This is a genomic window from Psychroserpens algicola (genome assembly GCF_014526325.1).
Taxonomy (GTDB): domain Bacteria; phylum Bacteroidota; class Bacteroidia; order Flavobacteriales; family Flavobacteriaceae; genus Psychroserpens; species Psychroserpens algicola.
On sequence record NZ_JACNMJ010000007.1, the window covers coordinates 1 to 57,671 of the forward strand.

General features: G+C 33.3%; 57 protein-coding genes and 2 tRNA genes (1 of these 59 running past the window's edge). 29 read left to right on the forward strand and 30 right to left on the reverse strand.

Going from position 1 to position 57,671, the window contains the following annotated elements; all coding sequences use genetic code 11:
• The coding region (locus tag H7350_RS13655) for a T9SS type A sorting domain-containing protein (RefSeq protein ID WP_204346485.1) at positions 1-3,046 on the forward strand (3,046 nt) is incomplete at its 5' end.
• A gap of 235 nt (positions 3,047-3,281) precedes the next feature.
• On the opposite strand, the gene H7350_RS13660 is transcribed toward H7350_RS13655, so the two are convergent.
• Positions 3,282-3,647: a hypothetical protein gene (locus H7350_RS13660; protein ID WP_204346486.1), complete on the reverse strand. Its 366-nt coding sequence runs from the start codon at positions 3,645-3,647 to the stop codon at positions 3,282-3,284.
• A gap of 84 nt (positions 3,648-3,731) precedes the next feature.
• Positions 3,732-6,284, reverse strand: a complete 2,553-nt coding sequence (locus H7350_RS13665) for an ATP-dependent Clp protease ATP-binding subunit (protein WP_204346689.1) — start codon at positions 6,282-6,284, stop codon at positions 3,732-3,734.
• Between the two features lie 257 nt (positions 6,285-6,541).
• Between H7350_RS13665 and gyrA the strand changes: the two genes are divergently transcribed.
• On the forward strand, positions 6,542-9,097 hold the full coding sequence (gyrA, locus tag H7350_RS13670; RefSeq protein ID WP_204346487.1) for a DNA gyrase subunit A: 2,556 nt from the start codon (positions 6,542-6,544) through the stop codon (positions 9,095-9,097).
• Between the two features lie 28 nt (positions 9,098-9,125).
• Positions 9,126-10,400, forward strand: coding sequence for a tetratricopeptide repeat protein (locus H7350_RS13675; RefSeq protein WP_204346488.1), 1,275 nt, complete (start codon positions 9,126-9,128; stop codon positions 10,398-10,400).
• Between the two features lie 52 nt (positions 10,401-10,452).
• On the opposite strand, the gene H7350_RS13680 is transcribed toward H7350_RS13675, so the two are convergent.
• Together H7350_RS13680 and H7350_RS13685 are read right to left on the reverse strand one after the other, a co-directional pair.
• Complete coding sequence (locus H7350_RS13680) at positions 10,453-11,202, reverse strand: C40 family peptidase (RefSeq protein ID WP_204346489.1); 750 nt, start codon at positions 11,200-11,202, stop codon at positions 10,453-10,455.
• A gap of 9 nt (positions 11,203-11,211) precedes the next feature.
• Positions 11,212-12,390, reverse strand: a complete 1,179-nt coding sequence (locus H7350_RS13685; protein ID WP_204346490.1) for an acetyl-CoA C-acyltransferase — start codon at positions 12,388-12,390, stop codon at positions 11,212-11,214.
• A 166-nt stretch (positions 12,391-12,556) separates the two neighbouring features.
• Here H7350_RS13685 and H7350_RS17200 point away from each other — a divergent pair, with 166 nt between their 5' ends.
• The 3 genes from H7350_RS17200 (at position 12,557) to H7350_RS13700 (ending at position 14,899) form a co-directional block, all read left to right on the forward strand.
• Positions 12,557-14,602: an HD family phosphohydrolase gene (locus H7350_RS17200; RefSeq protein ID WP_204346491.1), complete on the forward strand. Its 2,046-nt coding sequence runs from the start codon at positions 12,557-12,559 to the stop codon at positions 14,600-14,602.
• Positions 14,603-14,696: 94 nt separating this feature from the next.
• A tRNA-Ser gene (locus H7350_RS13695) sits at positions 14,697-14,785 on the forward strand.
• A 39-nt stretch (positions 14,786-14,824) separates the two neighbouring features.
• Positions 14,825-14,899: transfer RNA gene (locus tag H7350_RS13700), tRNA-Pro, on the forward strand.
• A 120-nt stretch (positions 14,900-15,019) separates the two neighbouring features.
• On the opposite strand, the gene H7350_RS13705 is transcribed toward H7350_RS13700, so the two are convergent.
• The 3 genes from H7350_RS13705 to H7350_RS13715 form a co-directional block, all read right to left on the reverse strand.
• Positions 15,020-15,496 (reverse strand): hypothetical protein, encoded by a 477-nt coding sequence (locus H7350_RS13705; protein ID WP_204346492.1) that lies wholly within the window; start codon positions 15,494-15,496, stop codon positions 15,020-15,022.
• An 86-nt stretch (positions 15,497-15,582) separates the two neighbouring features.
• Complete coding sequence (locus H7350_RS13710) at positions 15,583-15,735, reverse strand: hypothetical protein (RefSeq protein WP_204346493.1); 153 nt, start codon at positions 15,733-15,735, stop codon at positions 15,583-15,585.
• 12 nt (positions 15,736-15,747) lie between these two features.
• Positions 15,748-17,109 carry an NAD-dependent succinate-semialdehyde dehydrogenase gene (locus tag H7350_RS13715; RefSeq protein WP_204346494.1) on the reverse strand — a complete coding sequence of 454 codons (1,362 nt, stop codon included), beginning with the start codon at positions 17,107-17,109 and terminating at the stop codon, positions 15,748-15,750.
• Between the two features lie 171 nt (positions 17,110-17,280).
• Here H7350_RS13715 and H7350_RS13720 point away from each other — a divergent pair, with 171 nt between their 5' ends.
• The 4 genes from H7350_RS13720 (at position 17,281) to H7350_RS13735 (ending at position 18,973) form a co-directional block, all read left to right on the forward strand.
• On the forward strand, positions 17,281-17,613 hold the full coding sequence (locus H7350_RS13720; RefSeq protein ID WP_204346495.1) for a YtxH domain-containing protein: 333 nt from the start codon (positions 17,281-17,283) through the stop codon (positions 17,611-17,613).
• A gap of 3 nt (positions 17,614-17,616) precedes the next feature.
• The gene (locus H7350_RS13725) at positions 17,617-17,964 is read left to right on the forward strand and encodes a hypothetical protein (RefSeq protein WP_204346496.1); all 348 of its coding nucleotides are present in this window, start codon (positions 17,617-17,619) and stop codon (positions 17,962-17,964) included.
• A gap of 5 nt (positions 17,965-17,969) precedes the next feature.
• A complete protein-coding gene (locus tag H7350_RS13730) occupies positions 17,970-18,170 on the forward strand; it encodes a hypothetical protein (protein ID WP_204346497.1) in 201 nt (66 codons plus the stop codon).
• Positions 18,171-18,370: 200 nt separating this feature from the next.
• Positions 18,371-18,973, forward strand: coding sequence for a hypothetical protein (locus H7350_RS13735; RefSeq protein WP_235989355.1), 603 nt, complete (start codon positions 18,371-18,373; stop codon positions 18,971-18,973).
• Between the two features lie 63 nt (positions 18,974-19,036).
• Here H7350_RS13735 and H7350_RS13740 read toward each other — a convergent pair whose 3' ends face one another.
• Positions 19,037-20,080, reverse strand: a complete 1,044-nt coding sequence (locus H7350_RS13740; protein WP_204346498.1) for a helix-turn-helix transcriptional regulator — start codon at positions 20,078-20,080, stop codon at positions 19,037-19,039.
• Between the two features lie 351 nt (positions 20,081-20,431).
• On the opposite strand from H7350_RS13740, the gene H7350_RS13745 reads away from it, so the two are divergent.
• The 6 genes from H7350_RS13745 to H7350_RS13770 all read left to right on the forward strand — a co-directional run bounded on the left by H7350_RS13745 (position 20,432) and on the right by H7350_RS13770 (position 23,875).
• Entirely contained in the window at positions 20,432-20,866 is a 435-nt protein-coding gene (locus tag H7350_RS13745) for a hemerythrin domain-containing protein (RefSeq protein WP_204346499.1), read from the forward strand.
• A gap of 5 nt (positions 20,867-20,871) precedes the next feature.
• Positions 20,872-21,954 carry a DNA topoisomerase IB gene (locus H7350_RS13750; RefSeq protein WP_204346500.1) on the forward strand — a complete coding sequence of 361 codons (1,083 nt, stop codon included), beginning with the start codon at positions 20,872-20,874 and terminating at the stop codon, positions 21,952-21,954.
• Between the two features lie 172 nt (positions 21,955-22,126).
• The gene (locus H7350_RS13755; protein ID WP_204346501.1) at positions 22,127-22,576 is read left to right on the forward strand and encodes a ferritin-like domain-containing protein; all 450 of its coding nucleotides are present in this window, start codon (positions 22,127-22,129) and stop codon (positions 22,574-22,576) included.
• 120 nt (positions 22,577-22,696) lie between these two features.
• On the forward strand, positions 22,697-23,410 hold the full coding sequence (locus H7350_RS13760; protein WP_204346502.1) for an SOS response-associated peptidase family protein: 714 nt from the start codon (positions 22,697-22,699) through the stop codon (positions 23,408-23,410).
• 111 nt (positions 23,411-23,521) lie between these two features.
• Positions 23,522-23,683, forward strand: coding sequence for a DUF1328 family protein (locus tag H7350_RS13765; protein ID WP_204346503.1), 162 nt, complete (start codon positions 23,522-23,524; stop codon positions 23,681-23,683).
• 54 nt (positions 23,684-23,737) lie between these two features.
• Complete coding sequence (locus tag H7350_RS13770) at positions 23,738-23,875, forward strand: hypothetical protein (protein WP_204346504.1); 138 nt, start codon at positions 23,738-23,740, stop codon at positions 23,873-23,875.
• Between the two features lie 78 nt (positions 23,876-23,953).
• Here the strand turns inward: H7350_RS13770 and H7350_RS13775 are convergent, their stop codons facing one another.
• Entirely contained in the window at positions 23,954-24,337 is a 384-nt protein-coding gene (locus H7350_RS13775) for an arsenate reductase family protein (protein ID WP_204346505.1), read from the reverse strand.
• A 219-nt stretch (positions 24,338-24,556) separates the two neighbouring features.
• On the opposite strand from H7350_RS13775, the gene trxB reads away from it, so the two are divergent.
• Positions 24,557-25,534 (forward strand): thioredoxin-disulfide reductase, encoded by a 978-nt coding sequence (trxB, locus tag H7350_RS13780; RefSeq protein WP_204346506.1) that lies wholly within the window; start codon positions 24,557-24,559, stop codon positions 25,532-25,534.
• 79 nt (positions 25,535-25,613) lie between these two features.
• Here the strand turns inward: trxB and H7350_RS13785 are convergent, their stop codons facing one another.
• The 6 genes from H7350_RS13785 to H7350_RS13810 form a co-directional block, all read right to left on the reverse strand.
• Positions 25,614-26,447: a GIN domain-containing protein gene (locus H7350_RS13785; protein ID WP_204346507.1), complete on the reverse strand. Its 834-nt coding sequence runs from the start codon at positions 26,445-26,447 to the stop codon at positions 25,614-25,616.
• A 109-nt stretch (positions 26,448-26,556) separates the two neighbouring features.
• A complete protein-coding gene (locus tag H7350_RS13790; RefSeq protein ID WP_204346508.1) occupies positions 26,557-27,285 on the reverse strand; it encodes a head GIN domain-containing protein in 729 nt (242 codons plus the stop codon).
• Between the two features lie 36 nt (positions 27,286-27,321).
• Positions 27,322-28,113 carry a nuclear transport factor 2 family protein gene (locus H7350_RS13795; protein ID WP_204346509.1) on the reverse strand — a complete coding sequence of 264 codons (792 nt, stop codon included), beginning with the start codon at positions 28,111-28,113 and terminating at the stop codon, positions 27,322-27,324.
• Between the two features lie 105 nt (positions 28,114-28,218).
• Positions 28,219-30,075, reverse strand: a complete 1,857-nt coding sequence (locus H7350_RS13800; protein WP_204346510.1) for a PspC domain-containing protein — start codon at positions 30,073-30,075, stop codon at positions 28,219-28,221.
• Positions 30,075-30,413 (reverse strand): PadR family transcriptional regulator, encoded by a 339-nt coding sequence (locus H7350_RS13805; protein WP_204346511.1) that lies wholly within the window; start codon positions 30,411-30,413, stop codon positions 30,075-30,077. The genes H7350_RS13800 and H7350_RS13805 overlap by 1 nt, the downstream gene beginning before the upstream one ends.
• Before the next feature lie 71 nt (positions 30,414-30,484).
• Positions 30,485-30,931 (reverse strand): DUF4870 domain-containing protein, encoded by a 447-nt coding sequence (locus H7350_RS13810; RefSeq protein ID WP_204346512.1) that lies wholly within the window; start codon positions 30,929-30,931, stop codon positions 30,485-30,487.
• A gap of 144 nt (positions 30,932-31,075) precedes the next feature.
• Between H7350_RS13810 and H7350_RS13815 the strand changes: the two genes are divergently transcribed.
• The 4 genes from H7350_RS13815 (at position 31,076) to H7350_RS13830 (ending at position 35,460) form a co-directional block, all read left to right on the forward strand.
• The gene (locus tag H7350_RS13815; protein WP_204346513.1) at positions 31,076-31,531 is read left to right on the forward strand and encodes a DUF4442 domain-containing protein; all 456 of its coding nucleotides are present in this window, start codon (positions 31,076-31,078) and stop codon (positions 31,529-31,531) included.
• Between the two features lie 63 nt (positions 31,532-31,594).
• Positions 31,595-32,392 (forward strand): TIGR00266 family protein, encoded by a 798-nt coding sequence (locus H7350_RS13820; protein ID WP_204346514.1) that lies wholly within the window; start codon positions 31,595-31,597, stop codon positions 32,390-32,392.
• Positions 32,393-32,487: 95 nt separating this feature from the next.
• Positions 32,488-35,079 carry a DUF7619 domain-containing protein gene (locus H7350_RS13825; RefSeq protein WP_204346515.1) on the forward strand — a complete coding sequence of 864 codons (2,592 nt, stop codon included), beginning with the start codon at positions 32,488-32,490 and terminating at the stop codon, positions 35,077-35,079.
• Between the two features lie 183 nt (positions 35,080-35,262).
• Positions 35,263-35,460, forward strand: a complete 198-nt coding sequence (locus H7350_RS13830) for a hypothetical protein (RefSeq protein ID WP_204346516.1) — start codon at positions 35,263-35,265, stop codon at positions 35,458-35,460.
• 101 nt (positions 35,461-35,561) lie between these two features.
• Here the strand turns inward: H7350_RS13830 and H7350_RS13835 are convergent, their stop codons facing one another.
• Entirely contained in the window at positions 35,562-36,500 is a 939-nt protein-coding gene (locus tag H7350_RS13835) for a LysR substrate-binding domain-containing protein (RefSeq protein ID WP_204346517.1), read from the reverse strand.
• Positions 36,501-36,609: 109 nt separating this feature from the next.
• Between H7350_RS13835 and H7350_RS13840 the strand changes: the two genes are divergently transcribed.
• On the forward strand, positions 36,610-37,089 hold the full coding sequence (locus H7350_RS13840) for a Dps family protein (RefSeq protein WP_204346518.1): 480 nt from the start codon (positions 36,610-36,612) through the stop codon (positions 37,087-37,089).
• A gap of 94 nt (positions 37,090-37,183) precedes the next feature.
• Here the strand turns inward: H7350_RS13840 and H7350_RS13845 are convergent, their stop codons facing one another.
• Positions 37,184-38,524, reverse strand: a complete 1,341-nt coding sequence (locus H7350_RS13845) for a hypothetical protein (RefSeq protein ID WP_204346519.1) — start codon at positions 38,522-38,524, stop codon at positions 37,184-37,186.
• 127 nt (positions 38,525-38,651) lie between these two features.
• Here H7350_RS13845 and H7350_RS13850 point away from each other — a divergent pair, with 127 nt between their 5' ends.
• The 3 genes from H7350_RS13850 (at position 38,652) to H7350_RS13860 (ending at position 42,452) form a co-directional block, all read left to right on the forward strand.
• On the forward strand, positions 38,652-39,164 hold the full coding sequence (locus H7350_RS13850; protein WP_204346520.1) for an RNA polymerase sigma factor: 513 nt from the start codon (positions 38,652-38,654) through the stop codon (positions 39,162-39,164).
• Positions 39,165-39,225: 61 nt separating this feature from the next.
• Positions 39,226-40,152, forward strand: a complete 927-nt coding sequence (locus tag H7350_RS13855; RefSeq protein ID WP_204346521.1) for a FecR domain-containing protein — start codon at positions 39,226-39,228, stop codon at positions 40,150-40,152.
• Positions 40,149-42,452 (forward strand): TonB-dependent receptor domain-containing protein, encoded by a 2,304-nt coding sequence (locus H7350_RS13860; protein ID WP_204346522.1) that lies wholly within the window; start codon positions 40,149-40,151, stop codon positions 42,450-42,452. Before H7350_RS13855 ends, H7350_RS13860 begins: the two co-directional genes overlap by 4 nt.
• Positions 42,453-42,546: 94 nt before the next feature.
• Here the strand turns inward: H7350_RS13860 and H7350_RS13865 are convergent, their stop codons facing one another.
• The 8 genes from H7350_RS13865 to H7350_RS13900 all read right to left on the reverse strand — a co-directional run bounded on the left by H7350_RS13865 (position 42,547) and on the right by H7350_RS13900 (position 49,979).
• The gene (locus H7350_RS13865) at positions 42,547-42,963 is read right to left on the reverse strand and encodes a DUF2141 domain-containing protein (protein WP_204346523.1); all 417 of its coding nucleotides are present in this window, start codon (positions 42,961-42,963) and stop codon (positions 42,547-42,549) included.
• A 195-nt stretch (positions 42,964-43,158) separates the two neighbouring features.
• A complete protein-coding gene (locus H7350_RS13870) occupies positions 43,159-44,490 on the reverse strand; it encodes a DUF58 domain-containing protein (protein WP_235989356.1) in 1,332 nt (443 codons plus the stop codon).
• 1 nt (position 44,491) lies between these two features.
• On the reverse strand, positions 44,492-45,025 hold the full coding sequence (locus H7350_RS13875; RefSeq protein ID WP_204346524.1) for a hypothetical protein: 534 nt from the start codon (positions 45,023-45,025) through the stop codon (positions 44,492-44,494).
• A gap of 5 nt (positions 45,026-45,030) precedes the next feature.
• Positions 45,031-46,122 (reverse strand): AAA family ATPase, encoded by a 1,092-nt coding sequence (locus H7350_RS13880; RefSeq protein ID WP_204346525.1) that lies wholly within the window; start codon positions 46,120-46,122, stop codon positions 45,031-45,033.
• A 4-nt stretch (positions 46,123-46,126) separates the two neighbouring features.
• Positions 46,127-47,323, reverse strand: coding sequence for a DUF4350 domain-containing protein (locus H7350_RS13885; RefSeq protein WP_204346526.1), 1,197 nt, complete (start codon positions 47,321-47,323; stop codon positions 46,127-46,129).
• The gene (locus H7350_RS13890) at positions 47,320-48,078 is read right to left on the reverse strand and encodes a DUF4129 domain-containing protein (RefSeq protein WP_204346527.1); all 759 of its coding nucleotides are present in this window, start codon (positions 48,076-48,078) and stop codon (positions 47,320-47,322) included. Before H7350_RS13890 ends, H7350_RS13885 begins: the two co-directional genes overlap by 4 nt.
• The gene (locus H7350_RS13895) at positions 48,071-49,012 is read right to left on the reverse strand and encodes a hypothetical protein (protein WP_204346528.1); all 942 of its coding nucleotides are present in this window, start codon (positions 49,010-49,012) and stop codon (positions 48,071-48,073) included. Before H7350_RS13895 ends, H7350_RS13890 begins: the two co-directional genes overlap by 8 nt.
• Positions 48,999-49,979 (reverse strand): stage II sporulation protein M, encoded by a 981-nt coding sequence (locus H7350_RS13900; protein ID WP_204346529.1) that lies wholly within the window; start codon positions 49,977-49,979, stop codon positions 48,999-49,001. The genes H7350_RS13895 and H7350_RS13900 overlap by 14 nt, the downstream gene beginning before the upstream one ends.
• A gap of 23 nt (positions 49,980-50,002) precedes the next feature.
• Between H7350_RS13900 and H7350_RS13905 the strand changes: the two genes are divergently transcribed.
• Together H7350_RS13905 and H7350_RS13910 are read left to right on the forward strand one after the other, a co-directional pair.
• Positions 50,003-50,743: an RDD family protein gene (locus tag H7350_RS13905; protein WP_204346530.1), complete on the forward strand. Its 741-nt coding sequence runs from the start codon at positions 50,003-50,005 to the stop codon at positions 50,741-50,743.
• A 393-nt stretch (positions 50,744-51,136) separates the two neighbouring features.
• Positions 51,137-51,748: a trimeric intracellular cation channel family protein gene (locus tag H7350_RS13910; protein WP_204346531.1), complete on the forward strand. Its 612-nt coding sequence runs from the start codon at positions 51,137-51,139 to the stop codon at positions 51,746-51,748.
• Position 51,749: 1 nt separating this feature from the next.
• On the opposite strand, the gene H7350_RS13915 is transcribed toward H7350_RS13910, so the two are convergent.
• The 3 genes from H7350_RS13915 to H7350_RS13925 all read right to left on the reverse strand — a co-directional run bounded on the left by H7350_RS13915 (position 51,750) and on the right by H7350_RS13925 (position 55,356).
• Entirely contained in the window at positions 51,750-52,265 is a 516-nt protein-coding gene (locus H7350_RS13915) for a TlpA family protein disulfide reductase (protein ID WP_204346532.1), read from the reverse strand.
• A 133-nt stretch (positions 52,266-52,398) separates the two neighbouring features.
• On the reverse strand, positions 52,399-54,555 hold the full coding sequence (locus tag H7350_RS13920) for a M3 family metallopeptidase (RefSeq protein ID WP_204346533.1): 2,157 nt from the start codon (positions 54,553-54,555) through the stop codon (positions 52,399-52,401).
• Positions 54,556-54,648: 93 nt separating this feature from the next.
• A complete protein-coding gene (locus H7350_RS13925) occupies positions 54,649-55,356 on the reverse strand; it encodes a peptidylprolyl isomerase (RefSeq protein WP_204346534.1) in 708 nt (235 codons plus the stop codon).
• A 5-nt stretch (positions 55,357-55,361) separates the two neighbouring features.
• Here H7350_RS13925 and H7350_RS13930 point away from each other — a divergent pair, with 5 nt between their 5' ends.
• Positions 55,362-56,003 (forward strand): NUDIX hydrolase, encoded by a 642-nt coding sequence (locus H7350_RS13930; protein WP_204346535.1) that lies wholly within the window; start codon positions 55,362-55,364, stop codon positions 56,001-56,003.
• 48 nt (positions 56,004-56,051) lie between these two features.
• On the forward strand, positions 56,052-56,852 hold the full coding sequence (locus H7350_RS13935) for a lysophospholipid acyltransferase family protein (RefSeq protein ID WP_204346536.1): 801 nt from the start codon (positions 56,052-56,054) through the stop codon (positions 56,850-56,852).
• Position 56,853: 1 nt separating this feature from the next.
• Here H7350_RS13935 and H7350_RS13940 read toward each other — a convergent pair whose 3' ends face one another.
• Together H7350_RS13940 and H7350_RS13945 are read right to left on the reverse strand one after the other, a co-directional pair.
• Positions 56,854-57,336: a hypothetical protein gene (locus H7350_RS13940; RefSeq protein WP_204346537.1), complete on the reverse strand. Its 483-nt coding sequence runs from the start codon at positions 57,334-57,336 to the stop codon at positions 56,854-56,856.
• A gap of 2 nt (positions 57,337-57,338) precedes the next feature.
• Positions 57,339-57,671, reverse strand: partial view of a hypothetical protein gene (locus H7350_RS13945; protein ID WP_204346538.1) — the 3' portion only. 306 nt of this gene lie beyond the right edge of the window; the window shows 333 of its 639 coding nt (coding positions 307-639); the start codon falls outside the window, past its right edge; it ends in the stop codon at positions 57,339-57,341.

The following is a 57,671-nucleotide window of genomic DNA, read 5'->3' on the forward strand; positions in this document are numbered from 1 at the left end:
AGCTAATTCATTCGAGCCAGGATCATTAAGCTATACAAATGGTGGAACTGGAGTTTGTGAAATTTCAGGATCAGTACCAGGAGAATTAAGCGGATCATACGATGAGTGTGGTGGTACATTAGAAGTAGATTGGACGTATACTGATGATTGTCAAAGAACAATTACAGCTAAGAAAACAATCACTGTATTACCAGCACCAGCAGCTGAGTTTGAAGAAGTTGAAAACATGGAAGTTTCATGTGAAGAAGCGGCATCAATTGAAGCAGGATCATTAAGCTATACAAATGGTGGAACTGGAGTTTGTGAAATTTCAGGATCAGTACCAGGAGAATTAAGCGGATCATACGATGAGTGTGGTGGTACATTAGAAGTAAATTGGACGTACACTGATGATTGTCAAAGAACAATCACAGCAAGTAAAACAATTACTGTATTACCAGCACCAGCAGCTGAGTTTGATGAAGTTGAAAACATGGAGATTACATGTCAGGAAGCTAATTCATTCGAGCCAGGATCATTAAGTTATACTAATGGTGGAACTGGAGCATGTGAGATCTCAGGATCTGTACAAGGTGAATTGAGTGGAACATTTAACGAATGTGGTGGAACACTTGAAGTAGATTGGACGTATACTGATGATTGTCAAAGAACAATTACAGCTAAGAGAACAATCACTGTATTACCAGCAGCTGCTGCAGAATTTGAAACAGCTTTTGAAGTTAATATTTCTTGTGAAGAGTTAGATTCATTCGAGCCAGCTCCATTAAGTTATACTAATGGTGAAACTGGAGCATGTGAGATTTCAGGATCTGTTCCTGGTCACGCACAAGACTTCGAAGGAAGCTGTGGAACGTTCTTAGTAGATTATACATTTACTGATGAATGTGGACGTACAATTAATGCTAAGAGAACTGTTAATGTAACAGATAACGAAGCACCAACGTCTACAGGAGTATGTGATAACGAAGAAATGACACTTGAAGGTTGCCCAGCAACTGCTGAAATCTCTCTACAAGTTGGAGATGAAATTAGCATAGCTGATAGAGACTGGACAGTTGGTGGAATTTCTATCGAAGAAATGAACGGTACTTTAGCACCTTGCTTTACTGATAATTGTGCAGATACAAGTGATTTAACTTTCAGAGTTATTTCTAAAAATGCTATCAGAAAAGATTGTGATGCAATACTTACTGTTACATTTGAAGTAGAAGATACTTGTGAAAATGTATCTGAACCATTTACATGTACGTTTATTGTAGTAGATACTACTGAGCCTACATTTAATGAAGAATTACCAGGAGATTTAACTCTAGAGTGTGGTGATGAAATTCCAGAAGCACCAGTGTTAACTGCTAGTGATGATTGTTCAGATGTTACTGTAGATTACGATCCAGGAATGTCTAAGAGAGTTTGTAAAGCTGATGACGCTGGAAACCATACTTTATGGATTAGTAATAAAGGAGGTTTAGGAGCAACTAGTGTAAACTGGACTGCTATTAGCGCAACATCATTTGAGCAATACTCAAACGGTACAGCTAAATTAGAAGGAACAGTAGCTAATGTTAATAATGCGAATCAAATATTCGAATTCATTGCATGGTTTAAAGAAGGTAGTACGTATGAAGAGTGGACATCTACTCCAAATGCTGCGTCTTCAACTGGATTCCGTCAGCCTAAATTAGATGCTGGTACAACTAATGGAGCTACATTAGCAGATGCACAGACTTGGACTTATTACCTAATGGATGAATCTAAAGACAATAAATTAGTTGGGCAAGGTGCCTACGCAGGTGTAGAGTTAGAATTAACTCACAACCCAGCTAACTTAGTATTTGGATTACAATATGGTGAGAAAGCTAGTTTACAGAGCAATGGTCTAGGAGTGTCTACTTGGATTAGAATTAATGGTGAAGTTAACGGAAACGATTACTATAGTAATGGTGACTTTAACGTAGCATTATCTGACTGTATAGATGATCCTAACTTTGAGCCACAAGGTTGTGATGAAACTATTGTTCGTACTTGGACTGCAACTGATGCTTGTGGAAATGTGGCAACGCATACACAAACAATCACAATTAGTGATGATACTGCACCAGTAGTAGATTGTCCAGAAGATGTTGATTTCGGTTTTGTAGATGAAGCGCCAACTCAGTTCGCTGACAAGGCTCCATATACAGATAACTGTAGTGCTTCAGGACAAACACAAGTATTTACTGATAGTCTTACAAATGTTACACCTGGTGAAGAAGTACAAGTTGGATCTGAATTTAGATTCATCTTCGAAGAAGGTTATATCTTAACATTTGGAGATTCACCAGCAGGAACTGTAAACGACGCACCTTATTATCAAGGTTATGTTACAGATTACGCAGGTAACTATTTACCTCAGTATGGTAACTTTGAGTTGATTTACTACTTTAATGGTGTATTTGCAGACTACAGTGTAGTTCAAAATGGAGATGAAGTTGGATATGGACCAATAATCGATGGTTTACCTTCTTGTAACTCTGAAGATTGGTACATAGAAAGCACTAACGGTCATAACAAAGCTATGGTTGTTGAATGTGGGCAGTTTGAAACTACTGCAGAGTATGAATTTACTCGTACTTTCTATGCAACTGATGATTGTGGAAATGTTGGTGAGTGTTCTGTAACTTATACATGGAGCACAGAATACCAAGCTCCTGCTAGAGCTAGCAATGCTACTGATGAGAATTTCGCATTCTACCCTACAAACAGGGATCCAGAAGCAGCTCAAGCTAGAACTGAAGGTGTAACAATCGACTTTACTGCTTATCCAGTACCATTCGATAAGGAAGTTAATATTGCATACTCATTTGAGTTTGAAACTAATGTAACTATTGAGTTATTTGATACTAAAGGTCTATTGATCTTAACTGAAACTAACGATAGATATGTTACAGGTTCTAACGGTAAATCTACTTTTGATTTATCAAGAATATCAAATCAAATGTTCTATGTGAAGTTAACAACAAGTCAAGGTTCTGTTACTAAGAAGATTGTATCTTCTGGTAAGAAGTAATTGATAAATAATTAGGGAATTTCCCTAAGGGTAAATAAAAAAGGCAGCTATTTAATAGCTGCCTTTTTGTATTTAATAAACTGATATTGTAGGGATGCATATAATTATCACAGTTTAACACAGTAAAAACCCTCTAGTGCTTAATATAATAGCAATTGAGGAAAAGGAAGTAACTGTTTAAATGATAAGAAGTAACTAAGGTTTCTTATAGCAAAAAAAAGGAAAGAAGATTGAATTATTTAATAACTGAGCGTGCCCATTCAATAGCCTCATCTAAAGTGTCAAAAATTTCGAAAGGCTTATTGAGAAATAACTTTTCTATTTGAGCTGCACTCTTGGCCATATAATTTTTTGATACAACACAAAATCCGACAAGATTATTAATCTTTGAAGTTTCATTATATACTGCTGGATCTACAGAATATGAATTTATTCTGTGAGTGATATAAACAAATGGATTGTTCTTAAAATAAGTGTTAGCTACATTTTTTAAAATTTCGTTATGCTCAGATGTAATATTAACACCTGTATTTACGGTAACTACCATGTAGCTGTCATAAATGTGAATCACACAAAAGTTTAATGTTAACTTATCTGTCATATTTTAAAGTTAATCAATCTAAAAGCTTGAAACAAAAAAAAGCCTCTTTATTTAAAGAGGCTTTTTTTTTAAATAGGTCAATTATTATGATTCGGTCTGTGTTTCAGACTTCTCTATTTTGATCGTTAATTCATCAGATTTAGCGTCTAAATCCATAATAATTGTATCGCCTTCATGCAGTTGAGAATTAATTATTTCTTCTGCAAGAGCATCTTCTATATATTTTTGAATAGCTCTTTTTAGCGGTCTGGCTCCATAATCTTTATCAAAACCTTTTTCAGCAATATAATCTTTAGCTTTTTTCGAAAGTTTAAGCTTATATCCTAAATCTTTAATTCTTTTAATAAGATGTGCTAATTCGATATCAATAATTTTATTGATGTCTTCTCTTTCCAAAGCATTAAAAACCATCACGTCATCTATTCGGTTTAAAAATTCAGGAGCAAATGCTTTTTTCAATGCATTTTCAATAATACTCCTTGAATTATCATTAGCTTGAGCCGCTTTAGCAGAGGTTCCAAAACCAACACCTTGTCCAAAATCTTTAAGTTTCCTAGCACCAATATTAGAAGTCATAATAATGATTGTATTTCTAAAATCAATTTTACGACCTAGGCTATCTGTTAGATATCCATCGTCTAATACTTGTAAAAGCATATTAAATACATCTGGATGTGCCTTTTCGATTTCATCTAAAAGTATTACAGCATAGGGCTTACGACGAACTTTTTCAGTGAGTTGACCACCTTCTTCATAACCAACGTAACCTGGAGGTGCTCCAATTAATCTTGAAATCGCAAATTTTTCCATGTATTCACTCATGTCAATTCTTACAAGAGCTTCTTCACTGTCAAAAAGTTCGCGAGCCAGTACTTTGGCTAACTGCGTTTTACCTACTCCTGTTTGACCTAAAAAGATAAATGAGCCAATTGGCTTATTAGGATCTTTAAGTCCAGCACGATTACGCTGAATAGCTTTTACAACCTTCGCAACAGCTTCATCTTGACCAATAACCTTGCCTTTTATTAATTCTGGCAATTGCGCTAGTTTGTTACTTTCGGTTTGAGCAATTCTGTTTACAGGTATTCCTGTCATCATTGAGACCACATCAGCTACATTATCTTCACTAACGATTTCTCTATGTTGTTTGGTTTCTTCTTCCCATTTTTCTTGAGCTACAGCTAATTCTTTTTCAAGACGTTTTTCGTCATCTCTTAATTTAGCAGCTTCCTCATATTTTTGTTTTTTTACAACTTTATTTTTGGTCTCTTTTACTTCTTCTAGTTTCTTTTCTAATTCTAGAATCTGTTTAGGAACATCAATGTTTGTAATATGAACACGAGATCCTGCTTCGTCTAAAGCATCAATAGCTTTGTCTGGTAAAAAGCGCTCGGTCATGTATCTGTTTGTTAATTTTACACAAGCTTCAATAGCTTCCTGAGTATAATCAACATTGTGATGTTCCTCGTATTTCCCTTTGATATTGTTAAGGATTTCTATGGTTTCTTCTACGGATGTAGGCTCAACAATGACTTTTTGAAATCTACGTTCTAAAGCGCCATCTTTTTCAATGTATTGTCTGTATTCATCAAGTGTTGTAGCACCTATACATTGAATTTCGCCTCTTGCAAGTGCAGGCTTGAACATGTTTGAAGCATCTAAACTTCCGGTTGCTCCACCAGCTCCAACAATGGTATGAATTTCATCAATAAAGAGAATGATATCATCATTTTTTTCTAATTCATTCATAACTGCTTTCATACGCTCTTCAAATTGCCCACGATATTTTGTACCAGCAACAAGGCTGGCTAAATCTAAGGTGACAACGCGTTTGTTGAAAAGAATTCTTGAAACTTTACGTTTCACAATTCTGAGCGCTAATCCTTCAGCTATAGCAGATTTACCAACGCCAGGTTCTCCTATTAATAAAGGATTGTTTTTCTTTCTACGACTTAAAATTTGCGAGACACGTTGTATCTCCTTTTCGCGTCCAACAACTGGGTCTAGTTTTCCTTCTTCTGCTAGTACAGTTAAGTCTCTTCCAAAATTGTCTAAAACAGGAGTTTTGGACTTTTTTGTTGATTTAGCCGAACTTTGTCCAAAAGGGTTTTCTTTTGCACCTTCTTCTTCCTCATTTGGTTCATCATCAGAGAACGACTCTGACTTAGGAAGATCTATATAATCATCATCATTTGTTATCATAAATTTGAATTGTTCTTTTACATTATCATAATCCACCTTTAACTTATTTAAAAGCTTAGTAGTTGGGTCGTTTTCATTTCTTAAGATACACAATAGTAAATGTGCTGTGTTAATAGATGTACTTTGAAACAGCTTAGCTTCTAAAAAAGTTGTTTTTAAAGCACGCTCTGCCTGTCGAGTTAGGTGTAGGTTTTTCTTCTCATTAGAAGTTACCGTAATATTAGGGTTTGCAGGGCTTAAAATTTCAACCTTACGTCTTAAATGATCAAGGTCTATATCCAGCGCATTCAATATATCTATAGCTTTGCCATTGCCATCACGAAGTAAGCCTAACATTAAATGTTCGGTACCAATAAAATCGTGACCCAATCGCAACGCTTCTTCTTTGCTATATGCAATTACATCTTTAACTCTTGGGGAAAAATTATCATCCATAGTAATTTCTTTCTGCATTAAAAATAATAAAATCTATATATAAAAGGGCAAAAACTATACCTTAAATATAGTACCAGTACTAATAGAGTGAAAAAAGTTTACAAATTCAAAGTATTTAACAAGATACTTATTAAAAATCAGCTTAAAATTTGTTAATAAATAGTTTTAAATTTGGAGCATATAAGACGCTTAAACACTATGAAAATCGTTATCTTAGCACGATTTGAAAACCTACAAAAATCTAATTTATATAATATATGGAAGAAGGAGAGAAATTGATCCCTATAAACATTGAGGATGAAATGAAATCTGCCTACATTGATTATTCAATGTCGGTCATTGTGTCACGTGCATTACCTGATGTGAGAGATGGTTTAAAACCTGTTCATAGACGAGTACTTTATGGAATGCATGAACTTGGTGTTAGGTCAAATACTGCTCATAAAAAGTCGGCAAGAATTGTTGGTGAGGTATTAGGTAAATATCATCCACATGGTGATACGTCTGTCTATGACACCATGGTACGTATGGCTCAAGAATGGAGTTTACGTTACATGCTTGTAGATGGTCAAGGAAACTTTGGGTCAATTGATGGTGACAGTCCTGCGGCAATGCGTTATACGGAAGCCAGAATGAAGAAAATATCTGAAGAGATGCTTGCCGATATTGATAAAGAAACTGTAGATCATAAACTTAATTTTGATGATACTTTACAAGAACCAACTGTACTGCCAACCAGAATACCTGGACTTCTAGTTAATGGAGCTTCTGGTATTGCTGTAGGTATGGCTACTAATATGCCTCCTCATAACTTATCTGAAGTTATAGATGGAACAGTTGCTTTTATTGATAATAACGATATTGAAATTGACGAACTTATTCAGCATGTTAAAGCACCTGATTTTCCTACAGGTGGAACCATTTATGGTTATGATGGTGTTCGTGAAGCATTTAAAACTGGTCGCGGACGTATCGTAATTCGTGGAAAGGCTAGAATAGAAGAGGTTCAAGGAAGAGAATCTATTATTGTTACTGAAATTCCATATCAGGTTAACAAGGCTGATATGATTAAAAAAACTGCCGATTTAATTAACGATAAAAAAATCGACGGTATCTCTCTAATTAGAGATGAATCTGATAGAAATGGTATGCGAATCGTCTATGTATTAAAACGTGATGCCATACCTAACATCGTATTAAACATGTTGTATAAATATACAGCATTACAATCGTCGTTTAGTGTAAACAATATTGCATTAGTAAAAGGCCGTCCTCAATTACTGAATCTAAAAGAGATGATTCATTACTTCGTGGAACATAGACATGATGTTGTTGTAAGACGTACCAAATACGAATTAAGAAAAGCAGAAGAACGCGCACATATATTAGAAGGTTTAATTATTGCTTCTGATAATATTGACGAGGTTATTGCACTTATTAGAGCGTCTTCAAATGCCGATGAAGCAAGAGCTAAATTAATGGAGCGTTTTAAGCTTTCAGAAATACAAGCCAAAGCTATCGTAGAAATGCGATTACGTCAGCTTACAGGATTAGAACAAGATAAATTGCGTTCTGAGTATGAAGAGTTGATGAAAACTATCGAAGATTTAAAAGATATTCTTGATAAAAAAGAACGTCGTTACGAGATTATTAAAGATGAACTTTTAGTCATTAAAGAAAAGTATGGTGATGAGCGTCGTTCGCAAATTGAATATGCTGGAGGTGATTTAAGTATTGAAGACATGATTCCTGATGAGCAGGTAGTTATTACTATTTCTCATGCAGGTTATATTAAAAGAACATCACTTACTGAGTATAAAACACAAAATAGAGGAGGTGTTGGTCAAAAAGCATCAACTACACGTAATGAAGATTTCCTAGAACATCTGTTTGTAGGAACTAATCATCAGTATATGTTGTTTTTTACTCAGAAAGGAAAATGTTTCTGGATGCGCGTTTATGAAATCCCTGAAGGAAGTAAAACTTCAAAAGGTAGAGCTATTCAAAACCTAATTAATATTGAGCAAGATGATAAGGTAATGGCATTTATCTGTACTCAAGATTTAAAAGACGAAGACTACATTAACAGTCACTATGTCATTATGGCGACTAAAAAAGGTCAGGTGAAAAAGACAGCTTTAGAGCAGTATTCAAGACCGCGTACCAATGGTATTAACGCCATAACGATTAAAGAAGATGATGAGTTATTAGAAGCAAAGCTAACCACTGGTAATAGTCAGGTAATGTTAGCTTTAAAATCTGGTAAAGCGATTCGATTTGAAGAAGAGAAAACTAGACCAATGGGTCGAAATGCTTCTGGAGTTAGAGGGATTCGTTTAGCAAATGATGCAGATGAAGTCATCGGTATGATTGCCATAGAAAATCCTCAGGAAGAATCTGTTTTAGTGGTTTCTGAAAAAGGCTACGGAAAACGTAGTTATATTGATGATCCAGAAGATGGAGAAGCAATCTACAGAATTACTAATCGTGGAGGAAAAGGAGTTAAGACGATTTCAGTTACTGAAAAAACCGGACATCTGGTAGCCATCAAATCTGTAACCGACGAAGATGATTTAATGATTATCAATAGATCTGGTATTGCCATTCGTATGGAAGTTGCTGATTTACGTGTGATGGGAAGAGCTACTCAAGGTGTTAAACTTATTAATTTAAAAGGTAGTGATTCTATTGCAGCAGTAGCGAAAGTGATGAAAGAAGATGACGATGAAACAGATGAAAAAGATGTTGATTCTACTGATATTCAGGACATTAACGAAAACGGCACAACTATTGATTCTTCAGAAGAAGAATAACATACATTAACACTAAAAATAACTAATAATGAAAAAACAAATCGTAGTTGCTTTAGCACTTTTGGTAAGTACTATGTCATTTTCACAAAAGAGTGAACTTAAAGCTGCTGAAAAAGCAATTAAAACTGGAAATTTTGCCGATGCTAAATCTGCAATTCAATCTGCTGAATCTCTGATAGGAGGAGCTGATGATAAACTAAAAGCTAAATTCTATTTCCTTAAAGGGCAAGCACTTTATGCTAATGGTACAGCGTCTAATTCTGACATAGATGCTGCTATCGAAAGTTTTAATAAAGTAAGTGATGTTGAAGGTTCAAGTAAAGGAAAATACACTGCACAAGTAAGCACATTAAAAACTGAAATTTTAAATAACTTTTTAACTAAGGCAAACTCAGCTTTACAAAGTAAAGATTACGTAAAGTCATCCATTGGATTTGAAAAGGCTTACAGAATGTCTCCACAAGATACTCTGTATTTATATTACGCAGCTTCAACTGCAGTAACAGGTCAAGACTATGAAACTTCTTTGAAGTACTATGAAGAACTCAGAGATTTAGGGTATCAAGGTGTTGAAACGCAATATTTGGCTGTAAATAAAGAGTCTGGTGAAGAAGAATTATTTGACAATCAACTTATGCGTGATGCTTCTGTAAGAGCAGGTTCTCATATTGCTCCAAAGCAAAAAAATACAGAATCTAAATCTGCAGAAATCGTAAAAAATATTGCTTTAATTCACTTAAGTAATGGTGATAACGAGAAGGCTATTTCTGCAATGAAAGATGCCAGAGAACAAAATCCTGATGATTTAGGACTTTTAATTTCTGAAGCTAATGTACATCTTAAAATGGGAAATAAGGACCGTTTTAAAGAGCTAATGCAGGAAGCTACTACCAAAGATCCAGACAATGCTGAGTTGCAATATAACTTAGGTGTAATTGCTGGTGAAGCTGGTGAAGTTGACGCAGCAAAATCGTATTATGAAAAAGCGATAGCTTTAGATCCATCTTATGCAGATGCTTACAATAATATGGCTGTATTAATTTTAGGACAGGAAAAAGAGATTTTTGATCAAATGAATGCATTAGGAACTTCTGCTGCTGATGATAGAAAGTACGAAGAACTTCAAGGTCAGAAACAAAAACTGTATGAATCTGCAATACCGTTTTTAGAAACAACATTAAAGTTAAAACCTAAAAGTATTCAGGCTGCAAAAACATTAATGAATATTTATAGTGCATTATCAATGACAGATAAATTTCAGGATATGAAAGCTAAGGTTGCTGAGTTAGAAGCAGGAAACTAAGTAATACATACATTAAAATAAAAGCGTCCTAATAATTATTGGGACGCTTTTTTTATATGATCTTTTTAATAACTCTTAGTTTGTGAGTGTGTAATTGCCTATCGACATTATATATTCCAGAATGATCTAATCGGTCTATTCTAACTTTTCCGTGGGCATGTATGATATAATTATCTTCCATAATAATTCCTACATGTGTAATTAGGCCATCCTGATTATCGAAAAAAGCGAGATCGCCTGGTTCACTTTCTTCAATAAAACTTAACGCTAGTCCTTGAGTCGCTTGTTGCGAAGCATCACGTAAAATATGATACCCATTGAGTTTGTAAACCATTTGAGTAAATCCTGAGCAATCAATACCAAATGGCGTTTTTCCACCCCATAAATAAGGAGCATTTAAGTATAGAAAAGCTGTTGAAATAAGGTTTGATTTATCTTGTTTAGTTTCAATAAAATTACCATCGAAACTGTGGTTTAATAATTCTAGTCCATTCAAAGAAGAACCAACCGGAATTGTATATAGCTGACTATTTTTGTTTTGAATATACTCAATCAAATCGGTAGATAACTTATGCGGCTGTTGTTTTAGATTTTTATAATCATCTTCAGATATTTCTAAATACTGCTTATTATCTATCCAGCCCTCGTATTTATCAAAAGCCAATCGAATTCTGCTCCAAGTCTTACGCTGTTCAAGTACTTTAAATAGTTCGCCATAGAGCACTTGTGAGACGAGCTCACTTGGATCATTAGGTTCTATTCTAAGAGGAACAATACTCAGATTACAAATTCCGTATTGCATTATTTTAATTTAATTACGTTCTATTACGATTGCCGAAGCACCACCACCACCATTACAAATAGCAGCAGCACCAATTTTTGCATTGTTTTGTTGAAGAACACTTAGCAGCGTAATTATAATTCTAACACCTGAGCATCCAAGAGGATGACCTAATGAAACCGCTCCACCATTAACATTAACATTGCTATCGGTTAAACCTAGAATTTTCATGTTTGCTAATCCAACGACAGCAAAGGCTTCATTAAATTCAAAATAATCGACATCACTTAGCGTTATTCCGGCTTTATCGATAGCTTTAGGAAGCGCTTTAGCAGGAGCTGTCGTAAACCATTTAGGTTCTTGAGCTGCATCTGCATAACTTTTTATAGTTGCTAATGGTTTTAGTCCAAGCGCATCAGCTTTTTCTCTACTCATTAAAACCATGGCTCCGGCACCATCATTAATAGTAGAAGCATTAGCTGCAGTGACAGTTCCATCTTTGGTAAAAGCAGGTCGTAATGCAGGAATTTTATCCATTCTAACATTAGTATACTCTTCATCTTTAGATACGATTATTGGTTCACCTCTACGTTGAGGAACTTCAACTGGAACTACTTCGTCATCAAATTTTCCAGCATCCCATGCAGCAGCAGAACGCTTGTAAGACTGAATAGCAAAAGCATCCTGGTCTTCTCTTGAGAATTCATATTTCTCAGCACAAGCATCAGCACAAACACCCATAGCATTTTGGTCATATACATCTACTAATCCATCTTTTTGCATTCCATCTTCTAATGTCGCTGGTCCAAATTTTGTAGCAGATCTGGCATGGTAATAATGCGGAATTAAACTCATGTTTTCCATACCACCTGCAACAACAATATCGGTATCACCTAAAGCAATAGACTGAGCGGCTTGCATCACAGTTTTCATACCAGAAGCACACACTTTATTGATTGTTGTACACGGAACCGTATCAGGAATACCAGCAAAAATAGCAGCCTGTCTAGCAGGTGCTTGACCAGTTCCAGCTTGAACCACATTTCCCATTAACACTTCTTCAACCAATTCTGGTTTTAGGTTAATTTTATCTAAGGCTCCTTTGATAGCTATTGCTCCTAATTTTGGAGCTGGAATTGTTGATAATGCCCCTAAAAAACTTCCAATAGGAGTTCTCGCTGTTGATACAATAACGACGTCTCTACTCATTTTTAATGTATTTAGTTTGTAGCTGCAAAATTAATCATTTTTTAATTAAAAGGCTGCTTAGATTTAATAAGCTTAGTTCTATTATATTTTCTTACTTTTGAACGTATAAGCATGCCTGTTTAATGTGTTAATTTTCATATCGAAATGTGCTTAAATAAAACTAATAATGAGTGATTTAATCAATAAATGGTATAAAAATCATGCGCTTTTGTATAAAGTGCTTTTATTTTTAAGTACTACATTTTTAATAGTTTATTTATTTCCGAAGAGCGGAAAATTTAGATATGATTTTGACAAAGGGAAGCCGTGGCAATCAGAAATGCTATTAGCTCCTTTTGATTTTGCCATTAAAAAATCCACTGATGAACTTCAGCAAGAACGTATTGAAACTTCTGCTAAAAGTCCGGTTTATTTTGATATTGACACTTCAATTAAATCTTCAGTTTTAGATGCCTATTCAGAAAAGTTTAAAACCTCTTTTGCCGATAGTATTATTAAGCAAAACCCTAACTTGTTTCGAGTTGGCGAATCTGCGTTAAACACGATTTACGAATATGGCGTTTTAGATGAAGATTATGAATATGCCGAGGATAAAAATGTCATCCTTATTGATGATTTCACGCAACATGCTGAAACAAGTTTTTCGAATCTTACAAAACTTAATGGTTTTAGACCAATAATTGAGGAAGCCTTAGATAACAAGGGTTTAGTGAACTTTAATGCTACTTTTGTTTCAGTGTTTTTTGATGTTATTAAGCCTAATTTAAAACTCAATACATCCTTAACGCAAAATGCACTTGATGAACGATTAGAAACAATTTCTACAGTAAGAGGTCATATTGAAAAAGGGACTCTTATTATCTCTAAAGGAGAAATAGTTGAAGGAAATAAATATGATGAATTAAAATCTCTTGAGGCCGAATATGAATCTCAGGTTTGGAATGAATCTAATTATAACTTAATCATTTTTGCTTATGCCTTATTAGTTGCTTTAGCTTTATTAATGTTGTTGTTATTTCTTCGGAAATATCGAATGGAAGTCTTTTTAGATAATACAAAAGTGACCTTCATATTCTTCAATATATTGCTAATGATTTTGTTGACTACACTAGTGATAAATTATAATTCGCAGTATGTTTATGTGGTTCCCTTATGCATCTTGCCATTGGTTTTAAAGGCGTTTTTTGATGCGCGATTAGGATTGTTTGCACATGTACTCACTGTACTTTTATTAGGGTTTATTGTGCCAAACAGTTACGAGTATATGTTTTTGCAAATCATTGCTGGGATTGTCACAATTTTAACGGTTTCTGAATTGTATAAGCGTGCCAACCTTTTTATATCTGTAGGTCAAATTACGCTCATCTATATCATAGCTTACTTTGCGTTTTTTGTTATACAGGAAGGTGATATTAGTAATTTAGATCCTAAGACATTCGGTCTTTTCGTACTTTGTGGTTTAGCAACATTATTTGTACAACCGTTAATCTATATATATGAAAAACTGTTTGGTTTAGTCTCTGATGTCTCTTTATTAGAACTTTCAGATACCAATACTAAATTATTAAAAGAATTATCAAACAAAGCTCCTGGTACATTTCATCACTCATTAAATGTAGCCAATTTGGCCGAAGCATCAGCTAATGAAGTAGGTGCTAATGCAATGTTGATTAGAGTAGGCGCACTCTATCACGATATTGGTAAAATGAAAAATCCGACATACTTCACAGAAAATCAAGCAACTGGAATCAACCCTCATGACGAATTGTCTTCTCGTGAAAGTGCAAAAGTGATTATCGACCATGTACTTGATGGTATAGAAATAGCAAAGAAAAACAATCTTCCTGACCGTGTAATTGATTTTATCAGAACACATCACGGCACAAGTATGGTATATTATTTTTATAAAAAGGAAAAAGATTTGGATGAAACCACATCTGAAGATGATTTCAGGTATCCAGGTCCACAACCTTTTAGTAAGGAAACAGCAATTTTAATGATGTGCGATAGTGTAGAAGCTGCTTCAAAAAGTTTAAAGGAACCTACCTCTACAAAAATCGATAAATTTGTAGAGTCTATTATTACTAAGCAAATGGAAGACGGACAGTTTTTAAATGCTAATATTACCTTTAAAGAAATTCAGTCAATAAAGAAGGTTCTAAAAACAAAGCTTGCAAACATATTTCATTTAAGAATTGAGTATCCGGAATAAATATTTGATAAAAAAAGTTTAAAAAATAGTTGCGTTCTTTGTAATGATAAGTTACATTTGCATCCGCAATTTATTGCAAAGTTCATATACAATCGGAGAGGTGCCTGAGTGGCCGAAAGGAGCGGTTTGCTAAATCGTCGTACCTAGAAATAGGTACCCAGGGTTCGAATCCCTGTCTCTCCGCTAATTTTCCTTATTATTTACAGATAAAGATAACCAATTCGGGGTGTAGCGTAGCCCGGTTATCGCGCCGCGTTTGGGACGCGGAGGTCGCAGGTTCGAATCCTGCCACCCCGACAAAAAAATCCAATCACTAAGTAGTGATTGGATTTTTTATTTTTTACAGCTCTGTAGCACTTTAAGCCTAATATTTGGTGTAGATAAATCAGAACCTATCTACATTTTGGTATAAGTGAATTATTCAATTCGCTTATAGTTTTCAGCGTAAATTCTATTGCCGTCTTCATCAATTTCAATTTGACTAAATGAATCTCCATTGATAATCAACTCATGTTTAAATTCTTTTTTTTCTTCAATAATTTTACTCATCATTTCTGAGCCATATTCGAGAATTTCTGTAAGCTCATTACCATCAACAGTATAGCTACCATAGCCAAACCATTCGGTAGAATCTCTAGGAATGTGTTTGCTCCACATTACCTTAGTAGGTGTGTACATTTTTACCTGTCTGTATCCAATACTTGTACTAAATGAATCTGTCACCTTATTATCCATGTAGTTATAATAGCCTACGAGTTCCCATGCGCCTTCAAGCTGGGTTTTAGTCGTGACTTTTGATAGTTCTACAGTAGATTCATCAGGTTTTTTTTCAGTTTTAGAATTACAAGAAAAAATCAATAGCATAATTAGGAGTAAGGACATTGCAGCTTTCATAATGATATGATTTAAAGATGTGAATTACTTTAAATTTACGAAAAAACTGCCAATGTTGCTAATCTATACCGTTGCCAAGTGTATTATTAAAATTTTATAAAATAAATACCAGATACTATTACAGCTATCACAAGTATGGATAACATGATAATGACAAACATGGATGTTTTTTTTGTTGTTTCGTCTTTTTGTAAAATATAATCTCTTCTTTCTTCGTTTTCGTCTTTTATAAATTTCATAAGTAATTGTTTTTATTTGTTAATATATACTGTTTTCTTATTCACGAATTCCATAATTCCTTCTCTTGATAATTCTCTGCCATAACCAGAAGCTTTAGTGCCTCCAAAAGGTAATCTAGGATCAGACTTTACCATCTCATTGATGAAATAGGCACCATCTTCAATTTTTGATATGTTTTTAATTGCACTGTCAATGTCTTCTGTAAAAACCATTGTTCCTAAGCCGAATCGTGAATTTGAAGCCATTTCGTAAGCTTCTTCATTGTCTTTTGCCTTTATAATGGCTGCTACTGGACCAAATGTCTCTTCATCAAAAGCAGGCATTCCCGGTTTTACATTCACTAAAACTGTTGGCTGATAGTATGCTTTATTTCTAAAGTTTCCGAAAAACACTTTAGCTCCTGACGTTATAGATTGTTCGATTTGTTCTTCTAAAATATCAGCTAAATCTTCTCTGGCAAGTACGCCTATTGTGGTATCGTTATCTGAAGGGTCTCCTGATTTTAATTCCTTGACATGAGTTGTAAATCGTTCTACAAACTCTTCATATATAGATTCAACTACGATAAAGCGTTTTGCAGCAATACAGCTTTGTCCTGTGTTTTGCATTCGTGCTTTTACCATTACATCTAAGTATTTGTCTAAATTGGCATCACTTAATACAATACATGAATTGTTACCACCTAATTCTAAAACTGTTTTTTTAAGATGTTTCCCGGCTATTTCGGCTATGTTTTTTCCAGCTTTTTCGCTACCTGTAAGTGATACAGCCTTGATGCTCTCATCTTCTATTATCGACTCAATTTGATTATGGTCTACTAATAGTGTTTGAAAACACCCTTTTGGATATCCAGATTTAATAAAAATGTCTTCAATAATTAATGCGCAACCTGAGACGTTACTTGCATGTTTTAACAGTGCCGTATTACCTGCGGTTAAGGTCGGAATGGCAAATCTCATGACTTGCCAGAATGGATAGTTCCAAGGCATAACAGCCAATATCGTTCCGAGGGGATCATAGCTTATGAAACTTTCTGTCGCTTCTGTTTTAATAATTTCATCAGCAAGAAGGTCTTCAGCATTTTTTCTATAAAAATCACACAAAAACATACATTTTTCTATTTCAGCTCTACTTTCTGATATAGGTTTACCCATTTCATTAGTTATAAGTAGACTATACTTTTCAATATTTTGATGTAAAGTATTGGCGACCTTATCTAATAATTTAGCACGAGCATCAATACTTTCTAATTTCCACGTATTAAAAGTCTGTTTGGCAGTTTTCAATACATTTTTGACTTTAGCATCTGAAAATTTCTGGTACGTATCAATTACTTTATTGGTATACGGATTTTGAGTTGTTATATCTGACATTTTTTATTTTCTAAATTACTAGAAGAAGTATGTATGAGTTAGCTGATAAGAAAAAAATATTGACGGTATTGAAATTACTATTTACGGCAATAATTAAATCAATTACGTCAATCATTACGCTTAAAATGAGCAATATTTGTATAAACAATTCAAACAAACAATAAAAATATCATGGGAAAAGACAGTAACACAATTTTAGGAATATTAGCAGGAACCGCAATAGGAGCAACATTAGGAATTTTATTTGCGCCAGACAAAGGAAGTGCTACAAGACAACGCATAGCTGATGAAGCAATTCATACGAAAGATAAACTAGCTGAACGTGCAACAACGTTAAAAGATAGTGTTGTAAGTACAGTGTCAACTCGGAAGGAAACTTTAGATGATCAGATTGAAACTATTGTTTCTGATGCCAGCCATAAAGCTGATGATTTGATCAATACTTTAGAAAAGAAATTAGCCGACTTAAAAGCTAAAAACAAGAAACTACAAAAGACATCGTAATAAATGACCGTATTCGAATCATTAAATAATACAACAGATAAAGCTACAGATACCGCTGAGAAGTATGTAAAAACATCTCAGCAGTATTTTAAGCTGAAAGTATTTCAGCAATTAACCATTTCATTAAGCTTAATAATTAAACTTTCAATCATTGGAGGATTAATCACTTTAGCCTTAATATTTATGGCCGTTGCTGGTGCTATCGAAATTGGTAAAGCACTAGATAGTTTGGCTTTGGGTTATGCAATTGTCGGACTCATCTTTATTGCTTTTGCGGTTGTAGTTTATTACACAAGAAAAATAATAGATCAAAAAATTATAAAAGTTTTATCTAACAAATTCTTTGATTAGTACTTATGAAAAATTATACCACATTTGAAGAGATAGAATATGACTTAAAGCGTCTAAGCTTGGAACGTCAAATTGCCCTTGAAGAGCTTAAGGGTGTTAAAGGCGAACTTAAAGACGATCTAAAACCTGTGCACTGGATGCAAACAGTGTTTAAATACGCTTCTAAGTATGGTTCATTGTTGCTATTGAAAAAGATTATAAAATAACTAACTTGTAGATTGAAGATAAAAAAGCACAGATACCATCTGTGCTTTCTTTTTATTGACTTTATATTGTTTGGATGTGTCATTTAAGTCAAAGATCAATGTGATTGAGGTAATCAAAACTTGATGTATCCCTTAAATTGCGTATAGTTAAAGAGTAATTCATACTCATAATATATTAACCTAAAAACCAATAAAAAATTATGAAAATTAGAACAATAATTATGACAACAGTATGTGCAGCGTTAATATCTAGTTGTAACATAGATCAAAAAAAAGAAGCAGAGTTACCATCAGTAGATGTTGATATGGATGTTTCAGCAGAAGAAGGACAATTGCCAACTTTTGACGTCGATTGGGCAGATGTAAATGTTGGAACTACGACTAAAACGGTTAAAGTACCAAAAGTTGTGATTGTGATGGAAGAAGAAGAAATTGAAGTGCCTTATATAGATGTTGATATGCCAGAGGACGATAATGCAGATTATGAAAAAGAAGAACGTAATATTTTAATAGAAGCTGAAGTTACCGATAATGAGCACACATTAGACATAAAGGAAATCTTAGCGTCTAATAACAACTTATATGTTATTTCAGAACTTAAGTCAACCAATCAGACAATTGGAGATAAAAAGATGAGAGTTTCAGATCAATTAACTTTAAATGCCAGAGATTTAAATGTAAAGCATTATATCATTGGAGAAAGACCTGATAGAGTTTTTAATACGCAACATACATATGTCAAAAATATGGACGAATTAAAATCTAAAATCAAAGGTGATTATAAAGTTATTTATAGCAAATAATTCATTGTAATAGTAATCACATTTGTTAGACCTCAACTTACGTTGAGGTCTTTTTTATGTTTTTTAGGCTGCAGATTCTTCTGTGACTAAATTGTTTAATACATTTTTTCTGTATTCATTAGGTGTTACATCATATTTCTCTTTAAAAATTTTAGAAAAATAACTCCTACTTGTAAATCCGATACTATAAACCACTTGCGAAACATTTAAATCGGCATTACTCATCAGGTCTCGAGCAGCTTCTAGTCTTATATGTCTTACAAACTCGGTCACAGTTCTGGTGTATAAGAATTTAAAACCGTCCTGTAATTTGGCTTGAGATAGTCCTGATTCTAGAGATAAATGTTCCAGAGAGTAGCTAAACGATGGGTCTTTAATAATTTTATTTCCTAGTTTCCTAATGAGTTTTAATTCTGTTTTAGATAATGAAGTCGGCAATTGTACACCTCTTTGAAATTTATTGTGACGCTGAATATGAAGTGATAAAATTTCGTAGACTAAGGCTTCAATTTTTAATACTTTAACCATGCCTTTAGACTTTATTTTTTTCATCTTCTTAATATAGTCGGCCATTTTCAGATTAAGTGCTCCGTAATGCGAGAATCGATTATCATGATCAGTATCCACAAAAACTTCGTATAAACGTTTGTTTAATAAAGATGCATTTGTAGTTCTTTTTTTAAGAAAGTTTTTACGGATAATTTGAATGATACTAATTTCTAATTTCTTGTCTTTAGGGAAATGAATATAATTATAGCCACCAGTCTTATTAGTGAAAATTAAAGAATGAAATTGTTCTACTAATTTTTCTTCATTATTAATACCAAATCGGTGTTTGAAATCACCATTATAATTATATATAAAACGAATCGGATTAAAACTACTAGCTTTTATCTTTAACGTAATTTCATCATAAAAAGTAATATCAAAATCTAAAAAGTTAACGCCCCAATCAAAGGGTAAATATTTAATGGTTCCTTTAGCATTTTCATTGTCAAATGTCAAGCTGTATTCGTTCCATTTTTCTATAATATGTCCACCAAGAACATCTTTAATTTGATGTAATAAATCTTTTGGGCTCTCGGCAATTATTTCAATTTCTGTCATAGTTTAATCAGATTGATTTGTATATACTGTAATTAGTATCTGTTAGATATACGTACCATAATCTCTAGTGGATATTTAATTGGACAATTTAAGTCTTTTTTAACTGAAAATGATAAGGAAATGTTAAAAAAAAATCAGTGATTGATTTGAAATCTTAAATCGATGTGATTTTTTTTATTTGCGTTAAAATCTCATTAGATACAGCACTTTAGTCTTATATAGGTGTCTTACATTTACAGTATTATCATGTTAGGTTGATGAATGACATGTTAAGTAGATTGGTTAGTAAGCCTCAGTATTGATTTACTGAGGTTTTTAACTTAAAGCAGTACTAATTTAAACACATACATTATGAACATTTTTGAAGCCATTAGAAAAGACCACGATATCCAAAGAGATTTACTAGATCGTTTAGTAGAAACGTCTGGAGATACTAAAAAAAGAGATGAGACATTTAAGTCTTTAAAAAAAGAACTACAGATACATGCCGATGCCGAAGAACGCCATTACTATAAGCCACTTATAGATTCAGATATGATGCAAGATAAGGCGCGTCATGGTATTGCTGAGCATCATGAAATTGATGAACTGATTGAAAAACTAGAAGATACCGATTATGATTCTTCTGCATGGTTAAAAATTGCAAAAGATTTAAAACATAAAGTTGAGCATCATTTGGAGGATGAAGAACACAAGTTTTTTCAACTCTCTGGAAAAGTATTAAGCGACAACCAAAAAACCAGTTTAGCCAAGTCGTACAACGATTATATGGAGTCTAACCGATAGGAATTATGGCTGAAAGACGTCTTACAGCATCGTTATTAAAACGGATTGACAAAAATCCTGAGTCTGCAATTGAAACGCTTGATTTGGTATATGTCAATCCGCATCAATTAGCTATTTCTCGTAAAAAAAGAGGAAAGATTTTTGATTATTTCTACAAAGGGAAACCACTATCTAAGAAAGAAGATCTAGACCGTATCAAATCTTTAGTCATTCCGCCAGCATGGGAAAATGTCAAAATTTCTACACTACACAACGGACATCTCCAAGCCGTTGGACGCGATGCCAAATCTAGAAAGCAATACCGTTACCATCCAAAATGGAGTAAGATAAAAAACCAGACCAAATTTTTTAAAATGGCCGAATTTGGAGAAGCACTTCCTTTAATTCGCGATCGTGTTGAAAAAGACATTATCCAGTCAAGCTGGACCAAATCTAAAGTATTGGCATTGGTCATAAAACTTATGGAAGAAACTCACATAAGAATAGGTAATGCTTATTATGCCAAAAAGAATAAAACCTATGGGTTGACAACATTGCGCAATAAACATGTACATCTTTATAAAGATAAACTGAAATTCCAGTTTACAGGTAAAAAAGGTAAAGCACATAACATCACCCTTAAAAATAAAAAGCTAGTCCAATTGGTCAGTAAATGTGAAGAGATACCTGGCTGGGAATTGTTTCAATTTTATGACAGCTATGGCGAAAAGCATAGTGTAGACAGTACTATGGTTAATGAGTACTTACAGGAAATTACCGGACAATCATTTTCAGCTAAAGATTTTAGAACCTGGTCTGCCAGTGTTATTTTTTTTGAATCACTAATGGACTATGATCGTCCAGTTTCAGATAAAGACATCAAGAAAAATATATTATCTGCTTTTGATGTTACTGCAAAAGCTTTAGGCAATACGAGAAATGTATGCCGCAAGTATTATGTACATCCCATTTTAGTAACTTCATATGAAGATAATACATTACATGACATATTCACTAAGATTGAAACTAACCCTAAAATTTCAAGTCATTTAACACCAACCGAGTCTTCAGTATTAGATCTTATAAAGAATTATAAGCCTCGTATTTAGTTAAAGTTTTATTAATACATTGATTGCGTTAAAACCTGAATTAATTACGTCAACGATCATGACATAATTACTCTAATTTAGTATTGAAATTAAGTGTTAAGCTATTAACACTGATGTAAATCGATAGACATCAAAAAAGAAAACTATCGTTTCAATTAAAATACATTAAATTATGAGTACTTACACAGAAGAAGTAGGAGCAAAATTAAACAACTTACTAGAAAAAACATATGATGCTGAAAAAGGATTTAAAAAGGCCGCAGAGAATATTGATCATGCAGCTCTAAAATCGTATTTCAATAACAAAGCACAAGAACGTTATAATTTCGGACATGAGTTAAAGTCTGAAATAAAAGCATATAATCAAGATGTAGATAAAGGTGGAAGCTTAACAGGAAAAGCACACCGAGCATGGATGGATGTAAAATCATTATTTTCTTCAGATAACGAAGAATCTATGCTTGAAGAAGCCATTAGAGGAGAAAAAGCAGCTATTGATGAATATCAGGATGTATTAAACGAAACAAGTTTACCTTCATCAACAATGTCTATTTTGGTAACTCAAAAAAATACAATTGAAAACGGATTATCAAATATCAAAACCTTAGAGGATTTGAGATAATAGAAATCATTGATTAATAGAATTTAAGGCGCCCAAGTGGTGCCTTTTTTTATTTGAAGACACTTTTATCGCATACGAGTTAAACCTTGTTCTCAGATTTAAGTTTATTTAAAATAAAAAATGTTCTACAAGTTGTGTAACACTTCAAGTTTATTTGATGTCGAAAACGAACTCAATACCAAGTTTCGGTATCCAAAACTGTATGAGCAGAAATCTATTATCAATGGCAAATACGAGTCTAATTTACCTGTCATTACCAGTGAAGATCCTAATTCGATTAACTATGCTATTTGGGGATTGCTGCCTCCAAGTTATGATGGTGACTGGGAAGATTTTCAAGAGATAACCAACACCTTAAATACTTATATTACTTACAACCAATTAAATGAAGAAATTTATGCAGACTCCTTTGATAAGCGTCGGTGTCTGATTGTTGTTAATGGTTTTTTTACAGCAAAACTTCATAAGGGGAAATTGCATCCGCATCATATCCATCTTAAAGAACATAAACCATTTTGTATTGCTGGAGTTTATAATAAAATCGAGGATGGTTTTTTAACCTGCTCATTGCTGGTCACTAATTCTGAATTGGGTAGCAAGTATCTTCCGAATATGGGTATACAAAAACCACTAATTTTCAAGAAAAAGGATTTCAGTACGTGGCTCAATACATCTTACAATTTTGAACAATTAAAACCTTTAATTGCCAATCATGATCGATATGAATTTATATCTCACCCCATTGAACATGATTTTTATAAAAATCCAAAGGTGTTTAAGCAAATAACTGAAAGCCATCATTATAAGTCGGTTATGAGAATAGCTCATCAATAGTATAAGCGTTAATGTTAACTGTATATGAGCTAATTAGACCGAAGAATTTGAGCGATATTTGTAATATAAAGAACTGAAAATCAGTTCATAATTAACTTAAAACTTATTCATATGTTACGTTGGACAATCACATTTATTATCATAGCAATTATCGCCGGAATTTTAGGATTTGGAGGCATTGCTGGAGGAGCCGCTTCTATAGCTAAAATATTATTCTTTATTTTTATAGTATTATTTATTCTATCTTTATTAAAAGGAGTAGTAAAGAAATAACAGAAGGTTTATTACAAACAAGAATCATTATTAACCAATAACAACTATTTAATTATGAAAAAATTAGCAAAAATATTTTTAATCGTATTTACACTATCTACAGTTTTTACTAGCTGTAGAGAGACAACAGGAGATAAAGTTGAAGATGCAGTAGAAGATGTTGCAGATGATGTAGAAGATGTTGTAGATTAATTAGAAAAGGATTATTAAAAAAGCCTCAATTTAAATTGAGGCTTTTTTTTTGTAATGAGATGAAAAGTAGTATAAAATTTAGATAGACGTTTTTTCATCTAATCCCATACTATTAGGATCTAGTTTTTTCTCAATGTCTGAAGGATTTTTAATCTGTATATAGGCATCGCCTAAAATCACAATAGGATAATTTAAAATCTCAGGAGTTTTATTCAATAGTTTAATCCAGTCATCTTCAACTAAAGAAGCGTCTTTATCGTAATTTTTAGTAAAAGTTGGATGCTCATGGTCTACTAAATCTCCAATTTTTATATTGAGTTGTTGTGCAAGTTCTTTCCATTGGGTACCAGTAACATTTGTTTTAGTAACATCAATAGCTAACAAGTCTTTAAAGGATGCATTAAGGTAAGCATAAGCTTGCTTCCCAACTGAAGACTCAGAACTGTAATATATTTTTATCATGTTATTATGTGTTGAAATTATAGTCATAGTTTCTGTTTAAGTTTCTAATTTAATTTTATTTGTGGTGTTAGTTTGACTCAAATCCAATAATGATTAACCCAATAGGCATGAGAACCCAGTATAGAAAAACCTAATAATACTATTTTAACTGTTAATAACTTTGACGTAAGTTTTTAATCAAAAATCCTACTTTTGTTGTATCAATTTGAAACAAAAAATATGTCTGATACAATAGAAAAAGTAAAGTGCCTAATTATAGGTTCTGGACCTGCAGGATACACTGCAGCAATATATGCTTCAAGAGCTAATATGCATCCTGTGCTTTATCAAGGAACGCAACCTGGAGGTCAATTGACAACCACCAATGATGTTGAAAATTTCCCTGGATATCCCGATGGAATTACAGGACCTGAAATGATGATTGAATTACAAAAACAGGCTGAGCGTTTTGGTACTGATGTACGAGATGGTTGGATTACTAAAGTGGACTTCTCTGGAGATATCCATAAAGTTTGGGTTAATGATACTAAAGAAATCCATTGTAAAACTGTAATCATATCTACAGGAGCTTCTGCTAAATATTTAGGATTAGAATCTGAACAAAAATATTTAAAGCTTGGTGGAGGGGTTTCGGCATGTGCTGTTTGTGATGGCTTCTTTTACAGAAATCAAGAAGTTGTGATTGTTGGAGCAGGAGATAGTGCTGCTGAAGAAGCACACTACTTATCAAAACTATGTAAAAAGGTAACGATGCTAGTGAGACGTGATGAGTTTAGAGCTTCTAAAATTATGGCTAATCGTGTGATTAATACGCCAAACATCGAGATACTTTACAATACTGAAACCGATGAGGTTTTAGGTGATGGTCAAGTAGTGACAGGTGTTAGAGCTTTCAATAATAAAACCAATGAAAAGTTTGAAATTCCTGCTACTGGGTTTTTTGTCGCTATTGGTCATAAACCTAATACCGACATTTTCAAAGGCTTTTTAGAACTTGATGAAACAGGTTACATTATTAATGTTCCTGGTACATCAAAAACCAATATTGAAGGCGTATTCGTATCTGGAGATGCAGCCGATCATGTGTATCGTCAAGCTGTAACAGCTGCTGGTACAGGATGTATGGCAGCTTTAGATGCAGAGCGTTACTTAGCTGCAAAGGAGTCTGATTTTGAGTTTGTAACTCCTCAGTACTAGACTCAAACTAAAACATAAAAACAGAAAATCCGAAGTTGTTAAGCTTCGGATTTTTTTTGTACATCGGAAAAAGGCTTTTTTATTTCTCTTTTTTCTGAAGTTTTGCTGTATCTGTAAATTTGTTAATTGTGATTTTCGGATTTCCGTAAAGGTAAACCTCACTTGTTCCTGACGCTTCTATAGTAATAAGGTCTGTAGCTTCAACATAAACATCACTTCCAATTTCTGTAATAAGACTACAGTTTTTCGCTGTAAAATTCTTACCGTTAAATTTTGAATTATTGTCAGCTCTAAGTGTAAAATCAGTAACAGCTCCTTCAATATCAGCACTTGCACGCTGGTATAAATCCATTTTGACTTCTGAAGCATTGATAAGCGCATCCATTTTGGTGTTATCACTAATTTCAGATGTAACCTTTGTAGCAGTAATATTTAATTTCACTTTAGTTTTATCGGTACTAATAAAACTGAAATTATCGGTTTTAATATTTAGATAAGCTCTAGAAGATCCACTAGTTTTTAGTTTGGCATTGGTTAATTCTAATGAAGTTAGTGAGCGTATTTCAGCATCATCTTTGACTTCAATTTCAGAAAAAGAGTCACCATAATTAACTTTTATACTAATCTTTTTTGCTCTAATATCAGCAGTAGTTGACAAGGTAAGTACACTGTCATTTACCTGAACATTAATATAGGCATGTAGATTGTCATCCGTTTCAATTTCAACAGAAGGTTTTTTATTATAAAAAAGTTCAACTTCAAAATCTTCACCGACTATAATTTTCTTAAAATCGTCTACATAGGTTTGTTTAATAGTTAAATTTCTATCGCCTTTTATTTTTTCGGCATCTTGAGCATAACCAGCTATGGTAAAACCGAATATGACAAATAGAAACAGCGTAATGTTTTTCATTGTAATAAATTAAGTATTAGAACAAATATAAAACAAAAACCATCCCAAACTCTATTAGAGCTTGAAATGGTTATAAAAAAGGATAAATTGATTGGTTAGTTAATCCTTTTTATTGTCCGCGAATACTTCCTGAAACGGCATCATTCTCGCTAACTTTTTTCGGATTTCCATAATATTTAATATCGCCTCCACTCGTTGCATTAGCTGTTAGTTTTTCTATTGCATATACTTCAATGTCTGCACCACTAGTTACAGATGCAGTACAAGTTTGCGACTTAAGATCGCGTGCCTTTATGTCGCTACCACTAGTTGCCGAAGCACTTAAGGTGTTTGTTGAACCTGATACTTTAATATCACTTCCGCTGGTTGATGCCAAGGTTGTTGACTCTGCTTCGATATCAACTTCAAGATCTGCACCACTAGTTGTAATTAGCCTAATAGTATCAGCTTTTAAAGTATTGGTTGAGTAAACATCACTTCCGCTGGTTGCGCTAATAAGGTCAAGATCTTTTACATTGACCATTACTTTTTTAGATTCGGAAGTACTGATATTTTCATCTGCATAGATTTTTAATACGCCATTTTCAATTTCAGTGATAATAATATCATGAAGATTTTCATCGGCTTGAACTTTTAGCATTGGAGAATCGCTTTGTGTCAAGTACACATCGATACCTCTACTGACTTCTACTCGACTAAACTCGTCTTCGAGATGACGCTCAACTGTTGAGACATTTCCGTTTCCTCTAACTCCAGGGTTTAAGTTGATGTCGAAGTTACAAGACATGAGTAATGAACTAATAATGACTGCTGTGATAAATTTTGTTAGTGTTGTCATGATGTTTTGTTTTAATAGTGATTGATGATGATTGATTTATAGTTTAAATGCTTCCTCTACAATGTTATCGTGTTCTCTAACGATAAATTTAGTGATGACGCCATGGTTATCGGCAACAAATTCAAATGATAGAGGCGATTGTTGATGTACAAATAGTCGTTCCGATTTAGGATGAATATCAGCATTCATGCCTCCAGCATTAATATGCAGGCCATTTTCAGTTCTTGACACAATTACAAGTCCAGAATCTTGAGCTTCATATTGTCCGATATACGTGTCTAAAATATCATCTGAAACCTCTGCAGATTCTTGTAGGTTTGAATTTTGCATTTGGTGATCATAACTAATAACACGCTTTAAAAGCCATGTATCGTTGTCTAAAATCCATAAATGTGAAAATTTAGCAATACTTCCTGCGACTTCTTTTCCATTGGTAGTTTCATAAAATTTATGTATGCCGTTTTGTAAAGCGCCATAGACTTCTCCATTGTTTTTAAGCGGAAACACTTCTAAGCTTCCTTTTACCAACTCACGTCTTGATTTGGTTTGGTTTTTAGGGTTACAAACACCATTTTTCATAGTTTTTATAAAACCTTCTTTTGTCGTTTCAATGCCACCAATATCGTGGTAGAATTCAAAATCTTCGGCGATAAGCTGCTGGAGATATTGCGTTTCACATTTGTTAAAAGAACGTTCAAACAATAAACTGTCTTGAACTTTTAAAACCTTGTAAATTTTGGTGTGCTCCTGAGTTGGCGTTTTTGAGCCTGTAGCCATAGTTCCAACTATTAGAGTAAGCATGATTAATTTATAGATGAACTGTGTCATTTTTTGATTGATTATGGTTCAAATATTTAAAAAATGGTTGGTTAGTTGAAATTTAAATATCTGAACCGTTGATTATTGATGATGAATTGTTGATGTTATATTGATTTATTGTCCGTCGTCGTCAGTAGTAATTTCTATCCCATTATCATCGATGTTGACTTTAATCTCACTGGTTTTTGCTTTCACGCCGTCTTCATCGATTTGAAGGCTGTTATTTTCAGATTTCGCTTTGATACCGTTCTCGTCTATTTTCAAACCAGATTCATCATCCTCGATATCTACTTTGACTCTAAACTCTTTATCTTCCGGACAGTCAAGGCATTCGACACCATTGGAAATGATTTTTAGAAAATGCTCTTCCATATCATGATCTAATATGTCATTGTGATAATGATGGTTACTATGGAAATTGTATGTGTTACGATCGGCATACAATATGGTGTTTTCAGGTAAATAAACAGTGACAGTTACTTCTTGTCCCTTTCTAGCTTCATTAAGAGGAATGGTTAAATAACTGTCTAATAACAATTCGTTATTTCTAAGCTGATAATTATAGTCAATACGTTCGGCTTTTGTTTTTGCATCGTCAAAATCAAACCCTCTTGCACTGCGTTCTATTCTGAGTTTTGCAATACTATCTTTTGTTGACCTTACAATAAGTCTAACACCTCTTGAGAATAATACCTTGTTGTCATTTTCATCATAAGCAGTATCAAAACCATAGCTTCTGTTGTAGCTGTTATGCGTGTACAAATCATTATTGTTCATTCTGATATACAAGGTGTCCTTAGCAGTTATAGAAGCTAATTTTTCAGTTTTAATAAATGAACCGTCCTCTTTAAAACTCATTCCAAATCTTGCTGATAATACGATTAGCGATAAGAACGAGATAAACCATAATCCTATTAAGGTGTATTTTGCTGCATTACCAATCGATTTCAGGTTGGTGATGAGTATTTTTAATCCTAAATAGAAGATAAAGAATGCTATAATTCCTACAAAGAAAAACACGATGATAGACATGAGCCATATAGGAACATTTGTTGCTTCGGCGATATCATAAAAATTAGTTCCAGGAATATGAACGGCTTCCAGTACACCTAATCCTAAAATGCTTATAACTAAAGATATAATGGTCACAGCACCAACAAACATAAGGATGGCACCAAAAAACTTAGCAAAAATCTTTAAAAAGAACATGATGATATTACCTATAGTCTCAAAAAATGAGGTAGATGAAGATTTAATGCGTTCGCCTTGACGCGGTAAATCTACTTTTTTTACACCTTCGGAAATAGAATCGGAAACATTTTCAAATCCTTCTTTTAGTTTATCGCCATGTTTTTTTAAATCTACATTTTGAACGGCATTGGAGACACTATCAAATCCGTCTTTAATTTTTTTTTCAATGTTGCTAATGTTTACGGGTTGCCCCTTCATCATTAGCTTTTCGGTAGTTGTGGTTGCTTCTGGAATAAAAATCCAAAGTAAAATATATAATAAGATTCCTGTACCAGCACCAAATATGAGTAGTATCCATATAAGTCTAACCCAAAGTGCATCGATGCCAAAGTAGTGTCCTAATCCAGAGGATACTCCTCCAACATATGAATTATCTGTATCTCTGTATAGTTTTTTAGAAGCTGAGCTACTACTAGGTCTGTAAGATTGTTTTGGTTCATCTTCAAAGATTTCGTCATCAACCAGGTAATCTTCTGGCTGTCCCATAATGGTAATGACTTCATCGACTTCTTTAGTACGAATTACTTGTCTTTCGTTTTGAACGCGCTCGCTAAATAATTCGGCAATACGAGCTTCAATGTCTGCTATAATTTCTGATCGACCTTGAGAGTCTGTAAATGAACGTTTTATAGCCTCAAGATAGCGTTGCAATTTTAAATATGCATCTTCATCGATATGAAAGAACATACCTGCTAAATTTATGTTGACTGTTTTATTCATTATTTTTTGTTTTTTTCTCTTGTTACTATGTTAACTGCATTTTGTAATTCGTTCCAGGTTGTGGTTAATTCTTTTAAAAACAACTGTCCTGTTTCTGTAAGACCATAATATTTTCTTGGTGGTCCTGATGTGGATTCTTCCCAACGATAATTGAGTAATCCAGCATTTTTAAGCCTTGTGAGAAGGGGATAAATAGTACCTTCTACAACAAGCAGTTTTGCGTCTTTAAGTGTACCTAAGATTTCGGCCACATAGGCATCATCATCTTTTAATACTGATAAAATGCAGTATTCTAATACACCTTTTCGCATTTGTGCTTTTGTGTTCTCTATCTTCATATTTTAATGAGATTAATTTTTAATAAACTGTTCATTTTTTGATTGATTGATGATGGTTAATTGATGAAATTTTATTTTAAAAAGTTGATGGTTAATGGGTATTCATATAATTCACCATCTCTAGCTTTTAAACTTGCAATGACAATAAATATGAGTTCGAAAATAAATCCGATAATGGCTAAAAATCCTAAACCTCCAGAAATATATAATAGAGGAGAAGGTTCACCAATATTAATATGGAAATCATGAAAGCCGTTGAAATCAATAAAATCTAAGTTGTTGAAAAACTTAAAAATGAAAAAAGGAATAGTAATCGTTCCAATAATTAACGTATAAAGCAAAATGCTAATTTGAAAATTAATAGCCTGCTTCCCATGGCGATCTACAAACTCCGATTTATCCTTATTTATCATCCACAATGCAATTGGTCCTATATAATTTCCAAACGGAATTAAAAACCTTGTAAAAGTTGATAAATGAATAAATGTTGCGATATTTTTTTGGTGGTTGTCTAACATGATTTTAAAACATATAGTAATTTCTTATACAAATATATGTCTAAAAGAAGGTATTATGTTACGCATAGTACTAAAAATTAACATTTATTTAACAAATTGAAATGTCGAATATTTTCAATAAATTAGCTGAAATATCTACTGTATATGACCATTTCCCCTAGAAAACTAAATACCTTTTTATTATTTAAATTACCTGCAGCTTATTTTTGTGGTGTAAGAACAAAGTCATTAAATGAGACCTCCTGCACAGTGTCAGTAAAGCATAGATGGATTAATCAAAATCCGTTTAACTCCATGTTTTGGGCAGTTCAGGGTATGGCGGCAGAACTCACCACTGGAGCACTTATGATGACTAAAATTAGAAATAGCGGGAAACACATTTCTATGCTGGTTGCAACTAACAACGGGACTTTTACCAAAAAAGCAACAGGTAGAATAACCTTTACATGTCACCAAGGGGATACTATTGATGATGCCATTGACAAAGCTATTTCAACAGGTGAAGGGCAAACGATTATCTTAAACTCTAAAGGGGTTAATGAAGATGGAGTCCAGGTATCAGATTTTAATTTTGAATGGACTATTAAGGTTAAAAGCTAAACGTTTTGTAACAAAACTAACATTCTATAAACATATAAGTAATCAATTAAAAAACACAAAATCATGACATCACACGAAATCGATTACAGAATATTTGGAGAAGAAATGCAATACGTAGAGATTGAACTCGACCCACAAGAGGGCGTTGTTGCAGAATCAGGTAGCTTTATGATGATGGATGACGGCATCAAAATGGAAACTATTTTTGGTGACGGATCTCAAAAAGATACAGGCTTTTTAGGTAAAATATTAGGTGCAGGAAAACGTATCTTAACAGGAGAAAGTCTATTTATGACAGCCTTTTATAATGACCTTACAGGAAAACGTAATGTATCATTTGCTTCGCCATACCCAGGAAAAATTATACCTATAGATCTTACGGAGTATAGAGGTAAGTTTATATGCCAGAAAGACGCGTTTCTTTGTGCAGCTAAAGGAGTTAGTGTAGGTATTGAATTTTCTAAAAAACTTGGTCGCGGATTGTTTGGAGGTGAAGGATTTATCATGCAGAAACTTGAAGGTGATGGTATGGCTTTCGTTCACGCTGGCGGAACTATGGCAAAAAAAGTATTGCAACCCGGAGAAACCCTGCGTGTCGATACAGGTTGTATTGTTGGATTTACCCAAGATGTAGATTATGATATTGAATTTGTAGGTGGTATTAAAAATACGGTATTTGGAGGCGAAGGTTTATTCTTTGCTAAACTTCAGGGACCAGGAACGGTTTACATTCAGTCCTTACCATTTAGCAGACTTGCAGGTCGTGTATTATCGTCGCTCCCTAAAGGTGGAAACAGCAAGGGAGAAGGTAGTATTCTTGGCGGTTTAGGTGATTTATTAGATGGAGATAATCGTTTTTAATGATTTTATTTTAAAAATAAAAGTTGAAAAGGTTGTGTTTGTAACGCAACCTTTTTTTATTTCAAGCATCTATGAATAAATAACCATCCATATTTATGAGAATAAGATTACTAATTGTGCTTTTTGTTTTTTCATTTTTAAATGTTAACTCTCAAATACTTGACATACCTGATGCTAATTTTAAAGCGGTATTACTTGAAGCTGATGTTACAAATTCTATAGCTGGAGATTCTAATGGTAATAACATTAAAATAGACAGTAATAATGATGGAGAAATACAGCTTAGTGAGGCTCAAAACGTCTATGAATTGTCAGTAAATAATGCAAATATTCAGTCTTTAGATGGTATAGAGCATTTTACACAGCTTTATTTTTTAAGGTGTAGTGGTAATGATCTTTCAACATTAGATTTGAGTGGTAATGCGAATCTTCTATCATTAGTGTATACTGGTAATTATAATGTCACAGAACTTGATTTGAGTTCTAATGTAAATCTTCAAATTCTTAATGTTTTAGATAGCTCACTTTCAACAGTTAATTTGATTAATAATGTCAATTTAACGGTGCTTAATTTAAGAGGCAATAATCTTGAAACTATTGATATTTCGCAAAATCCTTTACTTAGAAGTATAGATTTAAGTAGTAATGACATTACCAATTTTGAATTACCACAAAATATAGATCTCCTTGATTGTAATTTAGCTGGATTACCATTAGAAAGTTTAGATCTTTCTGCATACCCAAATTTGAGATATTTGAATTGTGATACGACTGGATTAACAGCCTTAGATGTTATTAACAATCCGTTATTGGAATATTTATCATTTACTGGTAATCAAATAGCTTCTATAGATGTATCTCAAAACCCTTTATTATGGTATTTTGCCGGAGGTTTTAATAATTTATCTAGTATCGATGTAAGTTCGAACCTATTATTGAGAGATTTACATGTTCACTTTAATCAAATATCTACCTTGAATGTATCACAAAACCTAAACTTGGAAATTTTAAATGCTATTGATAATAATTTAGAAGCATTGGATTTAAACTCTAATACAAATCTTCGAATTTTACGTGTTCAAGGCAATGAAATTGAAGAATTGGACTTGAGTAATAACCCTCAATTAGAGTATCTGAATGCAGCTGATAACCCTATGACATTTTTGAATATTAAAAATGGGACTGTATTTGAATCTGCACTAGGCTATTATTTAGAGGCTACACCTTTAAGTTTTATTTGTGCAGATGATGAAGAACTGGAAGATATTATCGGCATTATCAACGAAAATACTGTGGTTAATAGTTATTGTTCTTTTACTCCAGGCGGAGATTCATTTACTATTGAGGGCGAGAACAAAATCGATACGAACATAAACGGTTGTGATGTTGATGACTTAGTATATCCATACTTGAAATTTAGTATAAACGATGGTATAACTGTGGCTACTTTTATATCGAATTCAATAGGGAACTATACTATACCCTTACCGGAAGGTTCTTATTCGATTTCACCACTCTTAGCAAATCCAGAATATTTTTTGGTGTCACCAGATAATATATCAGTCAGCTTTCCGGAAGATACAAGTCCATATAACCAAGATTTCTGCATCACTCCTAATGGTGTACATAACGATTTGGAAATTTTAATTATCCCATTAACTAATGCCGCTCCCGGTTTTGATTCAGACTATAAAATCGTGTACAAAAATGTTGGCAATACTATCATGTCTGGAGAAGTCACATTTGATTATAGTTTTGATAGTGATTATATGGAATATGTGTATTCAAGTCCATCGGAAACCTCTAACATCAATAATGTATTATCTTGGGATTATATGGATTTGGAGCCTCTAGAAACCCGAGAAATCTTGGTTGCATTTACTTTAAATACACCTACAGACGATAACTTTCCGCTTAATTCTGAGGATGAGCTCAATTTTGAAGCTTCCATTTACCCAATTACTGATGATGACACTCCTGATAATAATTCATTTAGTTTAAATCAAACGGTCGTTAATTCATATGATCCTAATGATATTAGATGTTTGGAAGGCGAAACGATTGTACCAGAACGTGTTGGAGAATTTGTACATTATAAAATTCGATTTGAAAATGTAGGGACAGCTAATGCTGTTAATATTGTTGTGAAAAACAAGATAGACGCTACAACATTTGACATAAATTCTTTAGTGCCCTTAAATGGAAGCCATGACTTTTTTACAAGAATCAACGCGGAAAATGACGTCGAATTTATTTTTGAAAATATCAATTTGCCTTTTGATGATGCTAATAATGATGGTTATGTCATATATAAAATTAAAACTCTGGAAAGTTTGGTTCTAGGTGATACGTTTTCTAATCAGGCTGAGATTTATTTTGATTACAATGCTCCAATAATTACTAATTTATATACCACAGAAATTGCCGAAGAGGATTTGATTGATACTGAAAGCAATACTATCGATGTCAACGTTTATCCTAGTCCGGTTAGTGATATCATTACTATAGAAGGAAGCGATGTCATGGAGTCGATATCTCTTGTAGATACCAATGGAAGAATCATATTAAATTCATTAATTGGTAATCGTATAAAGCATTTGGATGTAAGTATGCTAGACTCTGGAATGTATTTTTTAAGGGTATTTTCTAACGCTGGTAATACTACTTTGAAAATCGTTAAGAAGTAAGATGAATACAGGGTTTTAGAATTCTTTTTTAGGTTTTTTGAATCATAATTAACAATTTTTTGGCTGTTAAAATTTAGATTAAAATGAGGCAACAATCATTTTTTTTACTACATTTAAAGTGTAATAATTAAAAAACAATTGCTTATATAACAAATCTACTTTAACCCTAAACCCAATTAAAAAATGGCAAGAGCAATGTTTGAGTACACTAAAACTGTGCTTAATAAAGTGAGTTTCGACCCTACATTGTTCTGTAAAGAATTACAAAAAGCACTTCAACGATTATTACCTTACGAAATTGAAGAGCTTAAGATTTATATCAAATCATTAATTCTACAGAACCCTGAATTAAATCAATGTTTAATATTATTAAAAGAATAGAAAAAAGCGACTTACGAGTCGCTTTTTTTAGGTGTTATAGTTTCATTGTTCTCTTTTAGAGTATTGAGTAAGTCAAAACTTTTTATTGAGTTTAAGTGAAACTATTTTGCTCTCGGACTAATAATCTCCACATTTTGAAATGCTATTGCGCCTCTGATAATGCCTGAAATCACATCGTGAAGGGCATCAATTATTTGCATTTTGAGTTCATTTTTATGATAAATAATGCTGACTTCTCGTGCAGGTGAAGGTTCATTAAAATGATGTAACTGACTTGACATCTTTTCATTCAAATCTAAAGTATTGAGATAAGGCAAAAGGGTCATGCCTAAACCTTCATTAGAAAGTTTAACCAGTGTTTCTATACTGCCACTTTCTAATTGAAATTGATCGTCTTCATGCGTTTTAAAAGCTTTACAAAGATTAATAACTCCATCTCTAAAACAATGACCATCCTCTAAAAGCAACATGTCATTAATGTCTAAATCTGAAACATCTATTTTTTTCTTGTCTTTTAATCTATGATCATTTGGAATATAGCCTACAAAAGGTTCATAATACAGTACCCGTTCTTTAATATTGTCGTGTTCTAAAGGAGTAGCGGCAATAGCAGCATCTAGATGACCATCTGCAATTCTTGCAATAATTTCTTCGGTAGTTAACTCTTCAATTTTAAGCTTTACTTTAGGATATTTTTTTATAAAACTTTTAAGAAACATAGGCAGTAACGTTGGCATTATAGTTGGGATGATACCTATTTTGAATTCGCCACCTATAAAGCCTTTTTGTTGATCTACTATGTCTTGGATGCGATCTGATTCATCAACAATATTTTTTGCTTGTTGTACTATTTTACGTCCAACATCGGTAAGTTCTATGGGTTTTTTGCTTCTGTCGAAAATTTGAACATCCAGTTCGTCCTCTAATTTTTGTACCTGAGTACTTAAGGTTGGCTGTGTAACAAAACATTTTTCAGCCGCTTTGGTAAAATTTTTATGCTCGGCTATGGCAAGCACGTAATATAATTGTGTAATTGTCATATCGTATTCATTTAGACTATAAAAATATAAAAACTATTTATAAAAACTATGATAAATTTAAATTATTGTAATGTAAATTTGAATAAGTAAAAACAATAACAAGACAAACATGACATTAAATAGTATTGGTTTAGAGACCACAAAGACAAAATCAATAGCAGAAGATTTAAATCATCTTCTGGCTAATTTTCAGATTTATTATCAGAATTTACGAGGAATTCACTGGAATATCAAAGGAAAGCGTTTTTTTGAATTACATCCTAAATTTGAAGAATTATATACAGATGCAAATTTAAAAGTCGATGAAATTGCTGAGCGAATATTAACATTAGGAGCGACGCCGTTACATACTTTTGAAGATTATACCAAAGCAGCTAAAGTTCCTGTTGGGAAAAACATTTCAGTAGATGAAAAAGCTGTTCAGCTTATTGTTGATTCATTAACAGAATTATTAAAAATTGAACGCGCCATTTTAGAAGCTTCAGATGAGGCTAATGATGAAGGTACAAACTCAATGATGAGTGATTTTATTACCGAACAAGAAAAAACGGTTTGGATGATGAAAGCCTGGTTGGGCGAAAGTATTTAATTGTTTAGGAGCATTCAAATAAAAACCCTTTTAGAAAAAGGTATTCTAAAAGGGTTTTTGTTAATTAATTCAAACAACTTATAAAAAATATGTGCTAATCACAAGAGCGTTCTAAACCTAATATGTCGTTATTAGAGTGTAGTTCTATATAAGTTTCATTACATATAAAAACAGTCCAATCTAGGGCAGCGATTAGCGAATAAGGTTCCATATTAGAACTAAAAGACATTGTAACTTCGTTAGTAACTGGATCTTGACTTATACTCCATGAGCCTACATTGGCTGATGTGCCAGTTTCAGAATTTACGACTGTCCAGCTTCCATCCAGATTAAATTCAAAATATTCAGGTATGACATTATCATATAAACTTGTAAAACTATACCACTGGCATTCTTGCAGGTAAGCAGTAATGTCATCTTCATTACAATCTGAAGGGTTAGTGTTATTACAATTTATAAAATCCGTTTCGGTAAAACCGTCACATTCAGCATAGCATGCATTTGGATATGTAATGATACTTGTATTACCATTTGGTAATTCGATTTCAACACATACTGGATCAATAGCTTCATCCTGACATAAACAGTCGTCATCATTACCAAAACAATACTCCAATAGCTCTAAAAAAGCTTCTTCATTTCCAATGGAAAGTAGAGTGCCATCGCTTAAAGTCACATCAAAAGAATACACAAAATCAAAATAATAAGAATTGTACAGTGCATTGTCTAATTCTTCTTGAGAGTTCACTACGATGGTGTCACCATTATCTGTAATAATAGTTATTGGAAAGTTAAATTCAAAGCAATCTGTACCTCCTGGAGAGTTGTAATCTGATTCACAGTTTTCGGCAAAATCATCTTCAGTAAATCCGTCACATTCCGCATAACATGCATTAGGATAAGTCATTAAGAAGGTTTCTCCATCTGGTGCTTCAATTTCAACACACACAGGGTCGTAATTTTCATAACACTCACAGTCAAAACCATTGTCAAAACCACAGTTTTCAATTAATGCTGCAAATTCTTCTTCATTATTGATAGTTACAACAACTATCGCGTCTGAAGTGTCATTATAAGTCTCCACATCAAATGGAAATTCAATACCATTAATGTATAAGTCATTATTAAAATTAATGATGATACTAATTAATTCATCAAGACTGTTTACTGTTACTGTTGTCCCGTTATTATAGGATAAATTTAATGGGTAAACAAAGTCAAAACAGAAATCAAAAACAATATTTCCTGTTGGGTTTTCTGTAGGGATTAAGTTGCCTTGGGCATTAAACTGTAATCTCAGTTCGGCTAATGAAACGGTTATTGACTGACTGTCTTCTATGTTTTGTTCTTCAACAAGTGGTTCGTCATTAGTACATGATATTAAGACGCTTGTTATACAAACGAGACTTAATAGGAATAATTTAAAATTTTTCATTATAGCAATTTTTGGTTAATAATTTTAGCGATTAATCATAACTAAGACAACAGTCCTGAAAATTACCCTACTTTTTAATCTAATTATTTTTTATTTAGTTTTGAGGCATTCACTCTCAAGTTAAATCATGTCTAAAGGTCAGCATAATATTTGTCATTCTAAAACTTTTGAAACGCTCTATAATCAGTTTTCTAAAGACTTAAGGCGTTTTATTTTTTATAAAACACAAGATTTAGATCAAGCTGAAGATATTCTACAAGACACATTTGTTAAACTTTGGGATAATTGTGGTAAAGTTAGTTTTGACAAGGTTAAAAGTTACCTGTATACTGTTGCTAACAATACGTTTTTAAATCATGTAAAACATAATAAAGTAGTTCAGAAACATCAACAAGATTTAGTGAATTACAAAACGAATGAGTCTCCGGAATTCATCATGTTAGAAAAAGAGTTTATGCTTAAGTTAGAAACGACTATAAACGGATTGCCTCCAAAGCAAAAGGAAGTGTTTTTAATGAATAGAATAGAAAAGAAAACCTACAAAGAAATAGCATCACAATTAGATATTTCGGTAAAAGCTGTAGAGAAAAGAATGCATTTGGCTTTACTCGTTATACGTCGTGAAATCGGAAATATTTAAAAAAAAATGATAATTAAGGTAGGGTTTTGATGATAAGAGTTGTCTTAATAATATATAGAACATGAAAGAAGAGCAATTACATAACGAAAATGATACGTTTTTAGCCCAATGGTTAGCAGGTGATCTGTCTGATGATCAGCTCAAAAACATGATTTCAGAATCCGATTTTAAAGCATTTTTAAAAATTAGAAAGGGTATTGAAACCTATGAGGTTCTAGAAGGTGATGGCTCGGCATCATTTTCACAAATTCAGGATAAAATTTCTTTAAAGAAAAGCAAAGTCAAGTCACTCAATAATCGGTCATGGTGGATTGGTGTCGCAGCATCAATTGTATTACTTTTTGGATTGTTTTTAATTAGAAGTGATCAAGATGTGAAGATTGCTACAAATTATGGTGAACAAAAAACTATTGAGCTTTTAGATGGGTCACAGGTGGTGCTAAATTCGAAATCGACCTTAGTCTATAATGCTAATGAATGGCAAAACAATCGAACGTTGATGCTCAAAGGAGAAGCTTATTTTAAAGTAAAAAAAGGAAGTACATTTACGGTAACTACCGAAAATGGAAATGTAAGTGTTCTGGGCACACAGTTTAATGTTAACAGTGTCAGTGATTTATTTGAAGTCGCTTGTTTTGAAGGGAAAGTAAGCGTTCAAACACAAAAGGAAGACTATATTTTGACGCCTTCAAATGCGGTTAGACGCATTAACGGTTATGCTGTAGAAACCTGGAAAACAACTCTTGATAGTCCGAGTTGGATTGATGGCGAAAGTTCATTCACTAGCGTGCCATTGTCTTATGTAATTTCAGCTTTAGAATCGCAGTACAATATTAAAATTGATTCAAAAAACATTGACCAAACACTAGTTTATACAGGTAGTTTTACTCATAAAGATTTGGACATAGCTTTACAAACAGTTTTCAAGTCTTTAGAAATACGATACATTGAAAAAGAAAAAGGAAATATCTATTTGAGTACGAAGTGAAAAAATTGATAATCATTAGTATAGTAATTCTACCGTTTTTAGCCTTTTCGCAAGAAGAGGCTAAATTGTATTATTGTGCTTTTGATAATCAGAAATTAGAAGACGCTTTTAAAGCATTAGAAGATATCTATGATATTAAATTTTCCTATAACGATGAGGTTATAATCAATAAAAGGCTCAATCTTAAAAGAGAAAAACGCTCACTACAGCAAGTACTCACTGCTTTAGAGACTCAAACCAAACTGACTTTTGAAATTATAGCCAATCGTTATGTTATTGTTAATGCACCTGGAAGTGAAACTGAGATTCAGGAGTTAGATAAAATCATTCTGAAGAGTTATTTAACTAATGGAATTTCTAAGCAAAAAAATGGTGCATATCATATAAATCCGATACATCTTGGAATTCTGCCAGGTCTTACAGAGCCTGATATATTAGAAAGTATTCAATTGTTGCCAGGTGTAGTGAGTCCAAATGAAACAGCGTCGGGCTTTTTAGTCAGAGGAGGAAAAATGGATCAAAACCGACTCATTTGGGATGGCATCAATATGTATCATAAAGGTCATCTTTTTGGTATGATATCTCCATTTAATCCCAATGCTACCAAACGTATCACATTTATCAATAAAGGCTCACATCCTCGTTATGGAGAACGTGCCTCAAGTGTTACAGAAATGTCTACCACTACTACAATTGAAAAACAAACTAAAATCCAATTGGGAGTTAATGGCATAAATGGTGATGCCTATGTTGATTTGCCATTAATAAAAGAAAAGCTAGGATTGCAAGCTTCAATGAGGTCTAGTTATACTGATGTTTATCAGTCATTTACTTTTAATAAACTGGCGGATAAAGTGTTTGAAAGCACAAAAATTAAAAATGGAGATAATCCTAATAACAATTTTAACTTTATGGACTATAACATCAAGTTAAATTATAAGCCTACTACTCATAATAGTTTTTATGCGAGTGTGATTTCAATCGATAATGATTTAGATTACACGGTAAACAAAACAGACGACAATCAAACGTTTAATGATCGTATGTCGATAAAAAATAACGGTTATGGTTTGGGATGGAATAAAGTATGGAATCAACACCTGAAACAACATACATCTGCTTATTTTTCTGAATACAATCTAAATTATAACTTTATTACTTCTGAAAATGATACGCAAACTTCAGATTTTGAAAAGCAAAATGTCATTTTCGACTCAGGAATAGCTACAGAGTTTCAACAGACCATAAATGAAACGCATACAATTGATTTCGGATATCAGTACGTACTAAAAGATGTGGGTTATGTGTTTCGAAATACGGCTGAAAGTGCATTCATCTTAGATGAGGATAAATCGGTCATTCAAAGTCATAGTGTTTTTGCTAATTATGACTATAAAAATCCAAAATGGTTTGATGTCTCTTTAGGGTTGCGTGCTACATATTTTTCTGAATTAGATGATGTTAAGGTCGAGCCAAGACTTACCTTATATAAATCGCTTTTTAAACACGTAAAGCTTCAAATTACTGGTGAACTTAAAAATCAAATCATTAGTGAAATTGATGAAACGATTTTAAGTGATTTATCTCTAGAAAACAGACTTTGGCGATTGGCTGATGGTGATAAGTTTCCGATAATTAATAGTAAGCAGATTTCCGCGGGATTTATATTTTCTAATAACGGGTGGACATTAGATGTAGATAATTATTATAAAACCTTAGATAATATTACCGCTCTGTCGCTTGGTTTTTTAAACCCTGATAATAGTCAGTTTAATATAGGTGAGCAGTCTAGCTATGGTGTGGATGTGTTTTTGAAAAAACATTTTGATGGTTTTAATTCTTGGGTGAGTTATGCTTTCAATACTTCGGAAAGTAGATATCAGAACCTTAATGGTAATTCCTATTTTACTTCGCGATCAAATATAAGGCATGCATTTTCAACGGCTCTGAGTTATAAGGTTTCTAATTTTCAAGTAGCATTAGGTTGGCGATGGCAAACTGGAAAACCTTATACTTTAGCAACAGAAAGTTCGGAGGGTCTAGAATTTAATGACGGCATTAATACAAGGCGACTGTCAGATTACCATCGTTTAGATTTCTCATCAACGTATAAATTTAAATTTTCTAAAGCTGATAAATTAAGGGCCAAGATTGGAATCTCTATACGTAACATCTACAATAAAAATAATAGGATAAGTAAAGAGTATCGTGGAAACAATGCCGCAGAAAGTGAGATTGAAGTTATAGATAGATTTTCAATTGGATTTACGCCTAATTTAATGTTTAGAATGTACTGGTAACAAAAAGAGCCTTTAGGTAAAGGCTCTCTCAGTTGAATGGTTGGTCGGTTGATTGATTGATTGATTGATTGATTGATTGATTGATGTTTTGACTCTATAGTCGGATAGATAACTCCAGGTCTTTATTGCTAACATTAAATTTAGCATCGTCATATTGAGGAGGTCCAAAGCTTCTAACGTTGTTAGACATCCCATAGTTTTCTTTAGGCATGCTGTTGTCGTCATAATCCATTCTTTTGTTTTCATTGGCATCATGAAGTACCAGCAGCGCATATTCTCCAGGAGCTACATTTTCAAAAGTAAATGTTACTTTGCCATTGGTAATTTTTGATTCTAAATTGTCTATGCCTTGACCTTTCATAAACGTGTCAGACGTATGTAGTGCTATCATAGCGATGCCGTCGTTATTCGTAAAGTTTTCTACCGTTACGGTTATCGTATTTCCAGAGTCTTGAGTAAATCCTAAAGTTGAGATAAGCGTTAATGCGATGGTAAAGAATAAAGTTTTCATGATGGTGTGTTTTAATGGTTTGTTTGTTATTGATGATTCAAATATCAAACGAAAGCACCAACTTTCATAAAGCGATTTACCCAATTGTCAATTTATGAGTCTGAATTGTAATATGTAATACAGTTTCTATTAAAAGCTTACAAAATTTATATTTTGAATGCTGTATGAGTAACTTTCTAAGATTACTAAAAAGAATTACAAAAGACCTCTGGCTTTAATTTCGAGGTATTTATTAATGGTATCAATTGTTAAGTCTTCGGGAGAAGTTAATATAGATTGAATACCATATTTCTGGAGTTCATTAACAATTAAGCGCTTTTCAAAAGCGAATTTTTCGGCGATAACCTTGTCGTAAGCTTGTTGTACTGTTTCTGCTTTTTCAGTAATTAAAGTGTTGAGTTCGGTATTTTTAAAAAAGATGACCACCAATAAGTGGTTTTTTGAAATACCTTTTAAGTATGGTAATTGCCTGTGTAAACCATCGAGTGTTTCAAAATTAGTGTATAGTAGCATTAAACTACGTTGGGTGATGTTTCGTTTGCAGTCTGCATATAGTCTGCCATAGTCACTCTCATAAAAATCGGTTGAGGTATTATATAAGGTTTCTAAAATCAGATTCATTTGCGAAGTCCTACGTTCGGCAACCACAATATTTTCTACTTTCCTTGAGAAGGCCAAAATTCCTGCTTTGTCCTGTTTTTTTAATGCCACATTAGAAATAACCAGTGCCGCATTTATAGCATAATCCAAAAGCGTTAACCCATTAAAGGGCATTTTCATCACACGCCCTTTATCAATAATAGAATATACAGGTTGAGACTTTTCATCTTGAAATTGATTAACCATCAATTGGTTGCGTTTGGCCGTAGCTTTCCAGTTTATGGTTGGTAAGTCATCACCTAAGACATAATCTTTGATTTGCTCAAACTCCATGGTATGCCCAATTTTTCTTATTTTTTTTATGCCATATTGATGTAGATTATTACTAATGGCAATAAGGTCATACTTACGCAATTGCATAAAACTAGGGTAGGTTGGTACCATAGCGTTATCATCAGTGGAAAATCGTCTTGCGATTAATCCGAAAACTGAAGTGACATAGATGTTTAGTTTTCCGAAGTGATATTCGCCACGATCAACAGGACGTAATTTGTATTGTATTTCTGAAGCGCTTGATGCTTCTAATTTCCGTTTGATACTAAAATCGCGAACCTGAAACTGCTCAGGAATTTCATCTATAATATTTACATAAACATTAAACGTATAATAATTATGGATTAACAAATGCACTGGATTCTCGTCACCGTTTGAGAATTTTTCGGGTAAAGTACGCTTACCTACGACGCCGTTTTTGGCAGCAAATAAAATAATAGTGTCTAAAATAGTAAGCGTTACCAATAAGAGTAGTAGAATTTTCACAACCGCAAAACCTCTGGGAAATATGAAGCTCAATACAAACAATGCCATTATAACAATGCAAGCATAGAAGAATCTGTTTTGTAAATAAAAAGGTTTTATACGTTTCAAATCAGGCAATGGTATTATTGGTTTTTCTAATTTTTAAATCGGTCTCATAAAATTTATTCCCTAAACTATCTTTTAAATGTGTGATGTTAATATCGTAATTATAGCCATACATTTTTGATACACTATCTAATGCATCTTTGCGTTTTTTTGCGATGTTTAAGTTCGTGTTATAGAGGTTTAAAGGCGCAAATGCAAATCCTAAAGCGGCCAAACCTACAGTCATAATAACTATTGGAACTGTAGAAATGACGCCTTTATCTAAAATGAATTTTCCTAACAGAAATCCGCCTAGTACTAGCGCCAAAGCAAGTATTGAATACATAATCACATGTCCTACGGTATCTGTTTTGGTTTTTAAAACAGTTTCATATTCGATATTAACATGTTCAATTTCTTTTTCAAACTCAGCATCTAACTTGATGAGACCACACTTATGTTGAAAGTCAGGTTTTTTATCGGTTAAACCGCATAGTGTACCTGTCTTAAAATCGATAATTTTATGATCACAAATTTTACAATGTTGAGTTAGATTCATAGGGTTTATCTAGGAATTTCTACAGCTTCTATAATTTGTTTTATAATTTGTTTTGTCGTCACGCCTTCCATTTCACGTTCTGGAGTTACAATCACACGATGTTGTAAAACAGGTATTGCAGCACGTTTGATGTCTTCTGGAGTCACAAAATCACGTCCGTCCATAGCAGCAAAAGCTTTACTCGCCTTTAAAATAGCAATAGAAGCTCTTGGTGATGCGCCTAAATATAAAAACGGATTATTACGCGTGTTTACTATAATATCGGCAATATATTTGATGAGGTGTGACTCGATTATAATTTGATCTACAAGTCCTTGAAATGTATTGATTTGCGCTTTGCTTAAGTGAGCTTTAACCTGATCTGTTTTTATGGCTCCTTGTAGATTTTGCTCACGGTTTAAGATTTCAATTTCTTCATCTAAATTTGGATAATCAATATCTATTTTGAATAAAAAACGATCTAATTGAGCTTCAGGCAATCGGTAGGTACCTTCTTGCTCTACAGGGTTTTGAGTTGCTAAAACAATAAACGGTAAATCCATTTTAAATTTATTACCATCTATAGTAATTTGGCGCTCTTCCATAACTTCGAAAAGAGCCGCTTGAGTTTTTGCTGGTGCTCTGTTGATTTCATCAATAAGAATCATATTAGAAAAAATCGGACCTTCTTTAAATTCGAATTCAGAATTTTTCATATTGAAAACCGATGTTCCTAAAATATCACTCGGCATGAGATCTGGTGTAAATTGAATTCGACTAAAGCCAATAGCTAAGGATTTTGCAAGCAATTTTGCTGAAATGGTCTTAGCAACTCCTGGAACACCTTCGATAAGCGAGTGACCGTTAGCAAGAATTGATGCGATAAGCATGTCTATCATTCCTTTTTGACCAACAATAACTTTGCTGATTTCATTTTTGATTAAGGCAATACCGTCTTGCAATTCGGTTAAATCAATTCGGTTTTTGAAACTCAAATCCTTTTCAGGTTCTGATACGTCTTTTGAAATAGCTTCAGGTGTATGCTCCAGTCCCGATTCCTGTGCCTGTTCGTTATTTGGTGTCAAATCCTCGTTTTGGTTGTCCTCTAAATGTTCCATAGTCTTATTTGGTATAAAAATCTTCAATTGCTGTGTTTAATCGTAATAAATCACTTTCATTACAATTGGATTTAGCTTTTAAATATACAATCTGGTTAATTAATGTTTTAATATCACTTTCATCTTTTCCAGATTTTTTAGCTAAACTTTTTACAAATTTATCATCTAAAATCTGCGTGTCTAAATAATACACACGACGAATGTACTCTAAGAAATAAGTGATTTTTTTGTCTATTAAATTGTTGTGGTCTTTTGTTTCGTAATACAAATTACCAATAGTTTTGATAAATTCTATTGTGGTATTTCTAATTGGTGTTTTGATATTGACAATACGTTGTTTTCTTTTGGCATTAAAAATCATGAAGAGTACTGCGCTTAATAGTCCCAAATACCAAGCCCATTTTAGTGGTGGCTGGCTAAAAATATAACGTAATGGAGATCGGTCGAGCTCTTCTCTTACTTTGTTTCTGGAATCAAAATAAATGGTGTCATCACTTAAATACGACATGACGCTGGATACATATTTGTGATTGGATCTCTTGAGTAAATTATAATTTGTAAAAGCAGTAGGCTGTAAATGCAAATAAAATTGACCACTTCCCCAAGGTATTTTTATAAAATTGGTGCGTATAGAATCATTAAATTTTTGGTAACCTAAAACCGTCGTGGATAGTGTATCTATTTTAGAAAAATAAATATTACTTAAATCTTTATCTATCGTTATGGAATCATTTACGAGCCTCGGATTAGAAAACGAGAGTTCTGCTTTTCCGCTAAAGCTATAATCGGTCCTGGTATCAAAACCAAGAGAGTCTATTAAGCGTTCAGGAAAGTAACTACTAGAAATAAAAATATCATTTCCGTAGGAAGCAAAATCCATTAATTCTTGAGCAGAAGTATTGTCTATATTGGGATAGTCATCAATTACAACATATGTTCCAGTAGTAAGATATGTACTGTCTTCCCAACTGTAATAATCGTCAAAAAATTCATAAGGTGTTACTTTAATTGACTGAACTTTACTTTCTGGGAATAAGTTTTTTAGCTCTTCGTGAAAAACATATGTTCCATACGGTATTTTATGTTTTTCATTATAGGTTTTTTGCCAATTGACTGGTCGTGGTATTGAAAACTCAACAGCAATAAGACCTACAATAAGTAGTACCAGAATCCCAATATATATTTTTAAAGATTTACTCATTTTTTCATTGAATTTAAAAATTGAGTAAATGCATCTTTGGCTTTTTTAAATTGAAGTTCATCAATGTCAAATTCGCCATACCAAATGTAATTATAGAGGTAAGAGGTATATGAAAATTCTTTTTTTGTAGCCTCTTTTTTAATCTCCAGATAATAGTCACTATTAGTTTTTTCTACATCATAATCTATGATTTCTGCTTCAGAAAGTATTTTAAGTAACCATAGGTAGTAATAGCGAATTGCTAATCTGTAGTTATTTTCACTTTCAGCACTTTTAATTAGTGATTGGAAATCGGTTTGGTAAATATTAGTTTCTATATCAGTAACAGGAATTATACTTTTGTCTGAAGACTTTCCAAAGACCCAATTACCTTCCTTATTCATAATGGCTTTGACAATAAAAAAGACGACAAGTAATAAAAGCACAATATAGAAGATATTAAGCGCCATATCGGTTACATCTGCAGCTCTGGCATCCGTATTAATATCAAATAAGTCTTTAAAGAAATCGGATAACCACTGTTTAAAGCGCGTCCACCAGCCTGAATTCTCAACGGTTCGTTCATATACAAACTCATCGCCGGAATAAGTTTCATTTAAGTCTTCGTATTCGCGTTTTTCAATATAATCGGTGTCTATTTGTACAGAGTCTTGTGCGGTTTGTAAATGTAGTGCATAACTGTAGCTGACTGCATTTGAGCTGAGCGGTATTCCGAAGAACAATAACGCGATATATAAGTAGGAATATCTATTCACCTTCTCCGATTAAATCAATATCACTCTTGGTATTTATATTTTCGTTGTCTTCTTTCAGACTGTAAAAAATGACACCTTGATTGAGTTGCACAATAACATTTAATAAACTACCAACAATAAATGACAGTAAAAAAATGACGAGTAATATGATGGTCATTGTTTTTTGAATCTCCGTTGGGTCTGGATTATAACCAGGTTCGACATCGATAAATAAATTGACAATACCAAAGATATAAGGTACAAAGGTGACGACCATTTGTGCTAAGTAAGCCATTACAAAAAAGATACCGACACTTCCTATTGCTGCCCAGAATTTACGACTCATAAGCGACCAGAAATAACCAAAACTTTCCCAGATGCCTTTTTTCTGCTCTAAATATTCCATTAATCCACCTTGATAGAATAAACTAACGCCTCCAACAACTAAGGGAAGTAACAGCATACCAATGATAGTAATGGATAATATAAACGAAACAATTCCGGCAAAAATGGCAATTGGAATTAAAATGAGTAATCCGCAAATTAGAAAAACTAGTATTTTACCAATATTATGTTTATAGGATTTTATAATATCAGAGGCGCTAAAATGTTTGCCATCATGTTTGACATAAAGTTTCAAATAAATTGGTACAAATGCATAGGAAATAATTGCAGCGACCACACCAATAATTAAAAAAACGATAAACAGCAAAGCGAAAAGCCCTGAGTTTTCATTTATGTATTTTTCAAGGGCATTGACATTACCATTGACAAACCCACCAAAAACAATATCTGTATAAAACTTACTAATGAAGTAAGTCATAACCATTAAAATCAACAGAAAAGCGCCATTAATAATAAAAAAGTGCTTATATAAGTGCTTGCCGTTTTGCTTTAAAAACGCAAACGTATCTTGAAAATACTCTCCAAAACCTCTTGATTTATATAGCAGCATGGGCTTTTTTTAATTGTTTGTGAACTATAAATGGATAGATAAAATAGTAAAATGAAATAAAGCCAAGCGTACTTACAATAATAGTTACAGATACCCAAGGCGGCATGGTTGTATTGGCATATCGAGTAACATAGCCTTCTAAAAATGCGGCGACTATGGTAAATGGAATGGTGCTTAAAAATATTTTGAATGAATCTTTAAATCCGATTTTTAAGGACATCATTCGAGAGTATGTTTTAGGAAATAAAACACTGGCACCTAAAATTAAGCCTGCTGCAGCTTCAATAACCATAGCAAAAATTTCGAAGCTTCCATGTATCCAAATGCCTCTAACGCTTGCCCATAAGGTGTTAAACTCATAAAACATATATTGAAATGAACCAACCATTATACTGTTGTACATGAGTATGAGAACAGAACCAATGCCTCCAAAAATGCCCCAAAAATAGTTATTAATGGCAACTCGTAAATTATTGTAAAGAATACCTAAAAAAGTTCCCCAATTTGTATTGGTGCCATAGATGGCTGTTGGGTTTCCGTTTTCAATATTTTCTTTAGTTTGATTCACATAACCATCCGATAATATGAGTCTCACAAAGTTTTCATCCTTTGCAGAGGATAGGACGCCAATACTCAGGAAAATTCCAAAAAGTATAAAAGCATAAAGGATATAACGCCTGTATTCATAGACGATAAGCGGAACTTCAGTTTTCCAGAAATGAACAAATCGATTCGTGTCCTGACGTTTCGTTTTATAAATTTTTTGAAAAGCTTTAGCTGCTAGGTTGTTTAAATAAAGAATTGTTTTACTTTTGGGATAGTAAGTTTGAGCGTAAGACAAATCATTTACTAACTGAATGTAAAGTGTTGCAAGTTCGTCAGGGTTTTTAAGGGTTTTACCAAAAATAGCCTTTTCAAAATTGAGCCACTTTTCCTTATTCTGCTTAATAAATGCCACTTCTCTCATAAGCTTTCAAATTAAAGCAATTAATGGTAGAGTTACAAATAAATACGACACAAAACGTGAATATAAATTTCATTGCTGCAAGCATTGGAGAACGTATGCTGGCCTATGTCATTGATATTGTAATTAAAATCGCTTATGTGCTAGGTTTTGGTTATATCGTTTTTGATATATTCAAATTTGATGATGTATTTAATGATCTGGATGGCTGGTCTCAACAAGCCGTATATGTTATTTTTATGCTGCCTGTTTTGTTTTACACGCTAACACTCGAATCTATATTTGAAGGACAAACTTTAGGGAAGCGTATTATGAAAATCAAAGTGGTTAAGATCGATGGTTATCAGGCGTCTTTTCCAGATTATCTAATCCGATGGTCGTTGCGAGCTATTGATATGATTATGTTTGGAGTGGTTGGTTTAATTACGATTGTAAGTAGTAAAAAAAGTCAGCGTTTAGGCGATATGTCGGCAGGAACCTCTGTAATTTCATTAAAAAGTAATGTCAATATTAGTCATACGATACTAGAAGAGTTAGACGATAGTTATCAGCCCACATATCCTAATGTGATTAAGTTGTCTGATAATGATGCACGTATCATCAAAGAAACCTATGTAAGAGCGAAAGCAGCAAAAGATTACGAAACACTTATTAAACTGCGGAAAAAGATAATTCAAGTTGTCGAAATCAAAGAATTTAATGACACCGATATTGAATTTATTGATACGATTCTGAAAGATTATAATTACTACACCCAAGGAATGTAAGCAGAGAACCAAATTTCTTTTTTAAGAAATTTGTGTGAATCGCTTATTCCGAACTTGATTCGGAATCTCATAAGCATTAAGAAACCATCGAACCAAATTTCTTTTTTAAGACATTTGTGTGAATCGCTTATTCCGAACTTGATTCGGAATCTCATAAGCACTAAGAAACCATCGAACCAAATTTCTTTTTTAAGACATTTGTGTGAATCGCTTATTCTGAACTTGATTCGGAATCTCATAAGCATTAAGAAACCATCGAACCAAATTTCTTTTTTAAGACATTTGTGTGAATCGCTTGTTCCGAACCTGACTTTTTATCATCCAAATAATTATCCTTAATTAAGGAAATTTCAATTAAGCAAAGTATTTTTGCATCACAATTACTATAGGTATATGTTTTTTCAAGTCATCGATATTTTAGGAACTATTGCTTTTGCCATATCTGGTGTTTTAGTGGCACTAGAAAAGCGTATGGATGCTTTTGGTGTATTGATTATCGCCTTTGTTACAGCAGTTGGAGGCGGAACCTTACGTGATGTTATGATTGGAATCCATCCAGTATCATGGATGACCAATATGACTTATGTTTATGTTATTGTAGCTTCTGCGGTCTTTGCTGTTTTACTTCGGTATAAAATTAACTACCTACGACGTTCACTCTTTTTATTTGATACCATTGGTATTGGTTTGTATACTGTTGTTGGTATTGAAACAGGAATAGTAGCTGGCTTACACCCCATTATCTGTATAGCCTTAGGAACGATGACAGCTTGTTTTGGAGGTGTGCTTCGTGATATTTTATGTAATGAAATTCCTGTGATTTTCAGAAAAGAAATTTATGCTACAGCATGTATTTTAGGCGGATTAACGTATTTCCTTCTGCGGAAGTTTGTAGCAGATAGTAATTTTATCTTTGTAATTGCCGGACTCATCGTCATTATAGTTCGACTATTAGCTGTAAAATTAAAAATTAGCTTACCGAGTTTATACAAGGACAAGGCTTAGCTTAGTCATTTAAAAGCGCTTTTATTTCCTTAACGAGCTGGTCTAAACTATTTTCAGAATAGCCTGTGGAAATATATCTCACTATACCATTTTTATCTATTAGGTAGTTTTTTGGGATATACTTTGTTGCATAAGTGTCCCAAATACTTTTATCGGGATCTAAACCGACATTAAAATCAATGCCTTTGTCTTTAAGGCTTTCCATTTTTTGTTTAACAAGCGCCTCATCTTCTCCACGGGAAATAGGAATGAATACGAAATCTTCGTCAGCAAAAACTGATAATATTTTATCAGGAATCTCTTTAAATTCCATAATACAAGGTCCACACCATGTTGCCCAAAAGTTAACGAGTACAACTTTTCCTTTTAGCGATGAAAGTGTTATGGCATCACCTTCAAGCATTTGTACTGTAAAGTCGGCAGCAGTGTCATTAACTTTTAAAAGGGAACCTTTACTACCTTGTGCAATGCTTGTTAAGCTAAAGAGACTTATTGCTAGAATGATAAGATATTTCATGAGTGACTGAGGTTGTTTGATCTTACTAATCTAGTAAAATAAAATGAATGTGACTTTATTACGTAAAAAAAACACCTCTCATTATAACCTGTGGGATAATAAGAGGTGTTGTAGGTAAAATCTATCTTATAAATTATTTCGTTGTTTCTGGAACAGGAAATCCACGATCACGCATTAGCGCTTCAATTTTAGCATCACGACCTCTAAACAAACGATACGCTTCCGCTGGATCCATTGAATTTCTAGGAGCAAATAAAAATTTCACTAATTTTTCTGCCATATCTGCATCGTAGAAACCTCCTGGAGCATCTCTAAATGCTTCCGAAGCATCACTTGTTAATACATCAGCCCACATATATCCATAATAGGCAGTTGCATAACCTTCACCTGAAAACACGTGCCCGAAATGTGGTGTTCTGTGACGCATCGGCAATTCGTCAGGCATATTTAACTCGGCTAAAGTTTCACGTTCAAATTTATCGATATCAATATTGGTTGGATCTGCTAAATGAAGTTTCATGTCAATTAAAGCCGACGCTAAGTATTCTGTAGTTCCAAATCCTTGATTAAAAGTTGATGCTTTTTTGATTTTTTCAACTAAAGCAGCAGGAATAGGCTCTCCGGTTTTATGGTGTACTAAAAATTGATTAATGACCTCGTCAGTAGATAACCAACGCTCTAAGAGTTGCGATTGAAATTCGGTATAATCTCTAACGCCACTATTTAACGTTGGATACTTTACATTACTCGAAAAGAAATGTAAGGCATGCCCAAATTCATGGAAAAAGGTTGTTGCATCATCCCAAGACACCAACACAGCTTCACCAGGAGCTGGTTTTACAAAATTTGAATTGTTAGACGCTAGGACATTAGTTTCACCTTGAAATGAAGTATAACTTCTGTAGGTGGTTGCCCAGGCTCCAGAACGTTTACCTTGACGAGAAAACGGATCAAGATACCATAAGCCGATATGCTTACCAGAATCTTTATCGGTCACTTCCCAAACCTTAACATCTTCATGAAATACAGGAACTTTACCTTCTTCAACGGGTGTGAATTTATAATTAAATAAACGTCCGGCAGTATAAAACAAAGCTTCAGTTAATTTATCTAACTGTAAGTATTGCTTTACTTCATCGCTATCTAAATCGTATTTTTTCTGTCTTACTTTTTCAGCATAATAACGATAATCCCAAGGCTCAATAGTAATATTATCTCCGTTAGCATCAGCAATCGCTTGCATATCAGCAACCTCTTCTTCAACACGAGCAATAGCAGCAGGCCAAACAGCTTCCATTAATGCCATTGCATTTTCAGGTGTTTTAGCCATACGGTCTTGTAATCGCCATTCGGCATAGTTATCATAACCTAATAAACCAACGCGCTCTTTACGTAATTTTAAAATCTCAGCGATGATATTATTGTTGTCATAGTCATCACCATTATCACCACGAGAATAGTAATTGTTCCATACCAATTTTCTCAAATCACGTTCAGTAGAGTAGGTAAGGAATGGATCCATTGATGATCGTGTATTCGTGATGGCATATTTTCCGTCTTCACCTTTATCGGTTGCAATTTTTGCTGCAGAACTGATAAACGATTCTGATAATCCACCTAACTGATTTTTATTTAAGTATGTCACGTAATTTTCTTCATCATGAAGAACATTATTAGAGAACTTTGTATAAAGTGATGATAATTCTTTATTAATTTCAGCGTAACGCTTTTTCTTTTCGGCATCTAAGTTAGCGCCATTCATTTCAAAACGCTTATACGTAAGATCTACAACACGCTGTTGGTCTGCAGGTAAAGGATTTTTTTGAGAAGCATCATAAACGGCTTTAATACGTTGAAACAATTTCTCGTTTTGAGATATTTCCGAATTATAATCGGATAGCTTAGGTGCTAGTTCGGTTTGAATATCTCTAAATTCAGGTGAAGACATATTACTACTTAAAATTCCGTAATAGGTATATACATCATTAAGTTTTTCACCCGAAGCTTCTAGTGCAACGATGGTATTTTCAAACGTTGGAGCCTCCGAATCATTGACAATAGCATCGATATCTTTTAAACTTAAAGCCATTCCTGTTTCCATGGCTTCTTTAATATTGTCAACACTCATTTTATCAAATGCAGGAACGCCTTGATAAGGACCAGTCCATTCTTGCAACAGTACATTGTCGGTATTCATAGCGATAGTATCTTCTTTTTTGGGTTCCTCTTTACAGCTGGCAAAGAGAACAATGCTACATAAGAGTGTAGCTTTAAGGGATTTTAAAATCATTGAAATTAGTATTAGTTTTTAAGTGTTCAAGGTACTTAAAATAGATGAGTTAGATTGTTGTGAATTTGTTAAAATCTATGGGTTTGGGAGGTTTCAATCTAAAATCTCAACACGCCTGATATAGACGTTTTTAAGCGGCCAGTCGGCATCATCAGTTTCAACATTTGCAATGTTATCGGCTACCTCAAGTCCGCTTATCACTTTTCCGAAGATGGTATAATCACCATCTAATTCGCGAACATCTCGTAGCATGATAAAAAATTCATAAGGTGAAGCTAATTTATAAGGATTTTCTATGTCGCTACTTGGCATCGAAATGACACCTCTGTCATGATGAAATCCGCGTTTGGTATCGGTTGGCAATAAATACTTCCCAATATAACGTCGTTTGCGCATGACGTCTCTATCATCTGTACTTCCTCCTTGTATGATGTAATTTTCAATCACACGATAAAACTGTGTGTTATCGAAATATCCCTTTTTGGCGAGGTAAATAAAATTTGAGCGGTGAAATTTAGTTTCATTAAAAAGTAAAATATCGATGTTTCCAAAATCGGTAACGATACGGACTTTATTTTCTTTATGTTGTTTGTCATACTGAAGAAAAAACTCCATAGCATTATCTTTCGTAAGCAAGAATGTTGTGTCTTGTTCTTCGGAAATCGTCTCCACCTGTTCTTCTTTAGTTTGTTTTTCTATTTCGGTAGAATCTATTGTTGGTGTAGGTGTTTTCTTTTGAGATTGTTTATCTTCACAATTGAATAATAGCAAGCAGAATACTGTAAGCCTTAAAAATCTCATGAATAATGAATTTTGAAACGTTTATAAAATCGGTATCAAAAATAAAAAATCTAAATCTTCCTGGCGAACACTCTCAATTTAAAATGTCTCCGCCGTTTCGTCGGGACCTAATAGATGAGAACAGAGAAAAGATGAAACATGCCAGAAAAGCAGGTGTTATGGCGTTGTTTTATCCCAATGTAAACGATGAAACGTATTTGATTTTAATTCTACGTAAAACCTACAAAGGTGTGCATTCAGCTCAAGTTGGATTTCCTGGTGGAAAGTTTGAAAACGATGATCCGCATCTAGAATATACAGCGCTACGTGAAACGCAAGAAGAAGTAGGTGTATCAATCAATACCATTGAAGTTTTAAAACCAATGACACCCTTATACATTCCTCCAAGTAATTTTACAGTAGCCCCTTTTTTAGGAATTACGCATCAAACACCACAGTTTATAAAACAAGATGAAGAAGTTGAAGATTTGATAGAGGTCAGGCTAACCGATTTTATTAATGATGCCAATACTACAAGTGTCGAAGTGATGACGTCATATAAGACTGAAATTGAAGTCCCAGCCTTTATGCTTAATGGTCATGTAGTTTGGGGCGCAACAGCCATGATGCTGAGTGAGTTAAAAGACTTGTTAAAAAAAGTGCTGTAAGTGTGAGTTTTTTGTAAGTTTGTTTTTCCTTCTAATAACTAACTTTTAATGGGATTATTTAAAAGAAACCCTTTTGGGCATATACTTTTTGTAAAAAAATGGCTGATTAGAATTCTAGGTCTTTTAACACATCGAAGATTTAGAGGTTTTAACGAACTTCAAATTGAAGGGTCTGACATTATAAAAAACCTTCCTGATACAAACGTTTTATTTATATCCAATCATCAAACGTATTTTGCTGATGTGATTGCTATGTTTCATGTGTTTAATGCAAGCCTTAGCGGACGACTGGATAATATCAAAAATGTTGGGTATTTATGGAATCCAAAGCTCAATATGTATTATGTGGCTGCAAAAGAAACGATGAAGTCTGGTTTAATTCCTAAGATATTTGCTTACACAGGTTCCATAAGTATTGAACGTACATGGCGTTCTCAAGGGAAAGATGTTAACCGTCAAGTAAAAATGAGTGATATCACCAGTATAAAAAAAGCGCTTGATGATGGTTGGGTTGTTACATTTCCGCAAGGCACAACAACACCTTTCAAACCTATTAGAAAAGGGACGGCTCATATAATTAAACAATACAAACCAATCGTTGTACCAATTGTTATTGATGGGTTTAGACGATCGTTTGATAAAAAAGGCTTACGTGTAAAAAAGAAAAACGTATATCAAACTTTTGAAGTAAAAGCGCCTTTAGAGATTGATTATGAAAATGAATCTATCGCAGATATTGTTGAAAAAATCGAATTTGCAATAGAGCAACATCCATCCTTTTTAAAGGTCATACCTCAAGAAGAACTCGAGGAAAAAGAACGCCTCAATCGAGAACTTCGTGATTGGTAAACTACTTTTTTAAATTAAGGTCTTTAGGAGTCTCTTCAGCAACGGTTTTGGATATTGCATGTGTTTTACTCACGGCATCAAACAAGAAAATCAATCCTATAAACAAGAAAAATTTAGACAGATCGAAGCTTAGTGAAAGTATGATGAGTACAACACCTATTGTGAACATCGTATTAGAATGTTCTGTATTATGTGTGTCTGTTGTGTCCTTAAATATATCCTTATAAAGTTCAATAACTTTAGAGTCAATTAATTTATCATTTTGAAATAAGCTAACCGTTATAGTGCTGGCACTAAAACTTTGCTTAGATTCGATACGAAACGAGTGAACACTGTTGTTGATAGGTAAATCAAACGAATGAACGCGTTTACCTAAAGATAGCTTCTTTGATAAAACAGAGCCATTTACTGTGACAGATTCAATACCTAGCCAGTTCACGTCATAGCTTATAATTTGCTCTTCAATATTGAATGTTGCATTCATCGTTATGCTTCGTATTTTTTAAGTTCCTTATAGTTTTTGTTAAGTCTGCGTAACAGAATACCATAAATAATGCGGTAAAACAACCAAAATAAAAAGATAAGAACCACTGTGAATACAATCATAAATACAGTTGCCAGAAACATTTGTTTATCAGAAAACTTAGCAAACTGAGTAGAGATTTCAGGGTTTTCATAAACCATATAATACAGTCCAAACGACATCGATAAAAACACAGCTACTAGATTATAAATCACATAATATTTGATGATTTTTCTGGTTTTTAAAATGTTCTTTAAAAGCGTTTTCGCATTATCAGTAACAGAAATCGATTTGTA

Coding starts and splice junctions, on each gene's coding strand:
- H7350_RS13735 (WP_235989355.1), top strand. CDS start 18,371: ATGAAAATTAGAACAATAATTATGACAACAGTATGTGCAGCGTTAATA.
- H7350_RS13740 (WP_204346498.1), bottom strand. CDS start 20,080: ATGACAGAAATTGAAATAATTGCCGAGAGCCCAAAAGATTTATTACAT.
- H7350_RS13910 (WP_204346531.1), top strand. CDS start 51,137: ATGTTTTTTCAAGTCATCGATATTTTAGGAACTATTGCTTTTGCCATA.
- H7350_RS13935 (WP_204346536.1), top strand. CDS start 56,052: ATGGGATTATTTAAAAGAAACCCTTTTGGGCATATACTTTTTGTAAAA.
- H7350_RS13820 (WP_204346514.1), top strand. CDS start 31,595: ATGACATCACACGAAATCGATTACAGAATATTTGGAGAAGAAATGCAA.
- H7350_RS13800 (WP_204346510.1), bottom strand. CDS start 30,075: ATGAATAAAACAGTCAACATAAATTTAGCAGGTATGTTCTTTCATATC.
- H7350_RS13855 (WP_204346521.1), top strand. CDS start 39,226: ATGAAAGAAGAGCAATTACATAACGAAAATGATACGTTTTTAGCCCAA.
- H7350_RS13940 (WP_204346537.1), bottom strand. CDS start 57,336: ATGAATGCAACATTCAATATTGAAGAGCAAATTATAAGCTATGACGTG.
- H7350_RS13790 (WP_204346508.1), bottom strand. CDS start 27,285: ATGACAACACTAACAAAATTTATCACAGCAGTCATTATTAGTTCATTA.
- H7350_RS13685 (WP_204346490.1), bottom strand. CDS start 12,390: ATGAGTAGAGACGTCGTTATTGTATCAACAGCGAGAACTCCTATTGGA.
- gyrA (WP_204346487.1), top strand. CDS start 6,542: ATGGAAGAAGGAGAGAAATTGATCCCTATAAACATTGAGGATGAAATG.
- H7350_RS13875 (WP_204346524.1), bottom strand. CDS start 45,025: ATGAATCTAACTCAACATTGTAAAATTTGTGATCATAAAATTATCGAT.
- H7350_RS13680 (WP_204346489.1), bottom strand. CDS start 11,202: ATGCAATACGGAATTTGTAATCTGAGTATTGTTCCTCTTAGAATAGAA.
- H7350_RS13775 (WP_204346505.1), bottom strand. CDS start 24,337: ATGATAAAAATATATTACAGTTCTGAGTCTTCAGTTGGGAAGCAAGCT.
- H7350_RS13840 (WP_204346518.1), top strand. CDS start 36,610: ATGACATTAAATAGTATTGGTTTAGAGACCACAAAGACAAAATCAATA.
- H7350_RS13785 (WP_204346507.1), bottom strand. CDS start 26,447: ATGAAAAACATTACGCTGTTTCTATTTGTCATATTCGGTTTTACCATA.
- H7350_RS13905 (WP_204346530.1), top strand. CDS start 50,003: ATGGTAGAGTTACAAATAAATACGACACAAAACGTGAATATAAATTTC.
- H7350_RS13835 (WP_204346517.1), bottom strand. CDS start 36,500: ATGACAATTACACAATTATATTACGTGCTTGCCATAGCCGAGCATAAA.
- H7350_RS13730 (WP_204346497.1), top strand. CDS start 17,970: ATGAAAAATTATACCACATTTGAAGAGATAGAATATGACTTAAAGCGT.
- H7350_RS13710 (WP_204346493.1), bottom strand. CDS start 15,735: ATGAAATTTATAAAAGACGAAAACGAAGAAAGAAGAGATTATATTTTA.
- H7350_RS13705 (WP_204346492.1), bottom strand. CDS start 15,496: ATGAAAGCTGCAATGTCCTTACTCCTAATTATGCTATTGATTTTTTCT.
- H7350_RS13725 (WP_204346496.1), top strand. CDS start 17,617: ATGACCGTATTCGAATCATTAAATAATACAACAGATAAAGCTACAGAT.
- H7350_RS13715 (WP_204346494.1), bottom strand. CDS start 17,109: ATGTCAGATATAACAACTCAAAATCCGTATACCAATAAAGTAATTGAT.
- H7350_RS13810 (WP_204346512.1), bottom strand. CDS start 30,931: ATGTTAGACAACCACCAAAAAAATATCGCAACATTTATTCATTTATCA.
- H7350_RS13880 (WP_204346525.1), bottom strand. CDS start 46,122: ATGGAACATTTAGAGGACAACCAAAACGAGGATTTGACACCAAATAAC.
- H7350_RS13720 (WP_204346495.1), top strand. CDS start 17,281: ATGGGAAAAGACAGTAACACAATTTTAGGAATATTAGCAGGAACCGCA.
- H7350_RS13920 (WP_204346533.1), bottom strand. CDS start 54,555: ATGATTTTAAAATCCCTTAAAGCTACACTCTTATGTAGCATTGTTCTC.
- H7350_RS13795 (WP_204346509.1), bottom strand. CDS start 28,113: ATGACACAGTTCATCTATAAATTAATCATGCTTACTCTAATAGTTGGA.
- H7350_RS13825 (WP_204346515.1), top strand. CDS start 32,488: ATGAGAATAAGATTACTAATTGTGCTTTTTGTTTTTTCATTTTTAAAT.
- H7350_RS13665 (WP_204346689.1), bottom strand. CDS start 6,284: ATGGATGATAATTTTTCCCCAAGAGTTAAAGATGTAATTGCATATAGC.
- H7350_RS13815 (WP_204346513.1), top strand. CDS start 31,076: ATGACCATTTCCCCTAGAAAACTAAATACCTTTTTATTATTTAAATTA.
- H7350_RS13895 (WP_204346528.1), bottom strand. CDS start 49,012: ATGCTGCTATATAAATCAAGAGGTTTTGGAGAGTATTTTCAAGATACG.
- H7350_RS13845 (WP_204346519.1), bottom strand. CDS start 38,524: ATGAAAAATTTTAAATTATTCCTATTAAGTCTCGTTTGTATAACAAGC.
- H7350_RS17200 (WP_204346491.1), top strand. CDS start 12,557: ATGAGTGATTTAATCAATAAATGGTATAAAAATCATGCGCTTTTGTAT.
- H7350_RS13930 (WP_204346535.1), top strand. CDS start 55,362: ATGAATTTTGAAACGTTTATAAAATCGGTATCAAAAATAAAAAATCTA.
- H7350_RS13915 (WP_204346532.1), bottom strand. CDS start 52,265: ATGAAATATCTTATCATTCTAGCAATAAGTCTCTTTAGCTTAACAAGC.
- H7350_RS13755 (WP_204346501.1), top strand. CDS start 22,127: ATGAGTACTTACACAGAAGAAGTAGGAGCAAAATTAAACAACTTACTA.
- H7350_RS13765 (WP_204346503.1), top strand. CDS start 23,522: ATGTTACGTTGGACAATCACATTTATTATCATAGCAATTATCGCCGGA.
- H7350_RS13830 (WP_204346516.1), top strand. CDS start 35,263: ATGGCAAGAGCAATGTTTGAGTACACTAAAACTGTGCTTAATAAAGTG.
- H7350_RS13850 (WP_204346520.1), top strand. CDS start 38,652: ATGTCTAAAGGTCAGCATAATATTTGTCATTCTAAAACTTTTGAAACG.
- H7350_RS13900 (WP_204346529.1), bottom strand. CDS start 49,979: ATGAGAGAAGTGGCATTTATTAAGCAGAATAAGGAAAAGTGGCTCAAT.
- H7350_RS13675 (WP_204346488.1), top strand. CDS start 9,126: ATGAAAAAACAAATCGTAGTTGCTTTAGCACTTTTGGTAAGTACTATG.
- H7350_RS13760 (WP_204346502.1), top strand. CDS start 22,697: ATGTTCTACAAGTTGTGTAACACTTCAAGTTTATTTGATGTCGAAAAC.
- trxB (WP_204346506.1), top strand. CDS start 24,557: ATGTCTGATACAATAGAAAAAGTAAAGTGCCTAATTATAGGTTCTGGA.
- H7350_RS13865 (WP_204346523.1), bottom strand. CDS start 42,963: ATGAAAACTTTATTCTTTACCATCGCATTAACGCTTATCTCAACTTTA.
- H7350_RS13750 (WP_204346500.1), top strand. CDS start 20,872: ATGGCTGAAAGACGTCTTACAGCATCGTTATTAAAACGGATTGACAAA.
- H7350_RS13805 (WP_204346511.1), bottom strand. CDS start 30,413: ATGAAGATAGAGAACACAAAAGCACAAATGCGAAAAGGTGTATTAGAA.
- H7350_RS13925 (WP_204346534.1), bottom strand. CDS start 55,356: ATGAGATTTTTAAGGCTTACAGTATTCTGCTTGCTATTATTCAATTGT.
- H7350_RS13770 (WP_204346504.1), top strand. CDS start 23,738: ATGAAAAAATTAGCAAAAATATTTTTAATCGTATTTACACTATCTACA.
- H7350_RS13745 (WP_204346499.1), top strand. CDS start 20,432: ATGAACATTTTTGAAGCCATTAGAAAAGACCACGATATCCAAAGAGAT.
- H7350_RS13660 (WP_204346486.1), bottom strand. CDS start 3,647: ATGACAGATAAGTTAACATTAAACTTTTGTGTGATTCACATTTATGAC.
- H7350_RS13885 (WP_204346526.1), bottom strand. CDS start 47,323: ATGAGTAAATCTTTAAAAATATATATTGGGATTCTGGTACTACTTATT.